General features: G+C 43.9%; 56 protein-coding genes and 2 other annotated features. Of the genes, 53 read left to right on the top strand and 3 right to left on the bottom strand.

All coding sequences use genetic code 11. From position 1 onward, the window contains the following. Positions 1-44: 44 nt before the first annotated feature. From GDZ68_RS05995 to GDZ68_RS05905, 19 genes are all read left to right on the top strand, one after another. Entirely contained in the window at positions 45-548 is a 504-nt protein-coding gene (locus GDZ68_RS05995) for a TRAP transporter small permease (protein ID WP_153721367.1), read from the top strand. Beyond that, positions 549-1,829, top strand: a complete 1,281-nt coding sequence (locus GDZ68_RS05990) for a TRAP transporter large permease (RefSeq protein ID WP_153721366.1) — start codon at positions 549-551, stop codon at positions 1,827-1,829. 14 nt (positions 1,830-1,843) lie between these two features. Beyond that, positions 1,844-3,244 carry a glucuronate isomerase gene (gene uxaC, locus GDZ68_RS05985; protein WP_153721365.1) on the top strand — a complete coding sequence of 467 codons (1,401 nt, stop codon included), beginning with the start codon at positions 1,844-1,846 and terminating at the stop codon, positions 3,242-3,244. A gap of 11 nt (positions 3,245-3,255) precedes the next feature. After that, complete coding sequence (locus GDZ68_RS05980; protein WP_153721364.1) at positions 3,256-4,713, top strand: tagaturonate reductase; 1,458 nt, start codon at positions 3,256-3,258, stop codon at positions 4,711-4,713. After that, a complete protein-coding gene (locus tag GDZ68_RS05975; protein WP_153721363.1) occupies positions 4,688-6,178 on the top strand; it encodes a UxaA family hydrolase in 1,491 nt (496 codons plus the stop codon). The genes GDZ68_RS05980 and GDZ68_RS05975 overlap by 26 nt, the downstream gene beginning before the upstream one ends. Before the next feature lie 20 nt (positions 6,179-6,198). Then, positions 6,199-7,560, top strand: coding sequence for a hypothetical protein (locus GDZ68_RS05970; protein ID WP_153721362.1), 1,362 nt, complete (start codon positions 6,199-6,201; stop codon positions 7,558-7,560). 129 nt (positions 7,561-7,689) lie between these two features. Further along, positions 7,690-8,658 carry a tetratricopeptide repeat protein gene (locus tag GDZ68_RS05965; protein ID WP_153721361.1) on the top strand — a complete coding sequence of 323 codons (969 nt, stop codon included), beginning with the start codon at positions 7,690-7,692 and terminating at the stop codon, positions 8,656-8,658. 255 nt (positions 8,659-8,913) lie between these two features. Next, positions 8,914-10,200, top strand: coding sequence for a trigger factor (gene tig / locus GDZ68_RS05960; RefSeq protein WP_153721360.1), 1,287 nt, complete (start codon positions 8,914-8,916; stop codon positions 10,198-10,200). Between the two features lie 201 nt (positions 10,201-10,401). Beyond that, positions 10,402-11,670 carry an ATP-dependent protease ATP-binding subunit ClpX gene (gene clpX, locus GDZ68_RS05955; protein ID WP_153721359.1) on the top strand — a complete coding sequence of 423 codons (1,269 nt, stop codon included), beginning with the start codon at positions 10,402-10,404 and terminating at the stop codon, positions 11,668-11,670. Between the two features lie 133 nt (positions 11,671-11,803). After that, complete coding sequence (gene lon / locus GDZ68_RS05950) at positions 11,804-14,110, top strand: endopeptidase La (protein ID WP_153721502.1); 2,307 nt, start codon at positions 11,804-11,806, stop codon at positions 14,108-14,110. Next, positions 14,107-14,688 (top strand): ribosome biogenesis GTP-binding protein YihA/YsxC, encoded by a 582-nt coding sequence (gene yihA / locus GDZ68_RS05945; RefSeq protein WP_153721358.1) that lies wholly within the window; start codon positions 14,107-14,109, stop codon positions 14,686-14,688. Before lon ends, yihA begins: the two co-directional genes overlap by 4 nt. A gap of 124 nt (positions 14,689-14,812) precedes the next feature. Next, entirely contained in the window at positions 14,813-16,189 is a 1,377-nt protein-coding gene (gene hemA / locus GDZ68_RS05940; protein ID WP_153721357.1) for a glutamyl-tRNA reductase, read from the top strand. A gap of 202 nt (positions 16,190-16,391) precedes the next feature. Next, positions 16,392-17,222: a cytochrome c biogenesis protein CcsA gene (ccsA, locus tag GDZ68_RS05935; RefSeq protein WP_153721356.1), complete on the top strand. Its 831-nt coding sequence runs from the start codon at positions 16,392-16,394 to the stop codon at positions 17,220-17,222. A 15-nt stretch (positions 17,223-17,237) separates the two neighbouring features. Further along, on the top strand, positions 17,238-18,167 hold the full coding sequence (hemC, locus tag GDZ68_RS05930; RefSeq protein ID WP_153721355.1) for a hydroxymethylbilane synthase: 930 nt from the start codon (positions 17,238-17,240) through the stop codon (positions 18,165-18,167). Continuing rightward, complete coding sequence (locus GDZ68_RS05925) at positions 18,160-18,924, top strand: uroporphyrinogen-III synthase (protein WP_153721354.1); 765 nt, start codon at positions 18,160-18,162, stop codon at positions 18,922-18,924. The genes hemC and GDZ68_RS05925 overlap by 8 nt, the downstream gene beginning before the upstream one ends. Next, positions 18,921-19,901: a porphobilinogen synthase gene (gene hemB, locus GDZ68_RS05920; protein ID WP_153721353.1), complete on the top strand. Its 981-nt coding sequence runs from the start codon at positions 18,921-18,923 to the stop codon at positions 19,899-19,901. The genes GDZ68_RS05925 and hemB overlap by 4 nt, the downstream gene beginning before the upstream one ends. Continuing rightward, complete coding sequence (gene hemL, locus GDZ68_RS05915; RefSeq protein WP_153721352.1) at positions 19,902-21,194, top strand: glutamate-1-semialdehyde 2,1-aminomutase; 1,293 nt, start codon at positions 19,902-19,904, stop codon at positions 21,192-21,194. Between the two features lie 732 nt (positions 21,195-21,926). After that, positions 21,927-22,556, top strand: coding sequence for a hypothetical protein (locus GDZ68_RS05910; protein WP_153721351.1), 630 nt, complete (start codon positions 21,927-21,929; stop codon positions 22,554-22,556). 214 nt (positions 22,557-22,770) lie between these two features. Then, positions 22,771-22,989: a binding site (T-box leader), on the top strand. A gap of 185 nt (positions 22,990-23,174) precedes the next feature. Then, the gene (locus GDZ68_RS05905) at positions 23,175-25,820 is read left to right on the top strand and encodes a valine--tRNA ligase (RefSeq protein ID WP_153721350.1); all 2,646 of its coding nucleotides are present in this window, start codon (positions 23,175-23,177) and stop codon (positions 25,818-25,820) included. A 204-nt stretch (positions 25,821-26,024) separates the two neighbouring features. Here GDZ68_RS05905 and GDZ68_RS05900 read toward each other — a convergent pair whose 3' ends face one another. Both GDZ68_RS05900 and GDZ68_RS05895 read right to left on the bottom strand, forming a co-directional pair. Then, positions 26,025-26,810 carry an ATP-grasp domain-containing protein gene (locus GDZ68_RS05900; protein WP_153721349.1) on the bottom strand — a complete coding sequence of 262 codons (786 nt, stop codon included), beginning with the start codon at positions 26,808-26,810 and terminating at the stop codon, positions 26,025-26,027. Further along, positions 26,807-27,673 carry an ATP-grasp domain-containing protein gene (locus GDZ68_RS05895; protein ID WP_153721348.1) on the bottom strand — a complete coding sequence of 289 codons (867 nt, stop codon included), beginning with the start codon at positions 27,671-27,673 and terminating at the stop codon, positions 26,807-26,809. The genes GDZ68_RS05900 and GDZ68_RS05895 overlap by 4 nt, the downstream gene beginning before the upstream one ends. Positions 27,674-27,734: 61 nt before the next feature. On the opposite strand from GDZ68_RS05895, the gene GDZ68_RS05890 reads away from it, so the two are divergent. The 34 genes from GDZ68_RS05890 to GDZ68_RS05725 all read left to right on the top strand — a co-directional run bounded on the left by GDZ68_RS05890 (position 27,735) and on the right by GDZ68_RS05725 (position 56,963). Continuing rightward, complete coding sequence (locus GDZ68_RS05890) at positions 27,735-28,946, top strand: bifunctional folylpolyglutamate synthase/dihydrofolate synthase (RefSeq protein WP_194841077.1); 1,212 nt, start codon at positions 27,735-27,737, stop codon at positions 28,944-28,946. Positions 28,947-29,057: 111 nt separating this feature from the next. Then, positions 29,058-29,492 (top strand): type IV pilus modification PilV family protein, encoded by a 435-nt coding sequence (locus GDZ68_RS05885; protein ID WP_194841076.1) that lies wholly within the window; start codon positions 29,058-29,060, stop codon positions 29,490-29,492. After that, entirely contained in the window at positions 29,474-29,917 is a 444-nt protein-coding gene (locus GDZ68_RS05880; RefSeq protein ID WP_153721345.1) for a PilW family protein, read from the top strand. Before GDZ68_RS05885 ends, GDZ68_RS05880 begins: the two co-directional genes overlap by 19 nt. Positions 29,918-29,928: 11 nt before the next feature. Continuing rightward, positions 29,929-31,488, top strand: a complete 1,560-nt coding sequence (locus GDZ68_RS05875) for a DUF7305 domain-containing protein (protein WP_153721344.1) — start codon at positions 29,929-29,931, stop codon at positions 31,486-31,488. Between the two features lie 168 nt (positions 31,489-31,656). Beyond that, on the top strand, positions 31,657-33,060 hold the full coding sequence (locus tag GDZ68_RS05870; protein ID WP_153721343.1) for a VanW family protein: 1,404 nt from the start codon (positions 31,657-31,659) through the stop codon (positions 33,058-33,060). Between the two features lie 15 nt (positions 33,061-33,075). Then, positions 33,076-34,737: a GspE/PulE family protein gene (locus GDZ68_RS05865; RefSeq protein ID WP_153721342.1), complete on the top strand. Its 1,662-nt coding sequence runs from the start codon at positions 33,076-33,078 to the stop codon at positions 34,735-34,737. 12 nt (positions 34,738-34,749) lie between these two features. Further along, positions 34,750-35,787, top strand: a complete 1,038-nt coding sequence (locus tag GDZ68_RS05860; protein WP_153721341.1) for a type IV pilus twitching motility protein PilT — start codon at positions 34,750-34,752, stop codon at positions 35,785-35,787. Between the two features lie 2 nt (positions 35,788-35,789). Next, entirely contained in the window at positions 35,790-37,001 is a 1,212-nt protein-coding gene (locus tag GDZ68_RS05855) for a type II secretion system F family protein (RefSeq protein WP_153721340.1), read from the top strand. A 117-nt stretch (positions 37,002-37,118) separates the two neighbouring features. Beyond that, positions 37,119-37,556, top strand: coding sequence for a prepilin-type N-terminal cleavage/methylation domain-containing protein (locus tag GDZ68_RS05850; protein WP_153721339.1), 438 nt, complete (start codon positions 37,119-37,121; stop codon positions 37,554-37,556). A 241-nt stretch (positions 37,557-37,797) separates the two neighbouring features. Further along, positions 37,798-38,241 carry a type II secretion system protein gene (locus tag GDZ68_RS05845; RefSeq protein WP_194841075.1) on the top strand — a complete coding sequence of 148 codons (444 nt, stop codon included), beginning with the start codon at positions 37,798-37,800 and terminating at the stop codon, positions 38,239-38,241. Positions 38,242-38,379: 138 nt separating this feature from the next. Next, positions 38,380-39,363, top strand: a complete 984-nt coding sequence (pilM, locus tag GDZ68_RS05840; RefSeq protein WP_153721338.1) for a type IV pilus biogenesis protein PilM — start codon at positions 38,380-38,382, stop codon at positions 39,361-39,363. A 6-nt stretch (positions 39,364-39,369) separates the two neighbouring features. Beyond that, positions 39,370-40,083 carry a hypothetical protein gene (locus tag GDZ68_RS05835; protein ID WP_153721337.1) on the top strand — a complete coding sequence of 238 codons (714 nt, stop codon included), beginning with the start codon at positions 39,370-39,372 and terminating at the stop codon, positions 40,081-40,083. Further along, positions 40,076-40,762 (top strand): pilus assembly protein PilO, encoded by a 687-nt coding sequence (locus tag GDZ68_RS05830; RefSeq protein WP_153721336.1) that lies wholly within the window; start codon positions 40,076-40,078, stop codon positions 40,760-40,762. The genes GDZ68_RS05835 and GDZ68_RS05830 overlap by 8 nt, the downstream gene beginning before the upstream one ends. 10 nt (positions 40,763-40,772) lie before the next feature. After that, a complete protein-coding gene (locus tag GDZ68_RS05825) occupies positions 40,773-41,528 on the top strand; it encodes a prepilin peptidase (RefSeq protein WP_153721335.1) in 756 nt (251 codons plus the stop codon). 91 nt (positions 41,529-41,619) lie between these two features. Further along, the gene (locus GDZ68_RS05820; protein ID WP_153721334.1) at positions 41,620-42,252 is read left to right on the top strand and encodes a hypothetical protein; all 633 of its coding nucleotides are present in this window, start codon (positions 41,620-41,622) and stop codon (positions 42,250-42,252) included. An 85-nt stretch (positions 42,253-42,337) separates the two neighbouring features. Then, positions 42,338-42,952, top strand: a complete 615-nt coding sequence (locus tag GDZ68_RS05815) for a Maf family protein (RefSeq protein ID WP_153721333.1) — start codon at positions 42,338-42,340, stop codon at positions 42,950-42,952. Next, positions 42,942-43,640: a RadC family protein gene (gene radC / locus GDZ68_RS05810; RefSeq protein WP_153721332.1), complete on the top strand. Its 699-nt coding sequence runs from the start codon at positions 42,942-42,944 to the stop codon at positions 43,638-43,640. The genes GDZ68_RS05815 and radC overlap by 11 nt, the downstream gene beginning before the upstream one ends. Positions 43,641-43,810: 170 nt before the next feature. Next, on the top strand, positions 43,811-44,827 hold the full coding sequence (locus tag GDZ68_RS05805; protein ID WP_153721500.1) for a rod shape-determining protein: 1,017 nt from the start codon (positions 43,811-43,813) through the stop codon (positions 44,825-44,827). Positions 44,828-44,845: 18 nt separating this feature from the next. Beyond that, positions 44,846-45,739 (top strand): rod shape-determining protein MreC, encoded by an 894-nt coding sequence (gene mreC / locus GDZ68_RS05800; protein WP_153721331.1) that lies wholly within the window; start codon positions 44,846-44,848, stop codon positions 45,737-45,739. Then, entirely contained in the window at positions 45,736-46,257 is a 522-nt protein-coding gene (gene mreD, locus GDZ68_RS05795; protein WP_153721330.1) for a rod shape-determining protein MreD, read from the top strand. Before mreC ends, mreD begins: the two co-directional genes overlap by 4 nt. A 13-nt stretch (positions 46,258-46,270) precedes the next feature. Next, positions 46,271-46,948, top strand: a complete 678-nt coding sequence (gene minC, locus GDZ68_RS05790; protein WP_194841073.1) for a septum site-determining protein MinC — start codon at positions 46,271-46,273, stop codon at positions 46,946-46,948. A 1-nt stretch (position 46,949) separates the two neighbouring features. After that, positions 46,950-47,753: a septum site-determining protein MinD gene (minD, locus tag GDZ68_RS05785; protein ID WP_153721328.1), complete on the top strand. Its 804-nt coding sequence runs from the start codon at positions 46,950-46,952 to the stop codon at positions 47,751-47,753. A 157-nt stretch (positions 47,754-47,910) separates the two neighbouring features. Further along, positions 47,911-48,453 carry a peptidoglycan DD-metalloendopeptidase family protein gene (locus tag GDZ68_RS05780; RefSeq protein ID WP_194841072.1) on the top strand — a complete coding sequence of 181 codons (543 nt, stop codon included), beginning with the start codon at positions 47,911-47,913 and terminating at the stop codon, positions 48,451-48,453. Beyond that, positions 48,450-49,070, top strand: coding sequence for a metalloprotease (locus tag GDZ68_RS05775; RefSeq protein WP_153721326.1), 621 nt, complete (start codon positions 48,450-48,452; stop codon positions 49,068-49,070). The genes GDZ68_RS05780 and GDZ68_RS05775 overlap by 4 nt, the downstream gene beginning before the upstream one ends. 687 nt (positions 49,071-49,757) lie before the next feature. Beyond that, positions 49,758-49,832: a sequence feature (ribosomal protein L21 leader region), on the top strand. A 13-nt stretch (positions 49,833-49,845) separates the two neighbouring features. Then, on the top strand, positions 49,846-50,154 hold the full coding sequence (rplU, locus tag GDZ68_RS05770) for a 50S ribosomal protein L21 (RefSeq protein WP_153721325.1): 309 nt from the start codon (positions 49,846-49,848) through the stop codon (positions 50,152-50,154). A 6-nt stretch (positions 50,155-50,160) separates the two neighbouring features. Next, entirely contained in the window at positions 50,161-50,487 is a 327-nt protein-coding gene (locus tag GDZ68_RS05765; protein ID WP_153721324.1) for a ribosomal-processing cysteine protease Prp, read from the top strand. A 12-nt stretch (positions 50,488-50,499) separates the two neighbouring features. Continuing rightward, entirely contained in the window at positions 50,500-50,790 is a 291-nt protein-coding gene (rpmA, locus tag GDZ68_RS05760) for a 50S ribosomal protein L27 (RefSeq protein ID WP_153721323.1), read from the top strand. Between the two features lie 142 nt (positions 50,791-50,932). After that, the gene (locus GDZ68_RS05755; protein ID WP_153721322.1) at positions 50,933-51,466 is read left to right on the top strand and encodes a Spo0B domain-containing protein; all 534 of its coding nucleotides are present in this window, start codon (positions 50,933-50,935) and stop codon (positions 51,464-51,466) included. A 3-nt stretch (positions 51,467-51,469) separates the two neighbouring features. Next, positions 51,470-52,759 (top strand): GTPase ObgE, encoded by a 1,290-nt coding sequence (obgE, locus tag GDZ68_RS05750; RefSeq protein WP_153721321.1) that lies wholly within the window; start codon positions 51,470-51,472, stop codon positions 52,757-52,759. A 38-nt stretch (positions 52,760-52,797) separates the two neighbouring features. After that, complete coding sequence (locus GDZ68_RS05745; protein ID WP_153721320.1) at positions 52,798-53,253, top strand: ACT domain-containing protein; 456 nt, start codon at positions 52,798-52,800, stop codon at positions 53,251-53,253. Between the two features lie 30 nt (positions 53,254-53,283). Then, on the top strand, positions 53,284-54,168 hold the full coding sequence (gene pheA, locus GDZ68_RS05740) for a prephenate dehydratase (protein ID WP_153721319.1): 885 nt from the start codon (positions 53,284-53,286) through the stop codon (positions 54,166-54,168). Between the two features lie 134 nt (positions 54,169-54,302). After that, entirely contained in the window at positions 54,303-55,352 is a 1,050-nt protein-coding gene (locus GDZ68_RS05735) for a LysM peptidoglycan-binding domain-containing protein (RefSeq protein WP_153721318.1), read from the top strand. Between the two features lie 6 nt (positions 55,353-55,358). Further along, on the top strand, positions 55,359-56,228 hold the full coding sequence (locus GDZ68_RS05730; protein WP_153721317.1) for a phosphotransferase: 870 nt from the start codon (positions 55,359-55,361) through the stop codon (positions 56,226-56,228). Positions 56,229-56,240: 12 nt separating this feature from the next. Then, a complete protein-coding gene (locus tag GDZ68_RS05725) occupies positions 56,241-56,963 on the top strand; it encodes a YebC/PmpR family DNA-binding transcriptional regulator (RefSeq protein ID WP_153721316.1) in 723 nt (240 codons plus the stop codon). 46 nt (positions 56,964-57,009) lie between these two features. Here GDZ68_RS05725 and GDZ68_RS05720 read toward each other — a convergent pair whose 3' ends face one another. After that, positions 57,010-57,633: a hypothetical protein gene (locus tag GDZ68_RS05720; RefSeq protein WP_153721315.1), complete on the bottom strand. Its 624-nt coding sequence runs from the start codon at positions 57,631-57,633 to the stop codon at positions 57,010-57,012. Between the last annotated feature and the right edge of the window lie 38 nt (positions 57,634-57,671).

Here is a 57,671-nt window from a genome sequence, read left to right as displayed (position 1 = left end):
TACATATGTTGTGATTTCAAATAAATCTAAAGGAGGATTTGGCTATGAGTAGTTTGCAAAAAGTTAAATACCACTTTGACCGTACTGTAAACTTTATTGCACTTTCAATGGTGCTGATTATGAGTGTAGTTGTAATAACACAAGTTTTCACTAGGAACGTTCTAAATTACACACCAAGATGGTCTGAGGAATTTTCCATGTTGTTGCTTGTCTGGATAACTTTTTTAGGAATTGCTGTTGGATTCAGAGAGAAGCTGCATATTGGGGTCAGTGTTTTTGTTTCATTAATGCCGAAACCAATCCAGAAGGCAACAGTATGGATTTCTAAAATTATTATAATTGGCGTGAGCTTTCTATTTATCTACTATGGTTTACAGTTTACAGTTCTTATGGGTGGTTCAACAATGGCAGGAACTGGTTTTCCTACGAGTGTATTATATGCCTCAATTCCCGTTTGCGGTTTTCTAATGTTGATATATGGAATTGAATTACTTTTTCACGATGACATTCATACAGATTTGTCTGACACTCCAGAGGAGGAAGTATAAATGGGAGTATTAATTTTAATTGGCGGCTTTATATTACTTTTGATTATTAGAGTACCTGTTGCGCTTTCGCTCGTTGTGTCATCTCTTTTAACAGGTCTATACTTAAATATTGACTTGGCTGCAATAGTTCAAAGAATGGTAAGTGGAGTTAATTCATTCTCACTATTAGCCATCCCGTTTTTCATTTTAGCCGGTGAAATTATGAATGAAGGTGGAATTTCGAGAAGACTAATTGACTTATCAAATGTATTAATTGGAAGAGTACGCGGAGGACTTGCAATGGTAAATGTATTGGCAAGTACATTTTTCGGCGGCATTTCGGGCTCAGCAGTTGCGGATGTTTCTTCGATTGGGTCAGTCCTGATTCCTATGATGAAAAAGAAGGGCTATGATTCCGATTATGCAGTAAGTGTTACAGTTTCCAGTGCTGCTCAAGGTGTTATGATCCCGCCTAGTCATAATATGATCATTTACTCAACTGCTGCGGGCGGTGTTTCTGTAGGTGCTCTATTTATGGGTGGAATTGTTCCGGGTCTACTGCTTGGTTTAGTTTTGATGATTCTTACTTATGCAATAGCAGTTAAAAGAAATTATCCAAAAGGTGAGCCTATTAAAAAAGAAGACGTTCCCCGTATTTTGAGAGAAGGATTTTTAGGTTTGTTTACTGCAGTGATCATTATCGGTGGAATTGTCAGTGGTATTTTCACAGCTACTGAATCTGCTGCAATCGGTGTACTTTACGCATTTATCATCTCTTTCTTTGTCTATCGGGATATCCCAATCAGCAGAATGGGAGTTATTTTAAAGCGTACTTTTTACACACTTTCCATGGTTATGTTTTTAATTGCTGCATCATCAGGTTTTGGATGGTTATTGGCATTACTGAAAGTTCCGGCAATGGTAACAGATTTATTGATTTCTGTTTCGCCTAATGATTTCGTCACTTTACTTTTAATTAATATTATATTATTGGTTTTAGGAATGTTCATGGACATGGCGCCGTTAATTCTGATTGTCACACCTATTTTATTACCGGTTGCACTTAGTATTGGACTGGACCCTGTTCACTTCGGGGTTATGCTTATATTAAACTTATCAATCGGCCTTATTACTCCACCAGTTGGCACTGCGCTCTTTGTAGGGTGTGCTATTGGTAAAATACCTATTGAAAGAGCTTCACTGGGTATGTTGCCCTTCTATGGAGCGATGGTCATAGTTTTGTTACTTGTTAGTTTCATTCCGCAACTTTCGTTAACACTGCCAGATATTTTACTAAAATAAAGGAGCGATATTTTATGAAAAAATTTATGGATGATACATTCCTGCTGTCAAATGAATTAGCGATTAACCTATTTGAAAAACATGCAAAAAATATGCCCATTATCGATTATCACTGCCATTTGAATCCACAGGAAATTGCTGATAACAAATCTTTTAAAAACCTGACGCAAATTTGGTTATATGGTGATCATTACAAATGGCGTGCAATGCGTGCAAATGGAATCGATGAATTTTACATCACCGGTCAGGCAACAGACTATGAGAAATTTATGGCATGGGCTAAAACAGTTCCTATGACAATTGGAAATCCACTTTATAATTGGACGCATTTAGAACTGCAGCGCTACTTTGGTATCTATACCGTATTAAATGAGGACACGGCAGAAGAAGTTTGGAATCGGGCAAATGAGCTCTTGCAGACTGACGATTTCGGAGTCCAGCAATTGATAGAGCGCTTTAATGTAGAAGTTATTTGTACTACTGATGATCCTGTTGACGATTTGTCCCATCATGAAAGAGTTGCAGCTCAGCAACATTTTAAAACAAAAGTATTACCTAGTTTCAGGCCTGACAAAGTGTTGAATATTCATTTATCTACTTTTGAAGATTGGATTAAAAGCTTAGAACATGTTGTAGGCTACTCTTTATCTGAATTTACTTCACTGCTCAACGCATTGGAAGAAAGAATTCAATACTTTCATGACAGGGGCTGCCGGGTTTCAGATCATGCGCTCGATACAGTAACGTATAACGAGGTTACTGAAGACGAAGCAGCTCTTATTTATAAGAAAGCCATGCATGGAGATTCACTGACAACAGATGAAATAGTGAAGTATCGGACTTTTTTACTGCTGTTTTTAAGTAAACAGTACTCGAGTCATGATTGGGCGATGCAATACCATATGAAAGCATTGCGAAATACGAATGAAAGAAAATTGAGTCTGCTAGGCCCGGATACCGGATTTGATAGCATAAATGATGGAGATATTGCACAACCGCTTGCGAGCTTATTAAATGAAATGGAACTTCAGGAGATATTGCCGAAAACCATTTTATATTCTTTGAATCCCAACGACAACTATGTATTAGGGACAATGATTGGAAATTATCAGGGCGGTCAGCCGGGTAAAATTCAATTTGGTACTGCGTGGTGGTTCAATGATCAAAAAGACGGCATGTTGGATCAAATGAAAGCACTGGCGAACTTAGGGCTGTTTAGCCAATTTATCGGTATGTTAACAGATTCCAGAAGCTTTTTATCATATACGCGTCATGAATATTTCAGACGATTGGTCTGTGACCTGGTTGCAAGCTGGGTAGAAAACGGAGAAGTTCCAAATGACGAGAGATTATTAGGGGGTATTATTGAAAACATTTGTTATGGAAATGCAAGGAACTATTTCAAATTTGAGTAAGGAGCGTGGAAATGGAACGATTAAATAAGAACATGGCAGAAGAAATAAATTCAAGTCCTGAAAAGATTGTTCAATTTGGCACAGGGAATTTTCTGCGCGGATTTACAAATTGGATGATTAAGCGTTTAAATGATGAAACATTTTTCCGAGGCAGGATTGTATCAATGGCATCTACTTCCTCGAATAACTATAAGAAACTAGAGGAACAAGACAATCTTTATACGTTATATATGCAGGGGTTGGTTAAAGGTAAATTAGTTGAAGAAGCCACAATTATAGATACCGTCTCCCGCACCATACCTCTGAATGAGAGATATAACGATTTTCTTCAGTTAGCGGCGGTTGATTCTGTAGAGTTCGTATTTTCTAACACAACCGAAGCGGGAATTGTATTTTGTGACGAAGACAAACTGCAAGGAAATATTAAATCATTTCCTGCTAAATTAACAGAAGCTTTATATAAGCGTTATGAGACATTTAACGGAGACAAGACAAAGGGATGGACAATTATCCCTTGTGAACTTATTGAAAATAACGGTAATGTTCTGCGCGATTTTGTCATACGCTATGCTGTACTATGGAATTTAGAAGAATCCTTCATTAATTGGATTAAGGAGTACAATTTCTTTTACAACAGTCTAGTAGATCGTATTGTACCGGGTTTTCCGACAAACCCGGATGAATATTTCGTCAAGCTGGGATATCGCGATGAACAACTTGTGATAGCCGAACAATATTATATTTGGGTTATCGAAGCACCTGCTGCCTTACAAGAAAAACTTCCATTTCATTCAGCCGGTTTGAATGTTCATTTAGTTGAAGATTTAACTGCTTACAGGGAAAGTAAAGTCTATTATCTAAATGGAGCGCATACTGCTATGACTCCTGTTGCATTACAACTGAATGAATCCTTTGTCAATCAGGCAATGGCTAACCCTATATTAAAGAAGTATGTGGAGAGATTATTTCAGGAAGAAATAACAACGTTGTTAAAATATGATCGTAACTTTCTGATGGAATATGGAGAAGAAGTCATTGCTCGTTTTGAAAATCCTACTATAGATCACCGTTTAAATGGTATTGCACTGAATGCTTCATCTAAATGGAAAACGCGCAATCTTCCTATGTTCGAAAAATATATGGAATCCTACGAAAAAGTGCCTTTACTTATGTCGCTTGGTCTTTGGAGTTGGATATTGTTTTATCGTCCCTCATCAAAACAACCAATCCAGGATGATTCTGAGGTTATTTCGAAAATGGCTGCATTCTGGGAGTCATACGAGCGTAAAGAAACGGATGCCAATGAATTAATGGCTAATATAATAAATTCGGGATTATGGGGTCACTATGTATATTCGGCTAAGCTTGCCAATCAATTAGCACAATGGCTGGTGACTTTTGAGAACAGCGGTTTCCAGCAAGTTGTATTGGAGGTAATAAACAATGAACCAAGTATTACAAATCAATAAGCATGATAATGTTGTAGTTGCTTTACAGCCAATTGCGAAGGGGTCTGCGTTTGATTTTAACGGACAGTTGATTCACGTGAAAGAAGATATACCCACCGGCCATAAAATCTCAATAGCGATGATTAATAAAGATCAAGAAATTATTAAATACGGCTATTCTATCGGGCATGCAGTGAGGGCGATAGAAATTGGTGAACATATTCACACACATAATATAAAAACGTCTTTACAAGATGAAAATCAGTATAGTTACCAACCGATAAAACACGGAAGCAACATGACGAAATCAACTTATACCTTTCAAGGATATCGACGTGCAAATGGCGATGTAGGTATTCGCAATGAGTTATGGATTGTACCTACAGTTGGTTGTGTAAACGGTGTAGCTGAACGTATAATACAAATTTTTAAAAGTGAAGTCGATTCTATAGCTCCCTTCGAATCTATAGATGTTATGAAACATTCATTTGGCTGCTCTCAGTTAGGTGACGACCATATAAACACCAGAACGATTTTAAAAGATATTATCGAACATCCGAATGCTGGCGGTGTCTTGGTGCTGGGATTGGGCTGCGAGAATAATGAGCTTTCCACATTACGTTCCTTGCTGACTGATCCTGATTCGTCACGCGTCAATTTTTTAGTAAGTCAGGAAGTCGAGGATGAAATAGAAGCGGGAGTTGCAAAACTGCATGAACTTCATCAGGCAGCGATGGGCGACCAGCGTGTACCGGTACCCATATCGGAATTAAAAATCGGATTAAAGTGCGGGGGGTCAGACGGCTTCTCAGGCATTACAGCAAATCCCTTATTGGGAAAGTTTTCTGATTTCTTAATTGCGCAAGGAGGTTCTACTGTATTAACCGAAGTTCCTGAGATGTTCGGCGCAGAAACCATACTGATGAATCGGGCAAAAGATGAGCAAGTCTTCAATAAAATTGTAGATTTGATCCAAAGTTTCAAACAATACTTTATAGCACATGATCAACCAATATATGAAAATCCTTCACCTGGAAATAAAGATGGGGGCATCAGTACTCTGGAAGATAAGTCATTGGGTTGTACTCAAAAGGCGGGGACTGCGATTGTAACCGATGTATTGGATTACGGTGAGACATTAAAGGAAAAAGGTTTGAACTTATTGAATGCTCCAGGGAATGACTTAGTAGCTTCTACAGCTCTGGCAGCTTCAGGGTGTCACATAGTGCTATTCACAACTGGACGTGGTACTCCTTTTGGCACATTTGTTCCTACTATAAAAGTTTCTACCAACAGTATGCTTGCCAACAGAAAAAAACATTGGATTGATTTTGATGCGGGTGAAATTTTAGAGGGCGTTTCCATGGATGAAGCAGCAGAAAAATTCATAGCATATATTCTTCAAGTTGCGGGCGGTACATTAGTTAACAATGAAAAAAATCACTTCAAAGAGATTGCTATATTTAAATCAGGTGTGACATTGTAAGTAAAGGAGCGGACCTTATCGTGCAATCTAAACATACTTCAAAAATGTACATAGTATATTTATTGGTATTTCTTGTACATGTTTTGAATGTTATTATTTTTGATGAAAAGTTATCTCAACCGTTAGGATACTTGGCAATCCTCCTTTTATTAATATCATTTAAAAATGCGGGCACTTTATTTAAAGTGCTCGGTTTTAGTTTTATCCTAATTGGAGCTATTGTGATGTATACAGAGAAGCTTCCATTAAACGAGCTTCCGTTAATGATGACTTCTAATTTATCCGTTCTCGCATTGTTAATGATGCTGCCGTGGATGACTTCTGTTGTCCAAATAGGCAGATTCGACAAGACCATGACTTCATTAATTGAGGCAAATGCAAAAGATTTGGGTCAATTATATCCCCGCAGTGCATTTACAACGTTTACTCTTGCGTCATTTTTGAACTTATCCGCTGCATCCATTTCACAGGATGTACTGAAAGAGCATTTAAAGCAATTACCCGACCGTGTAAAAAATGAATTTATATTACGGACTACATTGCGCGGGTTTACCCTGGCGCTGCTGTGGAGTCCGCTTGAACTACTGTTGGTAGTTACGATCTTCACGACAGGTGTTCAATATCTGTCATTGCTTCCTTGGCTGCTGGTTATTGTAGTTATCACTTTTGTCTTGGACAGTTTCATTGGCAATCGTTCATTTCGCAAGTATTCTTATGAGGGCGACAACGGAAAGCAAATAGATAAAAAGAATACAATGAAAAGTTTAATCCATCTGATTTGTGCGCTTGGTCTTTTTTTAGCAATTGTCGTTACGGCAGGTAAGTTGTTTAATATTGATTTCCTAATTGCGGTTACACTGGTGATTTTACCTTTTACTTTATTATGGTCATTATTTATGAAGAGATTGAAAAGTTTTTGGAAGATTGCACTGCCATTTTGGATTTCTAAAACCAACACAATGCAAAATTTTGTAGTACTCTTTATTGCCTTATCGTTTTTCAGCAATAGTCTAAACAGCTCTTCGGTATTAAGTGTTATTGAACAGCCAATAGTCCACTTAGCTAATTATCCATTACTCATTTTTATTGCGATTCAACTATTTTTTATTTTATTGAGTATGGCCGGAATCCATCCTGTCGCTACAATCGGCATTCTGACTTCAGTTATTTCTATATTGTTGACTATTTTAAATCCATTAAGTGTAGCCATTGTTATTGTCACTTCTTCGGTAGCGACTTTGACAGTCGGGTCATATGGATTAGTTGTAACGCTGACTTCCATGAACCTAGAATACAGTCCGTATAAAATCACCTGGTCGAATATGCCTTTTGCTATTATGTATGGATTTGTAGGATCGATTGTGGCGTTTTTATTATTATAACCAGAATGTTAATATGGAACGGATATCTATTTTCTAAAGAACAAATCTGCATATAATTCTTTGACAGTCTTAACTGGAATCCCTTTCCCGTCCTATGCTATAGTAAAATGGAAAAGGCTGGTGAAGAGAGTGCAGAAACGAAGAAGGCCGGTAATTCGTAAAGGAAATGTAGTGGTTTTTCCGGGAACATTGGAGCGTTTGCATAGATTGGGCAGAGAAGCGATGGAGAAAGATCTCTATGACGAAGCAATTGATCACTTTGAAGCCATTCTCGACATCAATCCGGATGAAATATCTGTATTAGATCTGCTTGCCATTGCTCTTTATGAGACGAAGGATTTTGAACGTGCAAAAGACTACGCACTGCTTGCGATGCAAAAACAGTCCGGTGACTACATAGAAATATTGGAACTGTATCTGTCGATTTCCATTCAGCTTCAGCAATATGAAGAAGTAGAGCTGACGATTCAAGGTTTATTGGAAAAAGATATGATCCCTTCAGACAGCTTGCAGAAGTTCCAATACTTGCGTGAATTGAATGGCAGATTAACTGATCGTTATATAGAAGAAACTGAGTTGCGGGAGCCTTCCGTCACATTAAAGGATTTTCTGCAGATGTCGACGAATGGCAGACAGGAATTTCTGCTATCTTTGCAAAATCAGCTGCTCGGACCTTACATTCCATTGCTAATTGATATCGTACAGCATGAAGACAGTATGCCGGTCGTCAAGACGTATGCACTGCTGCTGCTTCAAAAAAGCGGTACGAATGAATCTGTTACGATTACAAAGTATCATTATGAAACAGAAGCGATCCCGTCAAGGCTTGTTTCTATCGAATTGGATCCGTTTGTCAATGAAGTACAGTTTCTGGCAAAGTCCCGTTTCGAAAAGGATCCGACAGCAAGTGAGCTTGCTGAAAATTTGATCATGAAATACGCCGTGCTGCTGTATCCTTTTCATTGGAGTCCTTATACAGCAGAGGAAGTTGCGGATGCATATACCGCTTATACAAAACAGTTATTATATGGAATAGAGATGGAGCAGACGGCACTGGTGCAATTCATCCGCTCTGTCGATGAAGAAATGGACAGCTGAAGAATGAATATTTCTTGAAACATGGTTAGACTATGTTATACTAAAATGGTTGTCAACTGCTTATCTGTCTTCAGTAAAGTTCTCAATCAAAATACTGGTGAGAAACATTATAATAGTTGAATTCAGATAAAACTTTCGAAGGGTGTCCAAGATTTTTTCGTTTTTGCTGGAAAAATTCAGATACAATCACGCGAAGGTATAATTGATTAAAATAAAAGTAGTAAAAGTTGTGTAAATGATTTGGAGGTCAGAAATATGACAGTTAAATGGGAAAAACTAGAAGGCAGTGAAGGGAAACTTACGTTTGAAGTTTCTGTAGAGCGTTTCAACCAGGGTATGGATGAAGCGTTTAAAAAAGTAGTAAAGAAAGTACAGGCGCCTGGTTTCCGTAAAGGAAAAATGCCTCGCAAAATGTTCGACAAAATGTACGGTGAAGAAGCGCTTTATAATGATGCAATCGATATCGTATTGCCTGAAGCGTACTCTAAAGCTGTAGAAGAAGCAGAAGTTGATCCAATTGCTGCTCCTGAAATCGACATCGAAAAGCTCGAAAAAGGCGAGCCGGTTGTATTCACAGCAGTCATCGCTCTGAAACCAGAAGTGAAATTGGGAGAATACAAAGGGCTTGAAGTAACTCGTCAATCCACTGAAGTAACGGATGAAGAAGTAGACGCTCAGCTTGAACAGCGTCGTGAAGCACTCGCGGAAATGGTTGTTAAAGAAGACGGCGCTGCTGAAGACGGCGATACAGTAACAATCGACTTTGAAGGTTTTGCTGACGGCGAAGCATTTGAAGGCGGAAAGTCTGAAAACTACGAGCTTGAAATTGGATCAGGTTCATTTATCCCAGGATTTGAAGAGCAAGTGGTCGGTATGAAAACAGGAGAAGAAAGTGAAATCGAAATTACTTTCCCTGAAGAGTACCATGCAGCTGAACTAGCTGGAAAACCTGCTACATTCAAAGTGAAAGTTCACGAGATCAAGTCGAAGGAAGTTCCTGAGCTTGACGATGAGCTGGCTAAAGAAATCGACGAAGAAGTTTCCTCAGTAGAAGAGCTTCGTACGAAACTTAAAGAAGAAGCAGAAGAAGTGAAAAAGAACGATTCTGAAACAGCACTTCGTGACGATCTGGTTGAACAGGCAGCAAGCAACGCGGAGATGGAAATTCCACAAGCGATGATTGATTCTGAAACAGACCGCATGATGCAAGATTTTGAACAACGTCTTCAAATGCAAGGCATGAACCTTGATCTATACTTCCAGTTCTCTGGTCAGGACGAACAAACGCTTCGTGACCAAATGAAAGACGACGCGTTAAGCCGTGTTCGCGTATCATTAACACTTGAAGCAATTGGAGCAGCAGAAAATGTGGAAGTTCCTGAAGAGGAAGTAAATGCAGAACTTGAAAAGATGTCAGAACAATTCGGTATGGAAGTGGAGCAGATTAAAGCAACACTTGGCGGCACTTCAGTACTTGAAAATGATCTTCGTTTCAATAAAACGGTTCAGTTGCTTGTAGATAACGCTAAAATCGTTGACTGATTGATCAATAACAACTGATACAAGGTACGGTTTACCGTACCTTGTTTTTCATAAGTAAAAGCTCGTTAGTATAATCCATGCAAATTTCCACAAGCTAATGCAATAATCTGATTACCGAATACATATTTGCCTTGCAGTTCTAAATAGTTGATTAAGTCAAGGTAATCTTGTAGTATATTCACTTGAATAGGGGTGAGCATAATGTTCAAATTTAATGATGAAAACGATAACCTGAGCTGTTCTTTTTGCGGTAAATCACAAGATCAAGTCCGTAAATTAGTAGCAGGCCAAGGTGTATATATTTGTGATGAATGCGTTGAACTTTGTGCAGAAATCGTGGAAGAAGAAGTCGGTCTGGAAGAAGGCTTCGAGTTGAAAGACGTTCCAAAGCCAAAAGAAATCCAGAGCATTCTTGATGAATATATCATCGGGCAGGACCGCGCAAAGAAATCACTAGCGGTTGCCGTTTATAATCACTATAAACGTGTGAATTCAGGCAGTAAGATTGATGATGTCGAATTAGCGAAGTCAAATATCGTCTTGATCGGACCGACAGGAAGCGGTAAAACCTTACTTGCTCAAACGCTGGCTCGAATCCTGGATGTGCCATTCGCAATCGCGGATGCGACTTCATTAACTGAAGCAGGTTATGTTGGTGAAGACGTAGAGAATATCCTGTTGAAATTAATTCAAGCTGCGGATTTCGATATCGAAAAAGCAGAAAAAGGTATTATTTACATTGACGAAATTGATAAAGTAGCACGTAAATCTGAAAATGCGTCCATCACACGTGACGTGTCAGGTGAAGGTGTCCAGCAAGCGTTGCTGAAAATCTTAGAAGGAACCGTTGCAAGCGTACCGCCTCAAGGAGGACGCAAACATCCGCACCAGGAATTCCTGCAGATTGATACAACAAATATTTTATTCGTCGTAGGCGGTGCATTTGATGGTATTGAAGATATCGTTAAACGCCGTATCGGTCGTAAGGTCATCGGTTTCGGAAACAATCCTAACAAGGAAATCAGCGAAGATGAAAGCTTGCTGTCACGTTTGATTCCGGAAGACTTGCAGCAATTCGGTTTAATTCCCGAATTTATCGGCCGTCTGCCTGTCATCGCTACACTGGATGCTTTGGATGTGGATACATTGTATCAAATCCTAACTGTTCCTAAGAATGCGATCGTCAAGCAGTATCAGAAAATGGTTGAACTTGATGATGTAGCCCTTCGTTTCGAAGAAGATGCATTGCTTGAAATAGCCAAAGAAGCGATCGCTCGTAAAACAGGAGCTCGTGGATTGCGTTCGATTATCGAAAATATCATGCTTGATGTAATGTATGAGTTGCCGTCACTTGAAGAAGTGAAGGAATGTATCATTACGAAAGAATCGGTTCTTGGAACTGCGTCACCAATTTTATATAAAGCTGATGGTACCGTATTTGATATTGATTCAGAAAAAAATACGGCATAACGCCGAAATGGCAAAAAGCCGGCTGTGCCGACGCGTGAATAACGCTCGGCAGTCGGCTTTTTCTTACATATGAATGAACAAGTTATACATATACATATTTTAATGGAGGTGGCTAGTAGTGCCGAGTATTCAAATGAAGAACATCCCTTTATTGCCACTTCGCGGAGTGATCGTTTATCCAACCATGCTGTTACATATTGATGTAGGAAGAGAGCGTTCGGTGTTCGCAATCGAACATGCTTTAGCCGGTGACCATCAAGTTTTTCTTGCTACCCAAATGGATTTAAGTTTAGAAAATCCGGAAAAAGAAGATTTGTATCGTCTGGGTACGCTTGCTACCATCAAATCAATGACCCAATTGCCAAATGGCACGTATCGTGTATTAATCGAAGGTGTACAGCGTGCACATTGGTCTTCCTATGAAGAAGCAGATCTATATCCGGTTGTAAACGTTAAAAGTTATGAGGAAGATCAAGTAAAAGACGCGGAAATTGAAGCGCTCATGCGAACGCTGATCGCTCAGTTTAAGCGCTACGCCAAGAACAGCAAGCGTATTTCGGAAGAAACAGTAGAGACAGTCGAAGACATCCAAGAGCCCGGACGATTGGCTGATATGATTGCTTCTAATTTGCCGTTGAAACTGTCAGCTAAACAAGAAGTTTTGGAAATGACTGATATTCCTGAGCGTTTGGAATGGCTGATCAGCCGTATGTACAATGAGCAGGAAATTATCGAGCTGGAACGCAAAATTAATGAGCGTGTTAAGGAAGCGATGGAACGTACGCAGAAAGAATTTTATTTGCGTGAGCAGTTGAAAGCAATCCAGACGGAGCTTGGTGATAAAGACGGCAAAGGGCTGGAAGTGTCAGAACTCAAAAAGAAAATTAATGAAGCAAACATGCCGGAACATGTGAAAGAAAGCGCTGAGCGTGAGCTGGAGCGTTTTGAAAAAATCCCTTCTGTTTCAGCGGAAAGCGGGATCATCCGCAACTACATTGAGTGGCTGATCGTGCTGCCATGGACCAATGCAACGGTAGATCAATTAGATATCACGAGATCTGAAGAAATTCTGAATCGTGATCATGAAGGATTGGAAAACGTCAAAGAACGGATTTTAGAGTTTCTGGCGGTTCGTCAAATGACAAACTCGCTGCGGGGACCTATCCTGTGTATCGATGGACCGCCGGGAGTCGGAAAAACTTCATTGGCTCGTTCGATTGCCGAATCGCTTGGACGGAAATTCGTCAGACTGTCTCTGGGCGGAGTTCGTGATGAGTCTGAAATCCGCGGTCATCGCCGGACATATGTCGGTGCGATGCCTGGCCGAATCATTCAAAGTATGAAAAAAGCGGGAAGTATTAACCCTGTATTCTTACTGGATGAAATCGATAAAATGTCCAATGACTTCAGAGGTGATCCATCGTCTGCCATGCTTGAAGTTCTTGATCCTGAGCAGAACAGTACATTCAGCGATCACTATATTGAAGAGCCTTACGATCTGTCTGACGTGTTATTTATTGCAACTTCTAATGATTTAGGAGCGATCCCGGGCCCGCTGCGCGACCGGATGGAAGTCATTTCTATCCCTGGTTATACGGAGCAGGAGAAACAATCGATTGCTAAAAACCACTTGATTCCGAAACAGTTGAAAGAACATGGTCTGACGAAATCGAAGGTACGGTTCCAAGACGAAGCAATTTTGGATTTGGTTCGTTATTATACTAGGGAAGCCGGCGTTCGTTCATTGGAACGGGAAGTGGCAAGCATTTGCAGAAAAGCTGCACGGCAGATTCTTTCAGGTGATAAGAAAAGCTTAACGGTCAGCCCGAAGACTTTGGAAACTTTACTTGGCAAAAAACGCTTCCGGTTTGGACAGGCAGAAACGGTAAATCAAGTTGGGATGGCTACAGGCCTGGCCTACACAACAGTTGGCGGAGACACTTTGCAGATTGAGGTTTCATTGTCGATCGGTAAAGGTAAACTGTTGTTAACCGGAAAATTAGGCGATGTCATGAAGGAATCTGCACAGACGGCATTATCATATGTACGGTCAAAAGCAGTAGATTTTGGAATTGATCCAGAATTTCATGAAAAATGGGATATCCATATCCATGTTCCTGAAGGCGCTACGCCGAAAGACGGTCCTTCTGCGGGTATTACCATTGTAACAGCTCTTGTTTCTGCATTGACAGAACATCCGGTTCGCCGGGAAGTCGGTATGACAGGTGAAGTAACATTGCGCGGCCGTGTGCTGCCGATTGGCGGTTTGAAGGAAAAAACGCTGAGTGCGCATCGTGCAGGATTGCGGACCATCATAATTCCGCAGGACAATGAACGTGATATTGAAGATATACCGGAAAGTGTACGTAAAGAATTAACATTTAAACTCGTGTCGGATGCTCATGAAGTACTCGATATCGCTTTGGAGGAAACGAAATGAAAGTCCATAATGTCGAAATGATCATGAGTGCGGTGAGACCTGAACAATATCCTACGGAAGGTTATCCGGAGTTCGCTCTGGCAGGCCGTTCCAATGTAGGAAAATCATCGTTTATTAATAAAATGATCGGACGTAAAAGTCTGGCCCGTACTTCATCAAAACCAGGGAAGACGCAAACATTAAATTTCTACAAAATTGAAGAGCAGTTATTTTTCGTTGATGTGCCCGGCTATGGTTATGCGAAAGTGTCGAAAACTGAACGCGAAACCTGGGGCGGTATGATTGAACAATATATTACTTGCCGTGAAGAGCTGCGGGCTGTAATTCAGATTGTCGATCTTCGCCATCCGCCGACAGCTGATGACTGCATGATGCACGACTTTTTGGCACATTATAATATACCGACAATTGTTGTGGCAACAAAAGCTGATAAAATACCTAAAGGTAAATGGGAAAAGCATAAGAAAATCGTCAGAACAACTCTCAATATGGAAGTACATCATCCATTAATACTTTTTTCATCTGAAAAAGGAATGGGTATGGACGAAGCATGGCGTGAAATTGAAAGCCGTATGTAATGCTTTACGGGATAATTAATTGCTAAAAAATGACGTCAAATGATGTTCACATTTGATATCCCGACAGAATCACTATGTATGATATAATGAAGTTACGAAAAGATCTGAAAGGTGTGAGCACCTAATGCATACAGTTGTCGTCGGTGTTAACCACCGAACAGCCCCTGTCGAAATTAGGGAAAAACTATCATTCGTCGAAGCTGAATTGCCGCAGGCGATGCAAACTTTGCAACAGCAAAAAAGCATTTTGGAAAACATCATTATTTCCACTTGCAACCGCACAGAAATTTATGCGGTCGTCGATCAGCTCCATACAGGACGATATTATATAAAAAAATTCCTCTCCGATTGGTTTTCGATTCCAATGGAGGATTTTTCGAGCCATTTAATTATTCATGAAGAAGACGGTGCAGTGGAACATTTATTGCGTGTGGCTGCAGGGATTGACTCCATGGTATTGGGTGAAACGCAGATTCTTGGCCAAGTCCGCAGCAGTTTTCTGTCTGCACAGGAAATCGGCACTACCGGTACTGTGTTCAATGAGTTGTTTAAACAAGCTATCACGACAGCAAAAAGAGCGCACACTGACACTGCGATCGGTGAGAATGCTGTGTCTGTTTCTTATGCTGCTGTAGAACTTGGAAAGAAAATTTTTGGTTCACTGAAGCATAAACATATTGTGATTTTAGGTGCCGGTAAAATGGGTGAATTAGCTGTAAAGAACTTGCAGGGAAGCGGTGTCGGAAAGATTACTGTCATTAACCGTACTTTCTCAAAGGCTGAGTTACTGGCAGCGAAGTTTGAAGGCGAAGCAAAATCCATGCAAGAACTGCAATGCATTTTGCTGGAAGCGGATATTTTGATCAGTTCTACAGGCTCTACGGAATTTGTGATTGATTACGATCTGATGCAGCTTGTGGAAAAATTGCGTAAAGGAAAGCCTTTGTTCTTAGTGGACATTGCAGTTCCGCGCGATTTGGATCCGAAAATCAGTGATCTTCCTAATATGTTTTTATATGATATTGATGATCTGCAGGGAATTGTTGAAGCAAATCTGGCTGAACGCAAACATGCAGCAGAAGAAATTGGTTTGATGATTGAAAAGGAAGTCGTTCTATTTAAAGAATGGCTGTCTACGTTAGGTGTTGTGCCGATGATTTCTGCTCTGCGCAAGAAAGCGGCAAGAATTCAGAGCGAGACGATGGCAAGCATTGAAAATAAGATGCCGGATTTAACCGATCGTGAAAAGAAAGTGCTTAATAAGCATACTAAGTCGATAATCAATCAATTGCTGAAAGATCCTATTCTTCAGGCAAAAGAATTATCTACAGATAAAAATGCCTCTGAAAAATTAGCTTTATTCGAACAAATCTTTGGCATAGCTGATGAAGTTCTCGAAGAAAAAGAACAGTTGGCAATTCAAGCGAAAGTACGTCTGCAAAAACGTGCAGAACATAGAAATGAATCTGTAGAATCAACCGAACTTAATTATTTGTACTAATAGACTGGTGGTTCTGTATCTTGCTCTTTCACAAGAACGATACAGGCCCCTTTTTTGTATGTAAGAGAGAGTTGCGGTTTGCGAATTACGGAATAAAACGATTGCAATTATTTGCAGTGAAGCCCTGTCATTTGAGACAATAAAGAAGTGAATTCGGCTGAATGTAATCGAGAGGTTTTGTTTGAAAGGCAGAGAATAGCATATGGTGGATTTGACAATGGCAAGACTTCAGGAATTTATGATTGTACTGTATGCCCTTGGTCTTGTCTTTTACTTAATTGACTACTTTAAAAAGCAGAAGGCCGTGCAGCGCATTGCATTCTGGCTAATCGTCGCGGTATGGGTGACACAAACTGCAATCCTGACATTGTACATTGTCGAAATGAAACGTTTTCCTGTCCTGTCACTCGTGGAAGGAATCTATTTTTACGTATGGCTGCTGGTAACGTTGTCGATCGTGTTCCAACTGATTTACAAAGTAAATTTCATGGTCTTTTTTATGAATATTATTGGTTTTATATTTTTAATGATTCATGTTTTTTCCAATTTAAAATACACAGCCTCCACAGTCGGAGATTCCCTTGTGTCTGAAGTGCTATTTATTCACATTACGACAGCAATTCTCTCGTATGCAGTGTTTGCTTTGGCATTTGTTTTTGCTTTACTATATTTAATTGTATACAAAGTTTTAAAAAAGAAGAAGTTTACAAAGCAGTTTTCTAGTCTGCCGAATCTTCATCAAACAATGATGGGAATGAAGATGTCGATTTATACCGGCATACCGATCTTGTTTGTCAGCTTGATCTTCGGTGTGCAGTGGGCATATGTCGCTCTTACCGATTGGTCGGTCTTTGATATGAAAATTATGGGTTCATTTGCCGTTTTATTATTTTATACCGGTGTGATCTTTTTTCATTACAAAGGTAAACTGCAGCCGCTGGAATTTGCCTGGATGTCAATTTTTGCATTTCTCTTTACCGTCGTGAATTTCTTTTTAGGCAGTACGCTGTCGCAATTTCATTTATGGATATAAGGAAGGAAGAGTATTTTGAGAAAAATTATTGTTGGTTCCCGCAGAAGTAATTTAGCATTAACACAAACGAAGTGGTTCATTGAGCAGCTGAAAGAAGCTGGGGTTCCATTCGAATTTGAAATTAAAGAAATTGTGACAAAAGGAGATCAGATTCTGGATGTTATGCTATCAAAAGTAGGCGGAAAAGGTCTGTTTGTTAAAGAAATTCAACAAGCACTTTTCGATAAGGAGATCGACTTTGCAGTACACAGTATGAAAGATATGCCCGCCGTTATTCCGGATGGTCTGACAGTCGGCTGTGTACCTGAGCGTGTAGACCCGCGTGACGCCTATATCGCAAACGATCATGTTCGTTTCATGGACTTGCCAATCGGGGCAGTTGTCGGCACATCAAGCCTGCGCCGCAGTTCTCAGCTGCTGATGCTTCGTCCTGATCTTGAAATCAAATGGATTCGCGGAAATATTGATACACGTCTCCGCAAATGCCGTGACGGAGAATATGATGCAATTATTCTGGCTGCTGCAGGCCTCAAGCGTATGGGCTGGGATGACGAAATTGTAACGGAATATCTGGCGCTTGATGATTGCATTCCGGCTGTAGGGCAAGGTGCATTGGCAGTTGAATGTCGTGAAGATGACGCTGAACTGCTGCAGGAACTTTCAAAACTGACGGATCATAAAACATGGATAGAGTTGCAGGCCGAACGCACTTTCCTTTCTGAAATGGACGGTTCCTGCCAAGTGCCTATCGCTGGATTTGCGACGTTTGACGGCAAAGAAGTGGAATTGACAGGATTTATTGCCTCACCGGATGCAATTCAAGTCTTCCGTGAAACTGTGAAGGGAACAGATCCTGTTGCAGTCGGTAAAGAAGTAGGAAAGCTTTTGCGCGATCAGGGCGCTGCTGAAGTGATTGAGAAAGTGAAGGCGGAAATGGATGCGTAACGCGTTACCTTTATATGAAGAAACAGTGATTTTCACTGGAACCCCCAAATCTCAGGAAGCAGCTGAACTGGTTAAGGGGTATGGGGGTATTCCGGTTTCTATTCCGCTCATTGAAGTGGAAGAAGTAAAGAAAAAAGATGACAAAGAACGTTTGAAAGATGCCATGAAAGCAGACTGGCTGATTTTTACGAGTCAGAGTGCTGTTGCTTCATTCCGTTCTAAAATGCTGCGCAATCAAATTACTTCCAAGAACTATGCCGGCAAAGTTGCTGCAGTCGGCACACGAACAGCAGCTGCATTAGATCAGCTCGGCTTTGATGTATCATTCATTCCGAGTGTATTCAGTGCAGATGTATTTGTGAAACAGTTTAAACCAAAAGAATCAGAACAGTTGAATGTATTGTTTTTAAAAGGATCGCTTGCAGGCACTATGATTCGTGAAGAGCTGCCATTCCACGTTTCGGAATGGACAGTGTATGAAACGAAAAGTGCTGTGAGTTCCATTGATAAATTGATCAAACAGATTACTCAGAAAGAACAGGTTTCCGTGCTGTTCGCAAGTCCCTCGGCTGTGGATGTATTTGCTTCACGTGTCGTACCGAAAACGACGTGGAACGGTTTTACCATCTGCGCCATCGGACATGTCACCGAGCGCGCCTTGCTGAAAGCCGGAGCGCCTGTTCATGTAATACCTGAAACGTATACATTGGTCGAGCTGGTGCATGCACTAGCCAAACGAAAGGAAGGTTTCAAATGAACCCGATTGAATTTAAAAGACATCGCAGACTTCGCACAAATCCAACTGTGCGTGCAATGGTAAGGGAAACGTCTATTAAAGCTGCTGATTTTATTTATCCAATATTTGTAACAGAAGGCGAGCAAGTCCGAAACCCGATTGCTTCCATGCCGGGAGTCGATCAGTTTTCCATTGATATGCTGCTGAAAGAAACAGATGAGGTTGTTGAACTCGGCATTTCTTCGATTATTTTATTCGGCATTCCGTCTGATAAAGATGAGTGCGGAACAGAAGCGTATGACGACGACGGTATTATTCAGCGGGCAACACGTGCGGTGAAAGAGCGTCATCCTGAACTCGTTGTCGTTGCTGACACATGTCTTTGTGAGTATACAGATCACGGACATTGCGGAGTCATCAAAGATGGGGATGTTGATAATGATGCGAGTTTGGTGCTGCTTGCGAAGACTGCAGTCAGCCAGGCGAAAGCCGGAGCAGATATAATTGCACCGTCTAATATGATGGACGGCTTTGTTGCAGTTATTCGGCAGGCTCTTGACGACGCAGGTTTCCAAAACATTCCGATCATGTCTTATGCGGTAAAATATGCATCAGCTTATTATGGTCCATTCCGTGATGCAGCACAGTCCACGCCGCAGTTTGGTGACCGTAAAACGTATCAGATGGATCCTGCAAATCGAATGGAAGCGATGCGTGAAGCAGAATCCGATATTTTAGAAGGTGCAGATTTCATCATTGTGAAACCGGCTCTGTCTTATTTGGATATTATCCGCGATGTGAAAAATCATGTGTTATTGCCTGTTGTTGCGTACAATGTCAGCGGAGAGTATGCAATGGTCAAAGCAGCTGCGCTTAACGGCTGGGTAGACGAAAAGAAAATCGTGCTGGAAACATTAACAAGTATGAAGCGTGCAGGCGCAGATATTATTATGACATATCATGCAAAAGATGCTGCTCGCTGGCTGGAGGAGAAATAATTGAGACGAAATTATTCGAAATCTGAAAAAGCATTCAAAGAAGCTGTAAACTTAATGCCGGGCGGTGTGAACTCTCCGGTTCGCGCGTTTAAATCTGTCAATATGGACCCGATTTTCATGGAGAGCGGAAAAGGTGCGATCATTAAGGATATTGACGGCAATGAATATATCGACTATGTATTGTCTTGGGGACCCCTCATTTTAGGACATACAGATCCGGATGTTGTATCTGCGATTCAGCGCGTGGCTGAAACCGGGACAAGTTTTGGGACTCCGACTTTAGTGGAAAATCAATTAGCTGATCTTGTGATCGAACGCGTACCGTCGATTGAAATGATCCGCATGGTTTCATCCGGTACAGAGGCGACAATGAGTGCCCTTCGTCTGGCAAGAGGTTATACACACCGCAATAAAATCTTGAAATTTGAAGGCTGCTATCATGGTCACGCGGATTCATTGCTGATTAAAGCAGGATCTGGTGTTGCGACTCTTGGCTTGCCTGACAGTCCGGGTGTACCGGAGTCGATTGCTGCTAATACAATTACCGTTGCATACAATGACTTGGATAGTGTCAAAGCGGCATTTGACGAGTTTGGTAATGATTTAGCGGGCGTTATTGTGGAGCCGGTGGCCGGTAATATGGGCGTCGTTCCGCCTGAGCCGGGTTTCCTTGAGGCGTTGCGTGAATTGACAACTGCAAATGGCACGTTGCTAATTTTTGATGAAGTAATGACTGGTTTCCGTGTTGGCTATAATTGTGCCCAAGGTCACTTCGGTGTAACTCCGGACCTGACATGTCTTGGAAAAGTAATTGGCGGCGGCCTGCCCGTCGGTGCTTACGGCGGAAAGCGCGAAATTATGGAGCACATGGCACCAGCAGGTACTGTTTATCAAGCAGGGACATTGTCTGGAAATCCAATGGCAATGACTGCGGGTATCGAGACGTTGAAAAAGCTGACTCCTGAATCGTACGAACGTTTCGTTAAGCTTGGCGATTTGTTGGAAGATGGATTCCGTGAAGCAGCTTTAGCCAACAATATTCCGCATACAGTAAACCGTGCCGGCTCGATGATCGGGTTCTTCTTTACGAATGAACGGGTCAATAATTACGATCAGGCAAAAACTTCCGATCTGCAATTATTTGCAGAATACTATCGTTTGATGGCAGAAGAAGGCATTTTCCTGCCGCCTTCTCAATTTGAAGGTATGTTCTTATCTACTGCTCATACTGAAGAGCATATTGCAACAACGGTAGAAGCGTTCCATCGCGTATTTGCTAAATTAAAGAAATAATTTTCAAAACGCCAGGCGGACATCTGTTGTGACGACAGATGTCCCGCCTGGTGTTTTTTTGTTTTAAAAGTTTGGCTCATCACCAAAACAAGTGCTTGACAGTGTACATAGCAAGCAGTTTGGAGTTAAAGGTAAGTAGAGAGAGACCGTTTCCCTGCGTTCCAGGCGGACGCGTTCTGGAGGGCCCTCGGTGAGCCAACTGGTCGCTTCGCTCCCCTTAGTTGTCTCATCCTATCGGGCTGATCCTCCCAGAGTCGCCGCCTTCCACTCCGGTACACTGGATTGTTTTTCAATACTCTTTGCGTGAGTGGGCAGTATGAGCTTACTGTCTTAGATTAGTATAAGAAGTATAGAATTTCATGCAATACCTATTACCCCCCAAGGGACACAGATCCTTGCGATCAATGACTTTGCAAAGTCGAGTAAACGAAACAACGCCGACTAACTCGCACTCTGCAAAAAAGCAGCATGACATATATTCTCCACACCAGCGAAGGCGCCTTTGCGGGGTCGGCCGTTGCTGGGAGACTGCTGGCACGTTCTTCGCCAGTAGGCTCATAGCGTAAGGCAATCCCCCAGCGCCGAAGCGGCTTTAAACTGCCGCAGGATTTACGCAATACGTACGTGACACGTTATCAAAAACAAATTTTGGCGCAGACCCTAAAAAGATTTCTTCTAAAAATCGCAGCAGCTTCATATAATGGCCTGAGTTAAGAAAAGGAGTGAAGCATATTGACTGCACATGAATGGACAGTGTCGGAGACTTTTTATTTTCCGGCTGAATATGGTGCTTTTTCGGAGGCTGCCGAGCTGAAAGTGACGCCGGGTTATACGGAAGAACGCACAGAAGAGGCAATCCGGCTGCAAGGAATTTATCATATCGCCGCCAATGTGGTCTTTGATTCAGACAAGCTGATCGAGGATTCAGCAGAAGATCGCTTAATTATTGACGATGTGGAAGTGGAGAACGGCAATGGATATTTTGAATATGCGGTCCCGCTGAATGTGGATTTGCCTTCGGAAACAGTCAGTACGGTTGATCTGAAAATCGCCGATGTACAGTCCTCTCCGCTGGAAGACGGCGGATTGTATGTAGAATGGAAAGTACAGCTTCAGAGCGAATCGGTTGTGAAAGAAGAAGCAGTGGCTGCAGTACAGGAAGTAGCAGTCGCAGTAGAGTCGACATCTCATTTAGAGTTTTTGGCGAATGCCGATCAGGCAGTGGAGCAGGGGCAAAAAGAAATGGAAGACTTTCTCTTGTACATCGCAGAGCTTGATGACGATGTAACAAGAAAGATCTTCCATTCAAATAATGTTTTTGTAGAAGCAGAACGAGAGACAGGCGAGGAGGCAAAACAATAAAAAGTCGCCTGTTGTCGGCACGATCAGCAGCCGGATTAATTGGAAAACGGTCAGCGGAATAATACAGTTCTTGCAGTAAAACCTGGTTTTCCTCAGCCAAGGCGGCAGCAAGTAGGGATTATAGCTTCTGCGCACGTACACCATCCTTTCAGGTTTCATTAAGTTACGCTTGACGTCTTCAGCGTTCTTCCACTATAATAATGGGGATTAGAATATCTATGCGTTGAATAGGTCAGTACATGTGACGGGTTTTCTTAAGAGAGGGTGCGATTGGTGGGACGTACCTGGAAACTGCAGATGGAACGTCGCCTATGAGCAGTTTCTGTGAACCTTCAGTAGCAGAGACCGGTGAAAACCGTTACGATCCATGAAGATGTATGCTTATTAAGCGTTCATAAATAAAGGTGGTACCACGAGCTCCTTCGTCCTTTTTACGGGATGTATGGGGCTTTTTTGTATTCACTTTTATCTGAATTCAACAGAAAACCCCTGCTGAATTCAGATAAAGCCTCCGGCGGATGTCATGAATTTTGGATGGAGTTAAATGTGCAAGCACATTTCAAAATCCAGACGCAATCACGCCAAGGCGCGCTTGAAAGAATAAAGGAGGAACTAAAAATGACAGATGAACTGACAATGCCGACAAAATACGATCCCCAGGCAGTCGAAAACGGCCGCTATGACTGGTGGCTTCAAGGTAAATATTTTGAGTCCGATGTAAAGAGCGAGAAAGAACCGTATACCATTGTGATCCCGCCGCCGAATGTGACCGGCCGGCTTCATTTAGGGCACGCGTGGGATACTACGTTACAGGATATGCTTATTCGAATGAAGCGTATGCAAGGCTATGATGCCTTGTGGCTTCCCGGGATGGACCACGCAGGGATTGCCACACAGGCGAAAGTGGAAGAAAAACTGCGTGCTGAAGGCAAGACGCGCTATGATCTGGGCCGCGAGAAATTCGTTGAAGAGACATGGAAATGGAAAGAAGAATATGCAGATCATATCCGCGAACAATGGTCGAAACTTGGACTGGCTCTCGATTATTCACAGGAACGTTTTACACTTGACGAAGGTCTATCCAAAGCGGTGCGTGAAGTTTTCGTGACCCTATATAAAAAAGACCTGATCTACCGCGGAGAATATATTATTAACTGGGATCCTGCGACGAAGACGGCTTTGTCCGATATCGAAGTTATCCATAAAGATGTGCAGGGTGCATTCTATCATATGCGCTATCCATTGACGGATGGCACGGGACATATTGAGATTGCGACTACACGTCCGGAAACGATGCTCGGGGATACAGCCGTTGCCGTACACCCGGATGACGAGCGTTACCAGCATTTAATTGGCAAGATGGTAAAATTGCCGATCGTCGGCCGTGAAATTCCTATTGTTGCAGATGATTACGTTGAAATGGACTTCGGAAGCGGAGCTGTGAAAATCACACCGGCTCATGACCCGAATGACTTTGAAGTAGGTAATCGTCACAATTTGCCACGCGTACTCGTTATGAATGAAGACGGTTCAATGAATAAGTTGGCCGGCAAGTATGATGGCATGGATCGTTTCGAATGCCGCAAGCAAATTGTGAAAGATCTTCAGGATATGGGTGTGCTTTTTGAAATTGAAGAACATATGCATTCTGTCGGCCACTCTGAGCGAAGCGGTGCAGTCGTGGAGCCGTATCTGTCTACACAATGGTTCGTGAAGATGCAGCCGCTTTCTGAAGAAGCGATTAATCTACAGAAAAATGAAGAAGAAAAAGTTCATTTCGTTCCGGAACGCTTTGAAAAGACGTATCTTGGATGGATGGAAAATGTCCACGACTGGTGTATCTCCCGTCAGCTTTGGTGGGGCCATCGTATTCCTGCCTGGTATCATAAGACGACAGGCGAAATCTATGTTGGACAGGAAGCCCCTGCCGACGCGGATAACTGGGAACAGGACAAGGACGTACTCGATACGTGGTTCTCATCCGCTCTATGGCCGTTTTCCACTATGGGCTGGCCGGACACTGACAATGAAATGTTCAAGAAATATTACCCGACAGACGCCCTTGTTACAGGATATGATATTATCTTCTTTTGGGTGTCCCGCATGATCTTCCAGGCATTAGAGTTCACGGAAGAGCGTCCATTCAAGGATGTCTTGATTCACGGACTGGTGCGCGCGGAAGACGGGCGGAAAATGTCTAAATCTCTTGGTAACGGTGTAGATCCAATGGACGTCATCGATCAGTACGGTGCCGACGCCTTGCGTTACTTCCTGGCGACTGGTTCTTCACCTGGACAGGATTTGCGCTATTCAACAGAAAAAGTCGAAGCGATCTGGAACTTTGCCAATAAAATTTGGAATGCTTCTCGTTTTGCGTTGATGAATATGGATGGCATGAAATTTGAGGAAATCGATCTGACAGGAGCGAAATCAGTTGCGGACGACTGGATTCTGACACGTCTGAATGAAACGATCGAGCAGGTAACCAGCCTCGCAGACCGTTATGAGTTCGGTGAAATGGGCCGTGCGCTGTATAACTTCATCTGGGATGATTTCTGTGACTGGTATATCGAAATGGCGAAATTGCCGCTGTACGGTGAAGATGAGGCAGCAAAGAAAATGACTCGTTCGGTGCTAGCGCATGTGCTGGATCAGACGATGCGGTTGCTGCACCCATTGATGCCGTTCATTACCGAAGAGATCTGGCAGAACTTGCCGCATGAAGGCGAATCAATTACGGTTGCCAAGTGGCCGGAAGTGGATGCTGCGCTATCTGACTCCGCGCGTGCGTCTCATATGAAGCTGCTGATGGATATTATTAAAGCGGTGCGTTCTATCCGTTCAGAAGTGAATACACCGATGAGCCGTAAAGTCGATCTGTATATTTCTGCGAAAGACGAGTCGACAGTTGAAGTTCTGGAAGCGAACCGCAGCTATATCGAGAAATTCTGTAATCCGGAAATGTTGACGATTGGCGTGAAAGTGGATGCACCAGGCAAGACGATGTCAGCTGTAGTAACAGGCGCAGAGCTGTATTTGCCGCTGGAAGGCTTGATCGACATCGAAGAAGAAATCGCTCGTTTGACGAAAGAACTCGGCAAGTGGCAGGGCGAAGTGAAACGTGTTCAGGGCAAATTGTCCAATGAACGCTTTACTGCGAAGGCTCCGGCTGAAGTGGTGGAAGAAGAACGTGCGAAAGAGCAGGATTATTTAGAGAAGCATGCGGCGGTTGAGCGCCGTATCGCGGAGTTGAAAGAGATTTAATGACGATAGAAAACTGCCCAGGAAGTCATTTTGACATCCTGGGCAGTTTTTTTTTGCTTACGGCATCGTGACGCGCCAAAACCCGGTTAAACGAACCAAACAACTCCTCAAGCGCGCCAAACCATGCCGGCCCCGCACCAAACTGGATAGCGAACGCGCCATACCACTTCACAAGCGAACCAAACCAGTCGGGGAGCGAGCCTTTCATGACTCCATTTGGTTCTGTATGTAAGCCATCAGCTTCTCGGCAACGGAAAAATCATGCGTTGCGTATAGTGAGCGCGCGCCGACGGGATCTTCGATTTCATTCAGCAGCCAGCCGCCGTGCCCAGGCAGCAGGAAGTCGATGCCAATGTAGTCGCTTTTAATGGCGCGGGCGACGGTTTGAACTTGTTTTGTCTGTGTGTTATCCAGTGTGTATTTCTCGACCGATCCGCCCAGTGTGTAGTTGGACTTGAATGAATCTGCGGCACCTGAGCGTTTTACGGCGCCTAAAACTTCGTCGCCGAGCATGAAGACGCGGACATCTTGTGAGTTGGACTCGATGAATGGCTGGACGATGAGTTCGTTTTCTGCATATCGGCTGAGTACTTCGTCTGCCTGTACCTGCGTACGGCATAGAAATACTTCACTGCCGCCATGCCCGTTGCGAGTTTTCAGCACGAACGGTAAGTCAGGCAGCCGTTTATCTGCACGAAACGTCGGAACAGCGGGAATGCCGAGCAGGGAAGCGAGTTCGAATGTCCGCAGTTTATCGTTGGCGATTTCATTGACGGCTGGACGGTTGAACAGGCGACAGCCAGTTTGTTCCAGTTGACGGGCGAGCTCCGGGTTTCTGTCACGGTAGATTAGGAAATCATAGGACGATGATGGAGGCGAAGTGATTAACTCAAGTGATAACTCATGCCATTTCGCTTCTGTCAGCAGATCGGCAATGAACCCCTGATTGCGCAACGCTTCCTGTGCGCTATAGTATACGGCGCCTTTCATGTAAGCTTCCTCAATATATAGCTGATCATCGCATCCGCTACGTTGATCCCTGTTACGTTATAAATATTACGTATATGGGCAGCGGCGTTCACTTCGCAGACAAGCGGTGTTTCATTCGGACCGTACAGCAGGTCGACACCTGCAAATTCTGCACCGACTGCTTTAGCTGCGCGCAGAGCCAGCTGTTGTTGTTCGACAGTCAGTTCAACGACTTCCGCTGTGCCGCCATTTGTGATATTCGCGCGGAAATCAGTCTCAGAGTGTCGATGCATCGCTGCGACCACATCATCCCCGACAATATTCACTCGCAGATCACGCCCTTTGCTCGTTTCAATGAATTCCTGAAATACATAATCTACTCCACGCAATTCATCTACCTTTTCATAGAAAGCTTCCTCAGTTTCAATTAAATATACTTTCATGCCGAACGAACCATGACCTTCCTTGATAATCATCGGCAGTCCCAGCTGCTCGAGCACAATTTCATAATAGCCGCTGTCGCGAATGGTGAAATTCGGATACACTTTCGGCGCAATGATTGTCCGAGGCATAGGAACCTCGTGTTTCGCCAGCTCCAAATATTGTTTCGCTTTATTATCGCAAGTCTCGATGACTTCAGGATCGTTGAAGATAGGGATTCCGTTTTGCTTCAGGTATCTTGCGAGCAGAATATCTTTATCGAGAAAAATTACGAAATCAGGCGGGTTATGGATTGGTTCCTGCAGATCGATCGGGATTTCATTGTTTCGAAGGAGAAGAACTTCAACTCCAGCTCTGATTGCCGCTTCTCCGACAAGCCGGGCCTGATCGGCAAATTTATCACTCAGTAAACTCCCGTTATAAATAATCCAACAACTTTTCAATCACTCCGCCACCTTTGCTATAATGAATCTATACATTAATTTTAGCACAGGAGGAATTTCTTTGATTCCAAAACTTGATGAATATAAAAAACAATTTGATATAGAGAGTGACGACTCTATCAAACCAGGGCTAGCAGCGATAGAAGAAGCACTTTCACTTGTATTAAATCCGGAAAAAGACCTGCGCATCATTCATGTCGCCGGCACAAACGGCAAAGGCTCGACAATTGCAGTGATGGAAGCAGTGCTGCAGGCGCATGGTTATTCGACAGGCGTGTTTTCTTCGCCAGCGATGATTGATATCCATGACCAGATCCGAATAAACGGGGATCCTATTTCGCCAGCTGAACTGGAGTATGTGTTTGAGGAAATGAATGCAGCGGGTATTAGCGGCATGCTGACCGATTTCGAATTGCTGACACTGGCGGCTTTTTTGGCTTTTCGGAATGCTGCACCTGATTACGTTTTATTGGAAACCGGAATGGGCGGACGGTTTGACAGTACGAATGTCGTGACGCCGCTGGTTTCGGTGATTACGTCGATTGCACTCGATCATACCGGATTTCTTGGACATACATTGTCAGAGATCACGGCACATAAAGCGGGCATCATCAAACCGTTGATCCCTGCTGTCATTGGAGATCTGCCGGCAGAAGCTAAAGAAGTGGCCCTGGCCGAAGCTGCCCGCCATAAAAGCATGGTACGGATATATGGCGAAGAGTTTGTCATGAGACAGAGAAACCTCGAAGTCTTCAGCGGCATATCAGAATTCCGCATCCCGTCACGCAAGATGAAAGGGCCTCATCAAGCAGTCAATCATGCGGTGGCGCTCGAAGCGTTGCTGCAGGCGGGCGTTCCATTACAGCAAATGCAAGTAGCGGATGCCATACGCAATGTCCAGCTGCCGTTTCGTTTTCAGGAAATCAGGGAAGGCGTGTTTATAGACGGTGCACATAATCCTGCGGCTGCCGGAAAACTAGTGGAAACCATCCGGCAGGAATTTCCCAATGAAAAAGTGCACTGGATCGTCGGCATGCTGAATACAAAAGACTATGCGAAAACTATAGAAATCCTATCTCCACTCGCCAGCCGTTTCACATTCGTCAACTTCCCACATGCCCAAGCAGCAAAAGCGGAAGACCTGCAGGCTGTCTGCACCATAGAAAACAGCGAAGTCCTATCGGCAGATGAATTGGATCTAACTTGTGCAGAAAAAGACATAAAAGTTGTGGTTGGCTCTCTTTACTTGTTGAGTAGTTTAATGAGACAATAGACTTAATCAGATCAAATTAACTAGCAATCATTTAGAAAATAAGGTATTTAGTTTGATGACAGGCCGTATTATATGAAGATAATGAGAGATATAGAGGAAAGGAGAATCGTCATGAAAGCAAACAATGAAAGAGGAATGACATTGGTGGAGATATTGGCATCTCTTGTCATTTTATCTCTCTTAATCGTATCATTTTTGACCTTTTTTCCAATCGTGGCAAAACAAAATAATATATCTAATGAAATTATGGATGCGACATATATTGCTCAAGCGACAATGGAAAATATAATAGACATAAAAAATGATAGTAGAGTTTATCCAACTACTGTTACTAATATAAAAAACTTAGGATTTACTCTGGATTCTCCTACGAAAAAGACTTATATAAAAGATCAGCTTTATAATAATATAAATTATATAATCTTAGTTGACTTAAAAGAACCAAACAACCAAATGTCTCATGTTATAGTAAAAGTATTTGAACTGAGCAATACTAAAAAACAAAGAGCACAAATGGAGACGATATTATGGTGGGAAAACAACTAATTAAAAAATCTCTTCGGAGTCAAGTTGGAGTTACTCTTGTTGAGTTGCTAGCCGTTTTAGTAATTTTGTCATCAGTGGGAATATTAGTTTTCAGTTTATATTTCACTGGACAAAAAGAATATGAGATACAAGAGGAAAGAACTACTCACCAACAATCAATTCAGTATGTTTTTAAATACATCACAAAAGAAATACGCAGAAAAAATAATTTTAATGTTAATAATGATAATGTACTGTTAATTGGGAATGACAAATATGAAAAAGTTGGGAACATACTTTATAAAAATGATGAAATACTTGCTGATAACATTGAAAGCTTCTTAGTTACACCTATATCTGCCAAAACAGTCCACATAGAGATTAAGAGCAAAGAAAAATATGAAAGAAATTATATTAAGGCAGAAACTACGATAACTACCAGATAGGGGTGTTCTGTTTGCAAAAAGAAAGAGGTTTTACTCTTGTTGCTGTTCTAATGGTTTTAGTGGTTCTAATGGTGCTTGGTGCCTCCATATTGGGACTATCATTCAATAACTCTTTTATTACAAGAGGGGAACGGGACGATCAATCAGTTTTTTACATCGCTGAGGCAGGGGTGAATTATGCACTTGTAAAAATTAATAAAATTGCTGAAAATAATGCTGAAAATATTGATTATAAAAGTTCAACAGAATTTTTTAATGCAGTATATTCTGAAATAATATCTGCGAATATTATAGAGGATGTAAAAAAAGTTGACTTTGAAAGTTTTCAAAATGAAAAGCCGAAAATTAAAACTCTTATTATAAATAAGGAAGGTTCCACTGAAGAACTAGTTATTGAATCTACAGGGAAAATCGGTAAAAAAGAAAGAACTGTTGTTCAAAAAATACACGTTAGTTACGAACCGACAACTTCACTTCCCCCAGGTCAGGGTGGAAATTCAGACAACCCAAGCTCAGGTAATAATGGAACAAACTCAAGCTTGCCTACAATAAATGTACCTGAGGGAACAGCGGTTTTTGTTAACGGTACTATAAAAATGCCTAATGGAACGATCAATGGAAGTGTCGGCACCAATTTGAAAGGGGATAAGTCTGTTACTCTTGATGGCGGTGCTTCAATTTCAGGAAATATATTTGTTCCAAGTGGCTCTGAGAACGATGCTCTCAAAAAGCCGGATTGGATGAATACAACAATACCTATAGGGCTGAAAGATGAGGGAGTAATAGAGCTTCCTGGTTTTCCGGAATTTCCTCCATATAATATGCCATCCAATATAACCATTACAAATGGAAATAATAAAAAAGAAGTTATTAAGAATGGTAGTTTATATGCCGATAACTGGATGACAGATAATTATACCTTGGACATGACAGAAAACCTTCATTTAACTAATCTTAAAGTGGACCAAAATAATACCTTAAAAATAAATGTGGGTAATGAAGACAGAGTTATTGTAGTAGATAATCTTGATGTTATTCAAGGTCATATTCAAGTTATAGGTACAGGTAAATTGACTTTTATGGTAAGTGACAAAATTAATGTAAAGGGTTCTATTGGTAATAGCTCATCTGCGAATCAATTAGGAATCTTCTTGCAAGGTTCTACTACTAATAAACATAAAGAAGTCTTCTTTTCTGATGAAACTCAAATAAACGGATCGTTTTATGCGGAAGATGCCAACATTACTATGACGGGTGGCGGTGGCATAAAGGGCAATATTTTAACTGGCGGGGAAAAAGTTTCAATCAGTGGAGGTGTAAAAGCCGATCCAACTATGATTTTAGCACCGAATGCCGAAGTTAAGTTATCGGGTGGAGGGAGCGTAAATGGAGCAATTTATGCGGATAATTTCACTGCTAATGGTGGAGCTACTGTGAATTATAAAAAACCAAACGTAGAAAGCGTTCCAATTGGGCCAGGTATAAAAGATCCGGAACCTGCACCTCCTGTACAAACAGGTCCTCCTTACGGCACTACTCACCTATCGAAGACGGATTTCAAAGAAAAATAAAGTGAAAAGCCTCCAAATAAATTTAAGTTTTCCATTACACATTCTGTTCATACGGTTATTTGCATTTTTTCTTCAACTCAGCTCCAAGTAATGCATAATTTTGTGAGGTCATGTTGGTTAATTGGCAACTAATAAATGTGAATAAAAAATATGTGAGAGAGGTATGTTATGAAACCAAAACTATACACAATAACCCTGCTCTGTGCAGCCGCACTCCTGGCTCTCTCCGCACTCTTCGTCCAGGACACGTACGCAGGTGACGGCTTCTTCTCAAACATCAAGCGTTTCGGCAAGCATACGTATGTCGGGCCTTTTGATGTATCAAAGATGAGCCGTAAAAAAGCGAAGGAGAAGCTGGCGGGTGACTTCAACGAACTGGATGAGAATCTGCAAGTTGAGCTGCTTGTGCAGGATTATTCTGTTCAGGTGCCCGCTGAAGTGATTACATTCGATCCGGACGCCACGCTTTCGCAAGCGGCTTCCGGGCAGGATAATGCTTTGATTGCGGATGTTTCGCGTGATGGGTTGCGAACGGTGCTGAAACAGAATTTTGATTCGCTCTCATTCTCGGAAGATGAAGTAGATACGGTCGCTTCTAAAATAGAAGAATATGTGCGCAGTGGAATCATGCCGCAGCGGATTCATCTGCCTGAATTTATTCCTAATTTGTATTCACAGACACAGACCATTGCGACGGCATATTATCAGCTCTCGGAGGTTCCAAAAGGTATCCGGTTGTTGATGAATGACCTGGATGGAACGGAAATTCAGCCGAACTCCACGTTTTCATTCACAGAATTTTTGGAGGGCAAGGAATCGGCGGCTGCCTCGGATGAAGAGATGACCATCATGGCATCCATACTGTACGCGGCGGCGCTCCAGACGAACTGGATTATTGACGAGCGAAATATAAGCAGCGAGTTGACGGCGGAAGTGCAGCCTGGTTTTGAAGCGGCGATCAACCGTAAGCTCGGTCTGAATTTACTATTTTCCAATCCGAATCAAACCGTATTCACCATTCATACCAATTGGACAAACTCCCAACTTGAACTGACGGTGGAAGGACTGCCGTTTGTTCATAGTTATGAACCAGAAGTTGAAACATTGAAGACCTACGAGCCGAAAACGGTGATCCGCTATAGTGCCTTCGTTTCGCCGGGTGTCAAGGAAACATTGGACAGCGGAAAGAAAGGACTCGAAGCGACAGTGAAGCGGAAAGTAATGCTCAACGGCGCACTCGAAGACTATGAAGATATTTCAGTAGATTTCTATATGCCAATTCCGCGGGTGGAACGTCATCATCTGATTCAGAACGGGACAAGCGGTGGCAGTGTTGAAAGCGGGACAGAAGGCGACTTCGGAAGCAGTGATTCGAATGAAGGCGGTTCATCTGCCGGAAACACAAACGGTAATGGAGGGACTGGTTCAGGAAATAGCGGAAATTCATCCGGCAAGCCTGGAAACGATACTTCTAAACCAAATGCATCAGGCGGAAAAGACGACAATAAAGTCATCTATGATAAAGGCGGAAACATCATGAAGTTCGACAAAGACGGCAATCCAATCGACTGACAGAGGGGGATTCAGATGGCATCAACTAGAAAGCGTCTGGGTGATTTATTAATAGAATCCGGATTATTGACGGATGAGCAGCTGATGAGCACGCTGAAAGACAAGCCGCGGGATCAGCGGCTTGGGGACGCATTGCTGCAGCGGGGCTATATTACTGAGCAGCAGCTGATTGAAGTGCTGGAGTTCCAGCTCGGCATACCGCATGTGAATTTATTTCGCTATCCGTTTGATCCGAAACTCTTTAACGTAGTGCCGAAAGGACTTGCGAAGCAGAAAATGATTGTACCGCTAAAGCGCGATGGCGATAAATTATTCGTCGCGATGGCGGACCCGATGGACTATAACACGATTGAAGATCTGCGTCTGTCGACCGGTTTCCATATTGAGACGGCGATCGCTTCAAAAGATGATATTGTGAGAACAATTACAAGGTATTATGATGACGAATTGTTTGACGATATTGTATTCGATGAACCCGAACCGCAAGCCGAACAGCAGCAAGAAGAACTAGTTGATAATGATTCGCCGATCGTCCGGCTCGTCAATCAGATTATTTCGAGCGCTGTATCTATGAAAGCGAGTGATATCCACATCGACCCGCAGGAACACCAGGTCGTCATCCGTTTCCGTGTGGACGGAAAACTGCATACGGAGCGGGTGCTTCCAAAGCATATGCAGTCCATGCTGATTGCGCGGATCAAAATCATGGGAAATCTGAATATTACTGAATCACGCATCCCGCAGGACGGCCGAATTAAGATTACAATTGATTTCCGGCCGATTGACCTGCGCCTTTCTACTCTGCCGACCGTTTTTGGAGAGAAGGTCGTCATGCGGATTTTGGACTTGAGCAGCTCGCTGAACGACTTGGCTAAGCTCGGCTTCGGTCCGACTAATTTGAAACGCTTTTTAGAGGAAATCGAAAAGCCGAACGGCATCATATTAATTTCAGGACCAACCGGCTCAGGTAAATCATCTACGCTATACGCGGCATTAAATAGGCTGAATGATGAAGACGTCAATATCATTACGATTGAAGATCCGGTCGAGTATCAGCTCGAAGGAATCAATCAAATACAGGTGAATAACAATGTCGGATTGTCGTTCGCGACAGGACTGCGCTCGATTTTGCGGCAGGACCCCGATATTGTCATGGTCGGTGAAATCCGTGATAAAGAGACCGTGGAAATTGCGATTCGAGCGTCATTGACGGGGCATTTAGTTTTAAGTACGATCCATACGAACGATTCTGTCGCCTCTATTTCGCGTCTGCTCGATATGGGCGTGGAGCCGTTTTTGCTGACGGCTTCATTGAATGCCATCGTCGCGCAGCGTTTGATTCGGAGAGTTTGCCGCGACTGCGGTACACGCCAGCCGGCAACACAGCGTGAGCAGGAGATTTTCGCGAAACGCGGTATGACGATTGAAGCAGTCAACCGCGGGGCGGGCTGTCCGGCGTGTAATATGACCGGCTACCGCGGACGAATTGCGATTCATGAAGTATTACTTATCAACGCGGAGATGCGCGAAGCCATCAATAATAATATGTCACCGAGCGTCATGCGGGAAATTGCGGAGCGTAGTGCGACGATTTTCCTGATTGATGATGGTTTAGAAAAAGTAAAGCAGGGCATTACAACTACTGAGGAAGTGTTGCGAGTGGCCTTGATTGAATAGGGGTGTGTGCTAATGCCAGAACGAATTGATCAATTACTAACTGATGCGTTTCAAATGAAAGCTTCTGATATTCACCTCACAGTCGGCGTCCCTCCTGTATTCCGTATACATGGCGAGTTGAAGCGATACGGTGAAACAGTACTGAACGAAGACGATACTCGGGAAATTGCGAACCAGACAGTTCCTAAAAAAATGTTGGCGAATTTCAAAGAAGCTGGCCAGATCGACTACTCCTATGAGATTGCTGGCGTCTCACGTTTCCGGGTCAATGCGTTTCAGCAACGCGGGGCGATTTCATTGGCGTTCCGGACGATTCCTACGAAAATACCGACGATCGAGGATTTACTTATGCCCAACACACTAAAAAATTTAGCTGATACGGCGCAGGGATTAATCTTGGTTACAGGGCCTACAGGGTCAGGAAAATCGACGACACTGGCGGCGATGATCCGCTATATGAATGAAACGATGCGCAAACATATCATTACGCTGGAAGATCCGATTGAGTATATGCATGACCACGGTACTTCGATTATCGATCAGCGGGAAGTTGGATTCGATACGCTGTCATTCGCTGACGGTCTGCGGGCAGCGCTACGGCAGGACCCGGATGTCATACTCGTCGGAGAAATGCGGGACTTGGAGACAATTTCGACTGCCATTACCGCAGCCGAAACTGGTCACTTAGTTTTGGCTACACTTCACACATGGAGTGCCGCTTCCACAATTGACCGGATTATCGACGTCTTTCCTCACGGCCAGCAGGCACAGATTCGCGTGCAGCTTGCGGGTGTGCTGACCGCCGTTGTTTCCCAGCGGCTGTTCCAGACTTCTGATAGGAAAGGACGACGTGCTGCAACCGAAATTATGATTAATAATCCGGCGGTGTCGAATTTGATCAGGTCGGAAAAGGCACATCAAATACCTAATGTTATCCAAACGAGTCGCGCGCAGGGTATGCATATGATGGACCATTCAGTGAAAAGACTTTTGGAACAAAGGATTATTTCTTATGAGATGGCACAGCCTTACTTGCAGGAGGATGACTGACCGTGGCGCGTTTTACTTATGAAGGTCGCGATGCCAAGTCCATTCGGCGGGGGACCATTACGGCAAACAATAAGCGTGACGCGGCAATTAAACTGAAAAGCCAGGGAATCCGGGTAGTCAGCATTGTGGAGCAGAAGGAAACCGTGCTGACAAAAGATATTACGATTGGCAGCCCGGTGAAGCGCGATCAGCTCATTATGTTCCTGCGGCAGTTCTCCACTTTGCTGCAGGCGGGCGTGACGATTGTGGATGCTGTAAGAATTCTGTCCATGCAAGTGGAACAGCCGGCCTTCCGGAAAATATTGAATTCGATTCAGGAAGATTTGCGGACAGGGACGCCGCTTTCAGTCGCTTTTGAGAAACATCCGAAAGTTTTCGAGCCACTGATTTTGAATATGATCAGCGCGGGTGAATTGTCTGGAACGGTCGATGAAGCGCTCGATCAGCTGGCCGATCACTACGAGAAGGCATACCGGACGAGACAGAAAGTGGTTTCGGCTATGGCTTATCCAGTGGTAGTAGGTATTTTGGCGATTGGCGTTGTCATTTTCCTGTTATCATTTGTCGTACCGATGTTTGTCGATATGTTCGATAGCATCGGGGGCGAACTGCCATGGCTGACGCGATTTGTGATGGCGGCGAGTGACTGGGTCCAGCATTATTGGTATCTATTAGTCTTGCTTGCAGCGGCTGTTGTGGTTGGAATCCTATTAATGCGCAGCAATCCGCAGGGGAAGTATATGCTAGATTCATTTTTGCTGAGAGTCCCGATATTCGGCAATATTGTTAAGAAGTCAGCACTTGCCATGATGACACGTACATTAAGTTCGATGTTTTCAAGCTCTGTTCCCATTTTGCAGGCATTATCAATGACGGAGCGAGTGGTTGGCAATGAAGTTATCTCACGTGTCATCGGTGAATCGAGACAGTCGATGGAGCGTGGCGGATCCCTGACGGAGCCGATGATGAACCACTGGGCATTTCCTCCGTTAATCCCCCATATGATTGCGATCGGTGAGGAAACTGGGTCATTAGACTCGATGCTGGCAAAAGTCGCAGATTTCTATGAGAAGGAAGTTGAAGCGGCAACAGACCGCTTGAAGGCCCTCATAGAGCCAATCATGATTGTTTTCTTGGCTGCGATTGTCGGGACTATTGTTCTTGCAATTATGATGCCGATGTTCAGTATGTTTGAACAGATAGATATTTTGTAACACAAAATCCATTATTTCAAAATTAATTTATGAATTTACTAGTTTTCTAGTGTTAAGTTCCTAAAGAGTCTGCTATACTAATTTCATAGAACACGAAAACATAGAGGAGGAAACTACATGAAAAATTTTTTGCAGAAGAAATTAAAAAATGAAAAAGGTTTAACATTGGTCGAGTTACTGGCGGTTATTGTTATCTTGGGGATTATCGCGGCGATTGCTATTCCGGCTATAGGGAATATTATTGATAACTCACGTGTTAAAGCGGCAAAAGCTGATGCACAAAATATAATTAGTGCAGGAAATATGTATTTTACAGAGAACCCAGATGAAGTTGATGTTGAAGTTGAAATTAGCAAGTTAAAAAGTGAGGGCTTCTTAGAAAGTGAAGGAAGTCTAACCAATACCGGGAAAGTAAAGAAAGTAAAAGACACAGGTGTTCACTTTACTGGTACAACAAATGAAAAAATTAAACCTAAAGTAACTTTTACAAATGCTACTAGCAAAGATATAACAGACAGTGGTAAAAAGACTGAAGTAACTAATGCAACGCCTTAATCTGACATACATGATCTCCAAACAACTTAAGGTACCACAACTCGAGGTACCAGGTCCCCAAACAATTCGAACACAATTCAAATAAACTGATAGTAAGCAATAACTAATAACTTGGCTCTGAAGAGAATTATATCTTCAGAGTCTTTTTATACATTGTTAGCCGAGGTTTGATGAAACAGCAATCAAGGAACAGATAAGTAAAAGGCAATAATCGACATTCAATCATGCGAGTAGAGATAGTATGAAAAAACGGATAAAAGGTTCAGACGGCCTAACACTTATCGAACTTCTTGCTGTCATTGTCATTCTGGGAATTATCGCGGCTATCGCCGTTCCTGCGATAGCAAATATTATCGAGAATTCAAAAATTAAAGTGGAGAAAGCGAATGCTGTAAGTATTATAGAAGCTGCTGAATTGTATTTTGTTGATTACGAAGACCCAACAGGTTATATAAAATCAGTCAGTGTGCCAACACTTATCGCAGAAGGTTTTTTGGAAGATGAAGGACTCGGAAACAACTCGCTTTTTGTGGCGGATTCAAAACCCGCTTGGATTTGCGGGAATGCTGACGCAGGCAAGAATAAAATTTTATTTAAGAAAGCGACACGGAAAATGATCGAGAACAGCGGCAAAGAACTGGTAGTGGGTTCAACGCCTTGTGGCCATATGGAAGGAGCCGAGTAAATAACTTCATATAGATTAAGACAAATATATGCAATTTTCCCTATGAATCTTTCCTTCTATCACTCTGTTTGCTATACTTAACGTAACTAATCAGTCGTCTGATTCACGATCAGCCTGCTGTCCGGAGGGAAACGCCGTATGTCCATTCTATCGAAGCTTTCAGATACTATATCGCCGCTCATGGGCCGCAACAAACGCACGCACTCGCTCACAATCGAAGACGATGCGGTACGTTATGTGCGCATTAAGACTCGTGAACCGCTGGTGCTCGATACGGCTCAGGAAATGGCGATGCCGGCGAACGTTATAGAAGAAGGCCGGATTACCGACGAAGCGGCTCTAAAACAGGTTCTGGCTGAAGCGGCAGCTGACTGGGGGCTGGCGAAGCGGGATGTGGCATTCCTCGCGCCTGACGCTTATGTCATTATCCGTCGTGTCGCCTACCCCGACACCGTGGAAGACGAAGAGTTAAAAGGGCATTTCTTCATCGAAATCGGCTCCACCATCTATCTGCCATTCGATGATCCGGTATTTGATGTCGTACCGTACACAGCGAATGCCGCACAGCACGAAGCAATTCTGATTGCATCAAAAGAAAGCGTCATGCAGGCATACGAAGACGCTTTGGAAGCCGCGAAGATGGTGCCGGTCGTGGCGGACATCGCACCCCTGTCTCTCTACCGGCTGGCGTTTAAAGAATATCAATTCACCGGTGAAGAACATATTCTCCTCGCTGACTTACGCGGCCGCAGTCTGACCGTGTCGATTTTCTACAGTCATTTTCCGCTGTTTATTCGCTCGATGGAGCTTGAAGTTCCGCTCAGTCTGACGACGGGTGAAGAGATCAATGAACATCAAGTCGAACCGGCCACCATCGTGATGGAGCTGGAAAAACTGGCGAATTTCTACCGCTTTAATTTGGCGGAGAATGAAGCGACCATTACACATTTATTATGGAACGGTACATACGGTCAGCAGGACGAGCTCTTGCAGCTGGTCAGAGAACGTCTGGCGATTGAAGCTTTTCCGCTCGTTAAGGAACCGATTTGTTGCACGGATGGATCAATTATTTCTGCGGAGTATCACCGGGCAGTCGGCCTGGCGCTGAAGGAAGAGGTGTAAGTACATATGTTAGTCGATATTAACCTCCTTCCTGAGAAAATCAAGGAACGATCCACATGGCTGTGGGTTGCAGTGGGCATTTTGGTGCTCGCGCTCGTCAGCTGGGCCGTTCTGTTTTGGCTTGCTGCAAAAAATGACGAAGAAGCTCAATCGTTGCAGGCGCAGACTTTTGAGATTCAGAAACAAGAGGAAGCTATCACGTCGCAGTTGCGACCTTCCGAGTTCGGACAGGATAAAGCAGATTTGGCCATGACAGTCGAATGGCTGGAAGGCTATCAGTACAAAACCGTGCAGCTTATCCAGGAACTTGTACAAGCTTTGCCGGATCGCGGATTTTTTTTAGAATTCACATTCACTGCGCCCAATGAAGCAACATTTGACGTGCAGTTCGACGATATGGCGGAAGCGGCCCATTATTTAACGCGGATGAAAGCTTCTTCCCTGGTTACCGCTGCAACGTTTGAGCAAGTAGAAACGGAAGAACTGGAAGAGGAAGACTTGGCTTCGGATGTGCTGCCGAGATATACGGCCCGCTACTTTGTCCAGTTCCTCGATGAGCGGAACCTGGCAGAAACTGATGCAGTCGTTGATCCGGACGCGATTGACGAGCCCTTAGAAGAAACACCGGATGAAGAAGAGCAGCCTGCAGATGAAGAGCCGGCGCGGGACGAACAGCCGCCTGTTGAGAACGAAACAGAAGGAGGCGTTTCAAATGAGTAAGTATTTTACTAAACGCCAAATGGAAATCGGACTAGTAGCACTGGCTTCCATCTTCCTGATTGCTCTCGTCTTTTATTCGGTCTATACACTCTATCTGCCTGCAAAAGAACAAAAAGATCAGGCGGCACTGCAATTGTCCACGGAGCGTGATACACTGTTTGCGCTGCAGAAACAGCTTGCGAATAAGGATGCAGAAGAAACATTCACTTCACAACCGCTGCAGCAGAAAGTCCCAGTCATTCCACTCGAAGATGGGCTGCTTCTGCAGATAGAGAAAGCAGAAGTGAAGTCGGGCAGCCAAGTGACGAATGTGTCGTTCACCAAAGAGCTGACAGCGATTGAAACGATGCCGGAAGAGGTGCAGAATCTCCAGACGGTGCTAATGGAGGTCGAGCTGCTTGCAAATACCTATGAAGAAGTCGAGACGTTCATTTATGAAGTGGAAGAGACGCGACGCATCCTGAATGTGGAGACGATCCAGTTTAAAGGGACGGCAGAAAAGACGGAAGAAAACTCAGAAGTCGGTCCGATGGAGCTGGTGATCTCGTTCAATGCCTATTTCCGCCCGGATCTTGAAAATCTGCAGAATGAAGCGCCGAAACTGGACGCACCGCCGGCTGCCTCAAAAGAGGACCCGACAACAATCAATAAAATGACCGGCGACGAGAAGACGGAGTAGGAGGCAGTCTATGGAATGGGTGATCGGCAGTTTTTTCTTCCTCTACGGCATCACGTTTGGCTCGTTTTTCAACGTGGTCGGCTTACGTATACCATTAAAAGAATCCATTGTCTCGCCGCCTTCACACTGCACCACTTGCGACCGCCGGCTGACGCTTGTGGATCTGGTGCCCGTATTCTCCTTCGTCTTCCTGAAAGGCAAGTGCCGGGGCTGCGGGGAGAAGATCAGCGCGATCTATCCGCTGATGGAACTGATTACAGGCGTACTGTTCGCTGCTGCGTATTTACACTTTGGTTTCCAGCTCGAACTCGCAATCGCACTGCTTTTCATTTCCATGCTCGTCATTTTGACAGTATCCGACTTGAAATACATGCTGATTCCGAATAAAATCTTGCTGCCGTTTGGCGTTGCGATCTTTATATTACGGATATTCAGTCCGCTGACGCCCTGGTGGGACAGTCTGCTCGGTGCTGCGGTCGGTTTCGGCGTCCTGCTGCTCATCGCGATCGTGTCGAATGGCGGCATGGGGGGCGGGGATATCAAGTTATTTCTTGTTATCGGTTTAGTGCTTGGCACCATACAAACATTGTTCACTCTATTTTTAGCTTCATTAATAGGCGCGATTGTCGGCATAATCTTTTTGAAACGAACGAAGCAGGGCCGTAAAACACCTGTCCCATTCGGTCCGTCAATCGCAGTCGCTGCCCTCATCGCGTATTTTTACGGAGCGCAGCTTGTCGGATGGTATACTGATTTGTTGAATTAAAACAGAAAATATTTTAGGACAAGACGACAAGAGTCTTGTCCTTTTTCATGTTCGCTTTGGTAAAGTGGAGAAAAAAGTGGAGTGAAAGCAAATGAATTTTCGCAGATCCTATTCAAAATTCACAGTGATACGAGCAATGGTTCAAGGAGTGGGCATAGGACTTGCCGCTATACTCGTCATCGGGCTGACGATTTTCAGTACAGGAGGAAAAGGGGCAGCACCTGATAAAACGGTCACAACTTCCGGACCGGGCACAGAAAACAGTGAAGATAAAAAGGCAGCTGACGGCGATACGCTTACGATGTTCGTCAAACAGCATGGCGTTTTTTCAAGTAAAGAGTCTGCAGCGGATTTTGCAACGGAAAATCCTTCGTTGGCCAACACGTCTATCGTGCAGGTGAGCGATCAGTTCTATATATGGGGAGCTGTCTGGCTGGAGGAGAGTCAAGTCGTGTTAAATGAAGGGGAGGATGCATTTAAGAAGAAAATTCAGTTGGCACCGGGTACCTGCAAGACTGCAGACAGTAAACAAGTAGAAAAAGCCCTTCTCGCTGACGATCTGTCGAAAATTGATTTATCGAAAGATCAAAAAGAGAAAAAAGAATCGGACTTACAAAAGAAAATTACTGCAATCTCCGCATTTACCAAGGACTCATCCATAGCCAGACTCCATTTGCTGGCACATTATACAAGTCAGGATCCATGCTTCAAAATTCAATTTTGATTCGATTTTGTAAGGAAAATTCATTTTTCATTCTTTTTCAAAACGCCTCCAATCGCGTACACTGGTAAAAAAGGAGGTTTTCCCAATGAAATTCATCAGTACCAAACCAATCGTTCTCGCATCTTCATCACCGAGACGCAAAGAACTGCTGAAACTCGCAGGCTTAGATTTTACAGTGAAACCCAGTTACGCAGATGAGGATCTGCCCTATACGCCGAAAGAGCCTCATCTCTACGCGGTGCGTTTATCCGAAAAGAAGGCAGATGCAGTGTTTGCAGATGCGCCGGGCTCTATCGTCATTGCAGCAGACACTATCGTAGTGAGAAACGGCAGTTTGTATCCGAAGCCTGTAAACGATGCGCAGGCAGTTGAATTTCTTATGGAGCTGTCAGGACAGATCCATGAAGTGATTACAGGCGTGACTGTGTTAACAAAAGGTAAAAAGATTCAGCTTTCCAGCTTGTCACAAGTGAAGTTTCGGACACTTGATCTCGAACTTGTTGAAGAGTATGTCCGGTCCGGTGATGCGGCTGATAAAGCCGGAGCATACGGTATCCAGACGGAGGGTATGCTGTTTGTCGAATCAATCGTAGGAGAATATCAGAATATAGTCGGGCTGCCGATCGCTCAATTAATTGAACGTCTGCGTCAGGAAGAGTTAGTCGTGCTGGAAGCAGGTGCCGCAAAGCATGCCACTTGATTTAGCGCCGCAAATGATGATCCGCGATGTTCATTTGGCGGACAGGCCAAGGGAAAGATTGATTCGGGAGGGGGCCGGGAGTCTCTCGAATCAAGAGCTGCTGGCCATTTTACTGAGGACAGGGACGCGTTCCGAGTCCGTACTTGTGCTCGCTAACCGGGTATTATCGACAGTTGACCGTCTGCAGGATTTAATCGGAATGACGGTGGGAGAAATGACGGAAATTAAAGGAATAGGCGAAGCGAAAGCCGTACATATTTTGGCTGCAGCAGAGCTCGGCAAGCGGCTGTACCGGACGTCGCCGCAGGATCGTTATAAGATCCGCTCGCCTGAAGATGCAGCAAACTACTTAATGACCGATATGTCTTCGCTGAACCAGGAACATTTCGTCGTTTTATTCCTCAATGTAAAAAACGAAGTGCTTCATAAACAGACCATTTTCATCGGTAGTCTGAATTCCAGTATCGTTCATCCGAGGGAAGTGTTTCGTGAAGCGTTCAAACGTTCTGCTGCTTCGATGATAATTTCCCATAATCATCCAAGTGGTGATACTACGCCATCTAGAGAGGATATTGAAGTAACGAAGCGTTTGATGGAAGCCGGTTCGATTATGGGGATCGACGTGCTGGATCATATAATTATCGGCGATCAGAAATTCATCAGTTTGAAGGATAAGGGCTATATTTGAGCGTGTCGTTAGACTGTAAGATGCATCTGAGAGACTGGGAAATCGGTCTCTTTTTTCGTGTTTTTGAGATTCTCGCGAGGCTCTGCTGTAAATTTAGTTACCTTTCCGTTATAATGTGGTGTATGCTTTTAAGAAGGCCGTTGACGGTTATGCAGAAAGGAAGAAATAATTTGTTTGGAATTGGAACGAAAGACGTAGGAATCGACCTGGGAACAGCCAATACACTAGTATTTATCAAAGGTAAAGGTATTGTGCTTCGGGAACCTTCCGTTGTAGCAAAAAATACTGTGACAAATGAAATCGTAGCAGTCGGAAGCGCTGCTAAAAATATGATTGGACGTACTCCGGGATCCATCGTGGCAACCCGCCCGATGAAAGACGGAGTGATTGCAGACTTTGAAACAACGACTGCAATGATCGAGCATTATATGAAAGAAGCAACAAAAGCGGCAGGCGGTTCATGGAAGAAGCCGAATGTCATGATTTGTGTGCCTTACGGAATTACTTCTGTTGAGCAGCGTGCAGTTATCGATGCGGCTCGCCAGGCCGGAGCGAAAGATGCGTTTACGATTGAGGAGCCTTTCGCGGCGGCAATCGGAGCAAATTTGCCGGTTTGGGAACCAACGGGAAGTATGGTCGTCGATATAGGTGGCGGTACAACTGAAGTCGCAGTTATTTCTCTCGGCGGTATTGTGACAAGTGAATCAATTCGTGTCGGTGGGGACACGATGGATTTGGCGATCATCAGCTATATCCGTAAAACTTATAACCTGACAATCGGTGAGCGTACAGCGGAAGCAATCAAAATTGAAATTGGTTCTGCCAAAGATGCTGTGAAAGCAGAAAAGATGGATATTCGCGGACGTGATCTGTTGACCGGACTTCCGAAAACGCTTGAAATTTCTTCAGAAGAAATTGTGGAAGCACTTCGTGAATCTATTTTGCAGATTGTTGAAGGAGTTAAGAAAACGCTTGAAACAACACCGCCCGAACTTTCTTCTGACGTAATGGAGCGCGGAATTGTCTTGACTGGCGGCGGCGCGATGCTTCGTAATTTGGACAAGGTCATTTCCGATGAGACGAATATGCCTGTGTTTATTGCAGAAGAGCCATTAGACTGTGTTGCTTTGGGTACCGGAAAAGCATTAGATAACTTAGAAATTATCAAAAAAATGCAAGTAAAATAATTGGAGGAGATGTAGGCAATGCCACGTTTTTTTTCCAATAAACGATTAATCATTTTATTAGTAGGAGTAATCGTCCTTGTGGCATTAATTGCATTCTCACTTCGTGACCGGAACCATTCCAATTTTCCGGAACAAGTAGTGAAGGATGTTGTCGGTTTCGGACAGTCGATGTTCACGAAACCGGCTCATTTTGTTACGGGGATCATTGAGAATATTGATACGATGCTTAATACATACGAAGAAAACAAACGATTAAAAGAGCGACTGGATGCGTATGCGGCTACCCAAGCCGAACTGGTCGACGTGAAAGCGGATAATGTGAAATTGCGTGATATTGTAAAGAAACTGGATGATCTGCGTTCCTATGAACCGATTCAGTCCACTGTCATATCACGAAATCCGGATCAATGGGAAGATAAGCTGATTGTGGATAAAGGAACGACTGACGGTGTGGAAGTCAATATGGCTGTCATTACGGCTCAAGGCCTGATCGGAAAAGTCGTTATGTCTACATCGTTTACTTCCACAGTGGAATTACTATCCACCGAGAATATTAACTTCCGTGTAGCGGCGATGATTGCTGGCGAGGAAGAGGTTTTCGGCCTGATCGAAGGATTTGACCGGCAGACACGTCAATTAATTATGAAACGCATCGATTCCAGTTTTGATGTCAAAAAAGGAATGAAGGTAACTTCTTCGGGGCTCGGAGGAATTTTCCCGAAAGGTATTTTGATAGGGGAAATTACCGAAGTTTCAACGGATGATTATGGGCTGACTAAACTCGCTTATATTCGTCCTGCAGCAAACTTCTCGATGCTCGATCACGTCATGATCGCGAAACGCTCATCGACGGTCGTGGACGGTACAGACGGAGGAAACTCTGTAGATACAGAGGGGGAGGATGAATCATGAATCGGTTCATCATCCCTCTCATTGCAGTTATATTGTTTTTCTTGGAGCCGATTTTCAGCCTGTTTTCACCGATTGAGCGAAATGGTGAGCTGTTTGTTTTCGTTCCAAGATTTTTGATTGTGTACTTAATTTTTATTGCGGCCTATTACAGCCGTCAGCGCGCAATTTTATACGCTTTCATCCTTGGCCTCTTGTATGATATGTATCACATTGATATTATTGGACTATACACATTTATGTACCCGCTTATTTGCTATGTATCTACTTTGGTCATCCGGCAGATTCAGCGGCATACATTTACGGTCATGGTATTATCATTGGTGATGATTGTATTACTCGAAATGCTTTCTTATCTATTCGCCAGTATTATCGCGCTAACATCTATTGATTTCAATGAATTCCTGGCAAGCCGGCTGCTGCCGACAGTCATCGCGAATTCGTTGTTCATCATCATGTTCGGCTGGACGTTTAAACAAATTACTTTAAAACGATTTAATCAAAAACAAGCGGGTTTTTAAGCATTGTGAGGTGATGTGGGTGACGAAATCACAAGTAGTAACGATCAAAGGAACGAAAGATGGCCTGGTGCTTCGATTGGACGACCACTGTGCTTTTTCCGATTTATTAGAAGAGCTTGAGGAAAAGGTGCAGGGGAGCGGACTTGAAGGCGTTGCAGAAGTACAGCTGCATACCGGCCATCGCTATTGTGATGAACAAGATATGAAAAGCATTCTCTCGGTCATTCATCATTCTCCTCATTTACGGGTTTCAAAGGTTCAGAGTGATGTCATATCGTTAGAAGAGTGTCAGCAAAGGCTGGTTGAAAAACAATCGGAAACGTATATCGGTATCGTACGTTCCGGACAAATCGTAAAAGCAGCCGGCGATTTAGTCATTATCGGAGATGTAAATCCGAATGCCCAGGTAATTGCAGGCGGAAGCATCTATATTCTAGGTAGGCTGAAAGGTATAGCGCATGCAGGAGCAGAAGGTAATTTTGATGCTGTCATCGCGGCATCCTGGCTGGAAGCGACACATTTAAAGATCGCGGATAAAATTGAAACAATGACTGATGAGTTAACGATTCTATCGGAACAGCCGGAAATGGAATGCGCGTATATCCATGACAACGGACAGATTGCGATAGATCGCCTCCAGGAACTGCGACATTTACGTCCGGGCCTTGCAACATTTAAAGGAGGTATATAATTTGGGAGAAGCAATTGTTATTACTTCTGGTAAGGGCGGCGTCGGCAAAACCACGACGTCAGCCAATCTTGGAACTGCCTTGGCACTGCAAGGGAAAAAAGTTTGCTTGATCGATACAGACATTGGTTTGCGGAACTTAGACGTCATTTTAGGTCTCGAGAACCGGATTATTTACGATCTGGTTGATGTCGTGGAAGGACGCTGTAAAATTCAACAGGCTCTGGTCAAGGACAAGCGATTTGATGACCGGCTGTTTTTGCTTCCAGCTGCGCAGACTACAGACAAAAATGCCGTCAATCCGGAGCAGATGAAAAAACTGATCGGCGAATTGAAAATGGATTATGATTACATTCTGATTGACTGCCCTGCAGGAATCGAGCAGGGTTATAAAAATGCTATTGCGGGTGCAGACCGTGCGATTGTGGTTACGACGCCGGAAATTTCTGCCGTGCGCGATGCGGACCGGATTATCGGACTGCTCGAATCAGAAGAAGGTGTAGAACCGCCGAAGCTGATCATCAACCGGATTAAAAAACGTCTGATGGAAAGCGGAGACGCACTTGATGTCAATGAAATTACCACGCATCTATCAATTGATTTGCTGGGGATCGTCCTGGATGATGAGAACGTGATCTCTTCCTCCAATAAAGGAGAGCCCGTCGTGATGGACCCTTCTAATCCTGCCGCGGTTGGCTATCGCAATATTGCGCGCCGTATTTTAGGGGAATCTGTGCCGTTAATGTCTATGGACACAGGAAAGCCGGGATTCTTTGGCAAGTTGAAAACATTATTCAGTAAATCCTAATAGCTGGTTATGCTCAGTGCCTTCACGGTGCTGAGTTTTTTCTTTTTAAGTGGAAGCTGGCGTCCAGCTGCCCGCTGGAACTGGATGACATACCCGTAAAATTCCCCGCATGTACCCTTCACTACTTTCATACACTGCAGGTAAGGGAGGGGAAGTGATGAAATGGAAAACGAAATGGATTCTCGCTTGTATATTGAGTGTGTCCGTGGTCGCTGTGGCAAAACTTGAAGAACGCCAGCTTATAAATATTCCGGTTACACAGTATGTTACGACAGGAAAAGATTTTGTCGTGATGAAAAAGTGGGTGTCTTCGTTAATTGGAGAGGAGGAATCGATTACCGTATCTTCCGGCACAGAATTTGATCCGTTTGCTTCGTATGATTCGTTTCAGCCCTATCAAGACGGTGCAATCATTTCCTATTCGCAGCCGATGTCCATCACTTCTCAAGGTAGCGGGCTTGTTGTGTTCACGGGCTATACACGGCAGTCAGGCAAAACTGTGACCGTTCAATACGATAATGGTGATGAAGTGACCTATGGCTTTGTCGGTTCGTTTTCCACATTGCCTTACACAACAGTCAGGCGGGGAGATGAAATCGCGGTGATGGATGAAGATGCAGTATATGTCCGGGTGAAACGCAACGGCATACCGCTTGAACCGACCGTACTTGCAACGTACATGACAGGCGGCCTCGAATGAAATTTCGCATTCATCCCATTTTATTACCTATTTTTCTGTTTTTTATGATTGTGGGCGGCGTCTCGCTGTATGCCATGATTTTATTTTCTTTAGTGTTTCATGAGTTAGGGCATGTTTTGGCGGCTAAACAGTCAGGAATGAAAATTCGCAGCTGTACGATCCTGCCGTACGGAGGGGAATTGCAGATCGTCAATCGGCAGCTGGCAACGAAACGGCAGCGGCTGCTCATTGCGCTGGGAGGACCGTTTGCCACAGCGATCCTGTTGCTGATCGGTCTGGTTTCAACATTTCCAGGCAGCGCGCAGTTCACTCATATTCAATTCCTTCTGCTAGCTGTCAATCTATTGCCGGTCCTGCCATTAGATGGCGGACAAGCGGTTTCTGTCCTGCTTGAGAACAAACAGAATAAATATGCCTCCCGCTCCGTTTTCCTGCTGTATTCGATCATCGCATCGATCTCAATCAGCTTATTTCTGAGTACATACCTGCCTGACAGCCTTCCCTATGTAATGATCTCTGTCTTTCTCGCAATCCAGAATATCATTTCATACCGTTTCCGAAAATATGAGCAGGCATTTGAAAAGCTATCCGCATCCAGATCTTTTTCTATGGAATGAAGCTTTTTGTTCCGTCGCTCGACATTTTCGGTGGTTTGAACAAAATTTGTTTTTGCAGTTTGAACCCGCTTCGGTGCTGAGGGATTGCCTTCCGCGATGAGCCTACTGGCGAAGAACATGCCAGTTGTCTCATAGCAACGGCTAACCCCGCAGTTGCGCCTTCGCTGGTGTGGAGAAAATATTTCATGCTGCTTTTTAACAAAGTACGAGTTGAGCTGGTATGTTTTAGTTTATCGACCTTGCAAACGCATTGATCACAAGAATCTTAGCTCTTATAGAATGAACACCATACATACTATAATAGTCTCAAATAATATGCTTATACTACACATCACGTAAAATGTATTAAAACACTAGCCAGTGTACCGGAGTGGAAGACGGCGACTCCGGGAGGATCAGCCCGATAGGATGAGACAATTAAAGGGAGCGAAGCGAAATTAGCGTGCAGAAGAAACTCTGTATTGCCTTAATTTCCGCAAAGAGCGCAGAAATACGGCAAAGCGAACCCTTCGCTGTTCGCTTGGCTCACCGAGGGCCCTCCGGAAAGCGTCCGTCTGAAACGCAGGGAAACGGTCTCTCTCCACTTACTCGATTTTAATTTAATTCAGCCTATCTACCAATCAAAAAACAAAACGCTTGACCTATAGTTTTCTATGTGATAATATTTTACTGTTATTGTTTGTAGCACCCGTGCTACAACCGCACTGATCAGGTACAAGAATTCCTAGTGAATCACCTGTGAAGGCGAGTCTGAGTAAATAGAGGAGGTGCAAGTATGTACGCAATTATTGAAACAGGTGGAAAACAAATCAAAGTTGAAGCTGGCCAGGAGATTTTCATTGAGAAAGTTGCTGGAGAAGCTGATGAGGTTGTTACATTTGACAAAGTTCTTTTAGTAGGTGGAGATGACGTTAAAGTCGGTGCTCCATTCGTAGAAGGCGCTACTGTAACAGGTAAAGTTGTCAAACAAGGCCGTGGAAAGAAAATTACCGTTTTCAAATACAAGCCGAAAAAGAACTACCACAAAAAACAGGGTCACCGTCAGCCATACACGAAAATTGTTATTGACGGAATCAATCTGTAATTCGATATGATTCATATCCGAATTGCGAAAGAGCCTTCCGGGCGCATCTCATCTTTTGAGATGGACGGTCATGCAGACTTTGCAGAACACGGGAAAGACTTAGTATGTGCAGGCGCTTCAGCCGTATCCTTTGGAGCGGTCAATGCAATCGCCGAACTTACTGAAACAGTACCTGAAATCGAGCAGGGAGCGGATGGCGGATACTTACGCGTGGCGTTTCCGGTGACGGATCGTGATGCTGAAGTTCAGCTGATCGTAAAAGCCATGATTGTTTCTTTACAGACGATTGAAGTGGACTATGCAGAATATATACAATTATCCTTTACAAAGTAGGAGGTGGCAGCTATGTTACGTTTGGATCTTCAGTTTTTCGCATCGAAAAAAGGAGTAGGTTCTACAAAGAACGGTCGTGACTCCCATTCAAAACGTCTTGGCGCTAAGCGTGCAGACGGACAATTCGTTTCCGGCGGTTCAATCCTTTATCGCCAGCGCGGAACAAAAATTCACCCGGGTGAAAACGTGGGACGCGGTGGAGATGATACTCTATTCGCAAAAGTTGACGGTGTCGTTCGTTTCGAACGCCTTGGCCGCGACAAAAAGAAAGTCAGTGTCTACCCGGAAGTTCAAGAAGCTTAATCGGATAGCATGACAAACAAGAAGGGACTGCACTCGTTGCAGTCCTTTTTGTATTCATTCGAAACGAACTGACGATTAGTTTAGTGATTTTCGAATGAAAATGCTATACTAAGAAGTATGAATTCAGCTGGCGGTGAAAATAATGGGGAAGAATGAACTGAAAATATCAGAAATTATGAAATTCAGTCGGCATGATCATATGAATGACATGCAATTATTACTCATGTATTTAGATATGGGAAAATATCAGGAAGCAAAAGAATGCATACTGGAAAAGACTTCAGAGATGCAGCAGTTTGCCATGCTTCAACGATTAGGACTGCCTAAAACGGAAGAATGGCTGATGATGCTGGACTGGAAATATCCTGTTTTTAACAGCCGGCTGTGTTGCGACATTGCATCTGAAGTTACTTTACCTAGAATTGATGCCATGTTGGTCGGGTACTTAGAAAGCCTTGTGAAAACAGTTATGTCGAGTATCGATCAATATGCTGAATGTACGGTCATGATTAATGTCGTGATTACAGCGCTCACATGGAGTATTCAATTATCATTTTCAGATATACAAGGTGTTTCATTTCACGCTGCAGAGGATTCTGATCTGCTGACGATTGAAATCTTGAATGAATCAGAACAATGTACGGTTATCTTGAGCGGAAAATTAGGAGGATTATAAATAATGTTTGTGGATCACGTAAAAGTATTTGTTAAAGGCGGCGACGGCGGCGATGGTATGGTCGCATTTCGTCGGGAGAAGTATATTGCTTATGGAGGTCCGTCAGGCGGTGACGGCGGTAAAGGTGCTGACGTGATTTTTGTTGTGGATGAAGGTTTGCGCACGCTCATGGATTTCCGCTACCAACGTCATTTCAAAGCACCTCGTGGAGAGCATGGAGGAAGTAAAAACATGCACGGACGCGGCGGTACGAATATGGTTATAAAGGTTCCACCCGGTACAGTCGTTAAGAACGCGGAGACAGACATCGTCATCGCTGACCTGGTAGAAGACGGGCAGCAGGCCGTCATCGCCCGCGGAGGGCGCGGAGGGCGCGGTAACAGCCGCTTTGCTACACCGCAGAATACGGCACCTGAGCTTTCTGAAAAAGGAGAGCCGGGCGTTAGTTTGGATATTGTTCTCGAATTAAAAGTACTTGCAGACGTTGGATTGGTAGGATTCCCGAGTGTCGGAAAATCTACATTGCTGTCAGTAGTTTCCGCCGCGAAACCAAAAATTGCGGATTATCATTTTACTACGCTTGTTCCGAATCTTGGAATGGTTGAAACGGATGATCACCGTACTTTTGTTATGGCGGATCTGCCTGGTTTGATTGAAGGGGCACATGAAGGAATCGGCCTCGGCCATCAATTTTTACGCCATATCGAGCGTACACGTGTTATTGTCCATGTCATCGATATGTCGGGCTTGGAAGGACGCGAACCGTTTGATGATTATCAGACGATCAATGCGGAACTTGAGCAATATAATATGCGCTTGACAGAACGTCCGCAGATTATCGTTGCAAATAAAATGGACATGCCGGATGCTGAAGAGAACTTGGCTGCATTTAAAGAAGCGCTTGGCGATGAGGAGATTCAGGTATTCCCTATCTCGGCATTGACGAGAACAGGACTGGATCCATTGCTTTATGCGATTCTGGACCTGCTTGAAACGACGCCGGAATTCCCTATGCTCGAAGAAGTAGAGGAAGAAGCGAACTCTGTATTGTACAAGCATGAATCGACCGGCCCGGATTTTGTTATTTCCCGTGACGATGACGGTGCCTATGTATTATCAGGCTATACACTTGAGCGCCTGTTTAAGATGACAGATTTCAACTTCGACCAGTCAGTCCGTAAATTCGCACGTCAGATGCGGGGAATGGGTATTGACGACGCATTGCGTGAACGCGGTGCAGAAGACGGCGACATCGTTCGGATCTTGGATTATGAATTTGAGTTCTTAGAGTAAGTTTGAAAAAGACAAATGCTCATTCTGGGGGGAGCAAAATGGAGCAAATCGGGGAAGGCCAGTTCTATCTGGTCCGGGAAGATGTGTTGACAGAATCCATGCAGAAAATGCTGGAGGCAAAAAGAATGCTGGCAAGAGGCGAAGTGACGACGATCCAGGAAGCGACAAAACGGGTCGGTCTGTCACGCAGCGCCTTTTATAAGTATCGCGATGCCGTGTTCCCGTTCGAGTCGATTGCTCGGGATCGCATTCTGACAATTTTTATTCAGCTGGAAGATTTGAAAGGTTCATTGGCGGTATTGCTGGAAATCATTTCGAAGGCGAAATGCAATGTCTTGACGATTCATCAGACAATTCCGGTTCAAGGACGTGCCAATATTACGTTGTCACTTGATGTAACAGAGATGGAAATCAAGGTGGAAGCTTTTCTGCAGCGTTTGAAAGCTCCTAGATTTATTGATTCTGTAGATTTAATCAGTTCGGGCGTCTTTTGAATACTTGAACTTGTTAGGGAGGAAAGTTTCATGACAGAGAAAAAATATGCACCGTCTGTTGCGTATTTGGGGCCAGAAGCTTCATTTACCCATATTGCAGCTGCGGATTTATTCGGCTATGAAGGCCTGACACCTCGTCCGACAATTCCAGATTGTATTGAGGCTGTCACCGCAGGGCATGTAGCGTATGCAGTCGTTCCATTGGAAAACGCACTCGAAGGTTCAGTTCCGCTGACGATCGATTATTTATTTCATGGCGGTGAATTATTTATTACCGCAGAAATTTCTACTCCGATTGAGCAGCATTTAATGGTTAATCAGGCACAAACGGAATCTATGGACCAACTGGACTCGATTCAGTCTCATCCGCACGCACTCGCTCAGTGCCATAAGTTTTTACAGTACCGTTACCGCCGGGTGCCTTTGATTCAGACGACTTCGACAGCAGCAGCGGCAAAATATATTTCCGAGAACCCAGAGTTGCGGGTTGCGGCAATCGGCAATCGCCTTGCGGCAGAAACGTATGGCTTACATATAGCAGAAGAAAATATTCATGACTATCATTTCAACCACACGCGATTCGTCGTGCTGTCGCTGCGAAAAGAAATCCTGGATCATAAAAAACATTCTGCTTCACAAAAGACTACTTTAATGGTCAAGCTGCCGGAAGACGATAAAGCCGGTATGCTGCATCAAATTTTATCGGTATTTTCCTGGCGCCGGCTGAATTTAAGTAAAATTGAGTCCCGGCCGCTGAAGACAGGACTTGGACATTATTTCTTTATTATCGATGTGAATGAATCAGAAAATCACCCGATGATGAAAGGTGCTATGGAAGAACTCGCGGCACTTGGCTGCACAGCCCGTTCGTTCGGTTCTTATTATGTGTACGAGACAGATCCATCCATCAGCTGAGCTGACAGGATGGATTTTTTCATTGTACTAAAATTTTCCCCAATGAATATATATGACAAGAGAGGAAGCCTAAATAGTAATCACCAAATTAGGCATCCGTTCATACGATGGATTGATGGAAGGGGGAATTTTTAGTGGAAGTTCATATTGTCGTCAAGGGTGATACATTATGGAAGATCGCAAGGCAGTACGGTATTCCATTTGAAGAATTAAAAAGGGTGAATGCGCATCTGGCAAATCCGGATTACATCGTTCCCGGAATGAAGATTTTTTTGCCGATGGATAAGAAAAAGCCTCAGCATAAAGGGGAACCGTCTAAACCGCAGGATAAAACACCGCAGAAACCGGTGAAACCTCAGCAGCCCGAAATGAAGCCGCCATCTAAACCGGCTCCAAAACCGCAACCACAGCCTAAACCGCAGCCGCCTGTTCAGCAAGTGCCGTCGCTGCCGCAAGCGCCGCCAATGCCCGCGCCTCAGCAGCCGTCAATGCCTTCGCATCCGGCACCTCAAATGCCGATGCAGCCGAATGTGCCGATGTGGCAGGCAGTATTTCCTGTATGTGGATGGATGCCGATTTTCGATGCAGACTGTCACCCGCATTTGCCGCAGCAGCCGATACAGCCGCCAGTACAAGCGCCAATCAAGCCGATGCCGCCTAAAGAGCCGACAAAATGGCCTGATGAATCACCTCATCATCATAAGCCGGCACCCATGCCGGACGGTTGGCAGTTAATTGAATCCAGTACGTTTCATCCGCCAAGTAAGCCGGCTCCGAAACCGCCGGCACCGATGCCGCCCGTCATGAAGCCGACGCCTGAACAGCCTAAACCCGAGCCGCAGCCAATGCCACAACCAATGCCACAGCCGATGCCACAACCAATGCCGCAGCCGATTCCAATGCCGCAACAACCTTCAATCCCGCCAAAAGCCTGTATGCCTGCAAATTGGTGCCCATCAAATCAGGATGTTTGTTCACCAGGATGGCCACAGCATCAACATATGCAGCATATGCAGCATATGCCGATGCAGCCGGAATTCATGCAGCCGGTTCAATGGTATCCATGCTATCCGACTGGCCCGATGATGCCGCTTCCTATGCCATTTCCGCAGCAGCAGCCGGGACAGCAGATGCCGCCAAATTATCCGGTGCCGATCCAGGAAGATTGGTACAGAAATACGTAATGGGATATGACAGGTGAACAGCGTTATACGAAAATAAAAAAGAATGTCTGGAAAATGGAATCCGGCGGAGCGGTCTATTCAGTAAAGAAGTATGCATCATTTGCACAAGTCGTAAAGGTTCGGCAAATACATCAATTACTTAGCGGACAAAACTTTCCACATTTCGTTCCTATTTTTGAAGAAAAGGATCCGCTGCTGATCATGCAGCCCTGGCTTGAGGGTGCGAAAGCCGTCAATTTCAAAAGACGGATTGATCGGATCGATTCTTTTCAGGCACTGCAGGCACTGCATGAAACACGCATCTCTGTTAATTGGGAATCTCTTTCTTGTCTTCCTTCTTATCATATGATTGAAAAGTGGGAAGTCCGCCTTGCCCGTTTTATAGAACTTCGGGAGATTTGCGAACAATTTTTACCTTCATCCGTTATTGAGGAATTGGTCTTATTTGGACGGAATGCATTGGATATGATTAAAAAACAGCCGGCATCTGCGGCTAAGTTGACATTACTGCATGGCGATGTCGTGCATCATAACATTTTGAGGGACGCAAGCGGGCGGATCCGATTTATCGATTTTGATTTGGCGTGCCTTGGCTCTGAGGAAGATGAATTGGTCTTATGGATGCACCGGGTCCTTCCTCAGATCTCCTATAATCCTTCATTTTTAATGGGAGAGCATCCCGCTTTGCAAAAACTGTCTAATCAAGCGCTCGCAAAACTGCTTTATCCCAATGAAGTGCTTCGCGAGTGGCTTCATCTGCTGTCCCTGCCGGCAGCGCAGCAGCAGCGAATGGTCAGCAAGCTCCTCCTCTTTACAGAAACCGCACTCTCGCACTGGCCTGGATTATGGTATGATGTAGAGCGAATGATGAAGTAGGAGGTTTTTGTCATGGCAGGCCATTCCAAATGGAAGAATATCCAAAACAGAAAAGGTGCACAAGACGCAAAACGCGGAAAGATCTTTCAGAAGATGTCACGTGAAATCTATGTAGCTGCAAAGTCTGGCGGAAACGATCCAGATACCAATCCGGCATTGCGTCTGGCCATCGATAAATCAAAGAGCGAGAACGTCCCGAATGATGTCATCCAGCGGGCAATCGACAAAGCAACAGGTACAGGGGCAGATGAAAACTATGAGGAAGTCATTTATGAAGGCTATGGACCGGGGGGAACGGCGGTACTCGTTTATTGTCTGACGGAAAATCGCAACCGCACCGGACCGAATATTCGTACAGCATTCAATAAAAATGGCGGAAGTCTGGGAGAAACAGGATCTGTCAATTACTTGTTCGAACGTAAAGGACGTTTATTTATCGAGCGAACGGAAGAAACAGATGAAGACTCTGTCATGCTCGCTGCTCTGGAAGCAGGAGCGGAAGATATCCTGTCATCAGAGGAAGGATTTGAAATTCTGACAGAAGCGGCGGATTTTTTGTCCGTTAAAGATTCGCTTGAAGCAGAAGATTTCAAATTTCTTTCTGCAGAAGTGGATATGGTTCCGTCTGTTTATGCAGAGTTATCTAATGAGCAGGAAGAGCAATTCGAATTAATGCTAGAGGCGCTTGAAGATGATGACGATGTGCAGAACGTCTATACGAATGTAGACAATTAAAAAATCACCCGGCAGGAATCCAACCTGTGCCGGGTGATTTTTGATTTTATTTGTTTAACTCTAATGTTTCTAGCATCTGTTCAAAACGAGCTCCGTGACCTTCCTGCGCTTCTAAAAAATATCTATCTTCAATAAGCAATGTACCCCCAAATGCATCCAGTAAATAGATAGTCACGACTTCACTGTCCGGCTCGGTTCCGGATGTGCCATGAAAAGAAAGAGCATCGACTGGGGAAGTGACAGCCTGTTCTTCAAGCCAGAAAGCATATTCCTTTTCAAAGTCCTGTTTCACTCCGTCTGGATTTCGGTCCTCAATGTATAGAATCTCCATTTTAACCTCAGGATAACCTGTAGGCACTGGAACGGTTGGAGTCAGCACGTCTTTCTCACCGGCTTCACCAAACTGGTATCTCTCTTGATCCACATACATCGAATAAAGAGAATCTTGTCCTTTGACCAAGTTCATCTGAATGACTTCATCTTGGCCTTCAACTGATTGGACAAATTCTTTCGATGGCTCACGGTCAATCTCAGCAGAAGGTTTCGGCTGCATCTCAGAAGTTTCAACAGGTTCCTTTGCGGAATTTTCCGGTTGTTCTTCTGTAGTATTTGACATACATCCCACCAGCAACAGCGAAGCGGCTATGACTGTAAATACCTCCTTACGCATACTAACATCTCCTTTATAGTACTCATCCGAATGTAACA

This window comes from Sporosarcina cascadiensis (assembly GCF_009650995.1).
Taxonomy (GTDB): Bacteria; Bacillota; Bacilli; order Bacillales_A; family Planococcaceae; genus Sporosarcina; species Sporosarcina cascadiensis.
Note: the sequence above shows the minus strand (reverse complement) of the source record. Positions and strands in the feature narration are given on the sequence as shown.

Coding starts and splice junctions, on each gene's coding strand:
- GDZ68_RS05850 (WP_153721339.1), top strand. CDS start 37,119: ATGAAAAATTTTTTGCAGAAGAAATTAAAAAATGAAAAAGGTTTAACA.
- GDZ68_RS05880 (WP_153721345.1), top strand. CDS start 29,474: ATGGTGGGAAAACAACTAATTAAAAAATCTCTTCGGAGTCAAGTTGGA.
- uxaC (WP_153721365.1), top strand. CDS start 1,844: ATGAAAAAATTTATGGATGATACATTCCTGCTGTCAAATGAATTAGCG.
- hemB (WP_153721353.1), top strand. CDS start 18,921: ATGAACCCGATTGAATTTAAAAGACATCGCAGACTTCGCACAAATCCA.
- pilM (WP_153721338.1), top strand. CDS start 38,380: ATGTCCATTCTATCGAAGCTTTCAGATACTATATCGCCGCTCATGGGC.
- mreD (WP_153721330.1), top strand. CDS start 45,736: ATGAATCGGTTCATCATCCCTCTCATTGCAGTTATATTGTTTTTCTTG.
- GDZ68_RS05835 (WP_153721337.1), top strand. CDS start 39,370: ATGTTAGTCGATATTAACCTCCTTCCTGAGAAAATCAAGGAACGATCC.
- radC (WP_153721332.1), top strand. CDS start 42,942: ATGCCACTTGATTTAGCGCCGCAAATGATGATCCGCGATGTTCATTTG.
- GDZ68_RS05845 (WP_194841075.1), top strand. CDS start 37,798: ATGAAAAAACGGATAAAAGGTTCAGACGGCCTAACACTTATCGAACTT.
- obgE (WP_153721321.1), top strand. CDS start 51,470: ATGTTTGTGGATCACGTAAAAGTATTTGTTAAAGGCGGCGACGGCGGC.
- GDZ68_RS05815 (WP_153721333.1), top strand. CDS start 42,338: ATGAAATTCATCAGTACCAAACCAATCGTTCTCGCATCTTCATCACCG.
- ccsA (WP_153721356.1), top strand. CDS start 16,392: ATGGTGGATTTGACAATGGCAAGACTTCAGGAATTTATGATTGTACTG.
- hemA (WP_153721357.1), top strand. CDS start 14,813: ATGCATACAGTTGTCGTCGGTGTTAACCACCGAACAGCCCCTGTCGAA.
- GDZ68_RS05765 (WP_153721324.1), top strand. CDS start 50,161: ATGATTCATATCCGAATTGCGAAAGAGCCTTCCGGGCGCATCTCATCT.
- GDZ68_RS05925 (WP_153721354.1), top strand. CDS start 18,160: ATGCGTAACGCGTTACCTTTATATGAAGAAACAGTGATTTTCACTGGA.
- tig (WP_153721360.1), top strand. CDS start 8,914: ATGACAGTTAAATGGGAAAAACTAGAAGGCAGTGAAGGGAAACTTACG.
- GDZ68_RS05725 (WP_153721316.1), top strand. CDS start 56,241: ATGGCAGGCCATTCCAAATGGAAGAATATCCAAAACAGAAAAGGTGCA.
- GDZ68_RS05820 (WP_153721334.1), top strand. CDS start 41,620: ATGAATTTTCGCAGATCCTATTCAAAATTCACAGTGATACGAGCAATG.
- rpmA (WP_153721323.1), top strand. CDS start 50,500: ATGTTACGTTTGGATCTTCAGTTTTTCGCATCGAAAAAAGGAGTAGGT.
- GDZ68_RS05995 (WP_153721367.1), top strand. CDS start 45: ATGAGTAGTTTGCAAAAAGTTAAATACCACTTTGACCGTACTGTAAAC.
- GDZ68_RS05730 (WP_153721317.1), top strand. CDS start 55,359: ATGACAGGTGAACAGCGTTATACGAAAATAAAAAAGAATGTCTGGAAA.
- GDZ68_RS05755 (WP_153721322.1), top strand. CDS start 50,933: ATGGGGAAGAATGAACTGAAAATATCAGAAATTATGAAATTCAGTCGG.
- GDZ68_RS05830 (WP_153721336.1), top strand. CDS start 40,076: ATGAGTAAGTATTTTACTAAACGCCAAATGGAAATCGGACTAGTAGCA.
- clpX (WP_153721359.1), top strand. CDS start 10,402: ATGTTCAAATTTAATGATGAAAACGATAACCTGAGCTGTTCTTTTTGC.
- GDZ68_RS05865 (WP_153721342.1), top strand. CDS start 33,076: ATGGCATCAACTAGAAAGCGTCTGGGTGATTTATTAATAGAATCCGGA.
- GDZ68_RS05975 (WP_153721363.1), top strand. CDS start 4,688: ATGAACCAAGTATTACAAATCAATAAGCATGATAATGTTGTAGTTGCT.
- minC (WP_194841073.1), top strand. CDS start 46,271: ATGTGGGTGACGAAATCACAAGTAGTAACGATCAAAGGAACGAAAGAT.
- pheA (WP_153721319.1), top strand. CDS start 53,284: ATGACAGAGAAAAAATATGCACCGTCTGTTGCGTATTTGGGGCCAGAA.
- GDZ68_RS05885 (WP_194841076.1), top strand. CDS start 29,058: ATGAAAGCAAACAATGAAAGAGGAATGACATTGGTGGAGATATTGGCA.
- GDZ68_RS05825 (WP_153721335.1), top strand. CDS start 40,773: ATGGAATGGGTGATCGGCAGTTTTTTCTTCCTCTACGGCATCACGTTT.
- lon (WP_153721502.1), top strand. CDS start 11,804: ATGAAGAACATCCCTTTATTGCCACTTCGCGGAGTGATCGTTTATCCA.
- GDZ68_RS05775 (WP_153721326.1), top strand. CDS start 48,450: ATGAAATTTCGCATTCATCCCATTTTATTACCTATTTTTCTGTTTTTT.
- rplU (WP_153721325.1), top strand. CDS start 49,846: ATGTACGCAATTATTGAAACAGGTGGAAAACAAATCAAAGTTGAAGCT.
- yihA (WP_153721358.1), top strand. CDS start 14,107: ATGAAAGTCCATAATGTCGAAATGATCATGAGTGCGGTGAGACCTGAA.
- GDZ68_RS05980 (WP_153721364.1), top strand. CDS start 3,256: ATGGAACGATTAAATAAGAACATGGCAGAAGAAATAAATTCAAGTCCT.
- GDZ68_RS05990 (WP_153721366.1), top strand. CDS start 549: ATGGGAGTATTAATTTTAATTGGCGGCTTTATATTACTTTTGATTATT.
- GDZ68_RS05720 (WP_153721315.1), bottom strand. CDS start 57,633: ATGCGTAAGGAGGTATTTACAGTCATAGCCGCTTCGCTGTTGCTGGTG.
- GDZ68_RS05780 (WP_194841072.1), top strand. CDS start 47,911: ATGAAATGGAAAACGAAATGGATTCTCGCTTGTATATTGAGTGTGTCC.
- GDZ68_RS05745 (WP_153721320.1), top strand. CDS start 52,798: ATGGAGCAAATCGGGGAAGGCCAGTTCTATCTGGTCCGGGAAGATGTG.
- GDZ68_RS05860 (WP_153721341.1), top strand. CDS start 34,750: ATGCCAGAACGAATTGATCAATTACTAACTGATGCGTTTCAAATGAAA.
- GDZ68_RS05900 (WP_153721349.1), bottom strand. CDS start 26,810: ATGAAAGGCGCCGTATACTATAGCGCACAGGAAGCGTTGCGCAATCAG.
- mreC (WP_153721331.1), top strand. CDS start 44,846: ATGCCACGTTTTTTTTCCAATAAACGATTAATCATTTTATTAGTAGGA.
- GDZ68_RS05870 (WP_153721343.1), top strand. CDS start 31,657: ATGAAACCAAAACTATACACAATAACCCTGCTCTGTGCAGCCGCACTC.
- GDZ68_RS05905 (WP_153721350.1), top strand. CDS start 23,175: ATGACAGATGAACTGACAATGCCGACAAAATACGATCCCCAGGCAGTC.